This is a genomic window from Luteibacter sp. (genome assembly GCF_036500425.1).
Lineage (GTDB): Bacteria > Pseudomonadota > Gammaproteobacteria > Xanthomonadales > Rhodanobacteraceae > Luteibacter.
This window is the reverse complement of sequence record NZ_DASYCB010000015.1, coordinates 1-56,301: the sequence shown is the minus strand read 5'-3', so window position 1 is coordinate 56,301 and position 56,301 is coordinate 1. Positions and strand designations below refer to the sequence as shown.

Below are 56,301 nucleotides of genomic sequence, written 5' to 3'. Positions count from 1 at the left end.
CGGACTATCCGCAGCGCAATGCATCGAACAGCTCCGCCCTGACGTGGTCTTCCTTGATGTACAGATGCCGATGCTCTCGGGTCTCGAGGTCGCAGCGCAACTTGAACCTGCGGGTGCGCCATGGATCGTGTTCGTCACTGCGTTCGACGAGCATGCAGTAAAGGCTTTCGAGCTCAACGCGGTGGATTACCTGCTCAAGCCGTACGACCACGAACGGTTCATCCGCACCATCGAGCGGGTCAGGGAGCGAGTGAAGGCTCGCGCATCGGGTGCCGCCGCGGTCGCTGCAGGGCGATCGCCAGGCATCCCGTGCGATCGCCTCCTGGTCCCGGACGGCGAGCAGCTGGTGTTGATCGAGGCCGCCCGTATCGACTGGCTCGAAGCCGACGATAACTATGTTCACGTGCACGTCGGCAACCGCAGGTATCTCGTGAGACGCACCTTGCAGGATCTCGTGTCCCAGCTCGGCGAGGCTCGCTTCGCCCGCATCCATCGATCGACGGCGGTGAACATCCAGGCCATCGGATCGCTGTCGCCGCTGTTTAAGGGCGACTACGAGATCCTTCTCCGCACGGGCCGTGTCCTGCGGCTCAGCCGACGCTACCGCGATGAATGCTTTGATCGTATGGGGCGGTAACGTCCGCGTCGCCACGCGGATGTCTCCGCTTACCCCATAAACGGTGCGAGCCGGCTCACGTCCAGGCAATTTCACTCTCACGATCGAGAGAGGACCTTCCCGGCCATGCTTGCCAATCACGCTTCGCAAGAACGTTACGACTTCCTGGACTGGCTCCGCGTCATAGCCATCTTCGTGCTGTTCTTCTTCCACACCGGCATGATCTTCGTCGGCTGGGGCTGGCACGTCGTCAACAGTGAAACTATCCCTGCGCTGGCGTGGCCCATGGACATCGCGCATCGCCTGCGCATGCCGTTGTTGTTCGTCATCGCGGGTGCCGGCATGTGGTTCGCGCTGCAGCGGCGAAGTGCGGGGCGATTCCTGCGCGAGCGCACAACCAAGCTATTGTTGCCGCTGGTGATTGGCATGTTCCTGATCGTGCCACCGCAGATCTACTTCGAGCGGCTGCTGCATGGGCAATGGAGCGGGAACTACCTGGGATTCTATGTAGCACGAGTGCTTCAGTTCCGCCCCTACCCAGCCGGTGATTTCAGCTGGCACCACCTGTGGTTCATTGCTTACCTCTACGTGTATGTACTCGCGCTGCTTCCCGCCATGCTCTGGTGGAAGCGGATTGAGCGGCGCATCGTGCCGGGTATGTGGCTCTTCCTTCTTGGGATCCCGCTAGGCATCAACGAAGCCCTGCTCAAATCACTGTATCCAGAGTCACATACCCTCGTCAGCGACTGGTACACCTTCAATCACTACCTGCTCCTGACGGTGCACGGCTATCTCATGGCCTCGGTGCCGGGTATCTGGAAATGGATATCCGACGTTCGCCGGTGGTCGCTAGCGTCAGGTTTGGTCGTGGTCGTAGCGCTGATGGGTGCGTTGATCACCGGCGTGATTGCCCATGATTCGATCGCCGACCATGTAGGTAGCAACATCTTCACCTGGCTATGGATGATGATTTTCCTGGGCTATGGCTACCGTTACCTATCGTTCGCCAATCCGTTGCTGGTCTGGGCGCGCGATGCCAGCTATCCGGTTTATATCCTTCACCAAACAGTGATCGTCACGATCGGGTATTACGTGATCCAGTACACATGGACGCCGTGGGTCAAGTATGCGGTCGTGCTACTTCTCAGCATGGGCGCGTGTTTTGCTTTATACGAGGGCGTCATACGGCGAGTACCCGTATTCCGCTTCGCTTTCGGAATGAAAGCCAAAGCCAGCCGCGTCGCACGGTTCGCGAGACGCACAAGCGTGTGAACGCTGAGGGAAGCATTCAGGCTCGCGGCATTCGGTTCATTTTCCGGCAAGGAATCGGGAGGCATGCTCAAACGGGCCAACCCTGGCCTAGTGCCCCGTACGGAGATAAACCCCATGCGCCAATCTGCCCTGCTGCTTGCGGCTGCCCTCGGCCTTGTCGTCGCCTCGCATGCCGCCGCGTCCGATCGCCCCGATCCGGGCAAGCTGACCACCAAGTGCCTGGATTCCGCGGCGAAGAAATTTGACGTGAAGAACGATTACATCCAGCTCCAGCCGATCCAGGCTGCCGATTCCGGCTACTCGATCGCCGGCATCGCCGATGCGGGCATGGATGGCAAGAAGAACTTCACCTGCCAGTTCGACAAGAAGGGCAAGCTCGCGAACCTCGTTCCCGAAGCGAAGTAAGTCTCATCGGTGGTCGCGCGCAGGGCGCGGCCACCGATCAATAAACCTCAGTCGGTGATCCCCAAGTCGATCTGGCTAATGGAAGCGGTAAATCGTTCGCTTGTAGGCGTTCGACTATGCTTCGCGTATATCGAATCGGTTGATCTTGCCACCGGCCAGATGAAAAACATGGATCACCGTCTTGTCCTTAAGGCCGTGATCCTGACCTTCGAGAGGCTGGCCACTGAGATCGCGGATCGTTTGTACGACTTCGACGGCCACTTCACTGTCCTCTAGTTTGAACCCGACGGGCTCGACGTGGGGGCTCACCAGGGACCACTGACGCGTCCAGTACTCGCGTACGGCTTCGCGGCCGTGGACGTGGCCGCCATCCATGCCGTTGGCCCAGGCGACATCGTCGGCTAGCACGGCGAGTACGCCGTCGATATTTCGGGCGTTAAAGTCGATGTACATGCGTTCGATCATCGGGATGTCGTTGCTTGACATGGTGTGTCCTCGGCGGGGGTGGCATCAGGGATTGACTGGGTACTCCACAGCCTTGCCCGATGCCTCGTGTTGATATATATGTACATATATATCTCCTCGTCAAGCGGTGCTTTGAATGAATGAAGATGTGCTTTCGACCCCCGGGCACCTCATCAGCCTTGCGGCGCGCGGCTTTGCGCGGCTGAGCGAGGCACGGTTGAAGCCCCTCGGTTTCGGCGTGGGTCACGTGCCTATTCTTGTAGCGCTACAGAACGGCAAGGCGAACACGCAACGCGACCTGGCCCGCTTCGCCAAGGTGGAGCAGCCACCGATGGCGCAGATGTTGGTGCGCATGGAACGGGATGGCCTGATCGAGCGAAGGCCCGATCCGGCGGATGGCCGTAGCAGCCTTGTCACGCTGACCAGGATGGCGAAGCAACGCTTGCCCAAAGCGACGACGACCCTGTTCGCAGGTAATCGCGAAGCACTGGACGGCTTCTCGGATGCGGAAGCCGCCCAGTTCATCGACATGTTGAAGCGCGTGATCGCGAACCTCGATCAGATGACCGGCACGGAACCCTGACGGCGTTTTCGTCTCTGTTCCATCCAGTCATACAGCACAGGCAACAACACCAGGGTCAGCAGGGTCGACGTGATCAAACCGCCTACCACTACGGTGGCGAGGGGTCGTTGGGTTTCCGCGCCTACGCCAATGGATAACAGCATCGGCACGAGCCCGAGGATCGCCACGCTTGCCGTCATCAGCACCGGGCGAAGGCGTAGCGCGGTACCACGGACCACCGCCTCGCGGACACCCAATCCCGCCTGTTGCTGTTCATTGAGGAAACTGACGAGCACGATGCCGTTGAGCATCGCCACGCCAAATACCGCGATAAAGCCGATGGCTGAAGGTACCGACAGGTACTGGCCGGTGATGAACAACCCGACGATACCGCCGATGGTGGCAAACGGCACGTTGGCGAGGATCAACGCCGCGTAGCGCACCGAATTGAATGCCGTATACAGCAGGACGAATATGAAGAAGATCGTGGCGGGAACGATGATCGCCAGGCGCTTCAACGCACGTTGCTGGTTCGCGAACGCACCGCCCCATTCGGTGTAGTAGCCGGTGGGCATCTTCACCGCCTTTGCGATGGCGGCATTGGCATCCTGCACGAAGCCATCGATATCACGGCCGCGTACATCCATCTGGATCACTGCGTAACGCTGCAACTGTTCGCGGCGGATGAAGGAGTACCCTTCGCCGGTGCTCACCTTCGCGACCTGGGACAACTGGACCAGGGCGCCCGAGGGCGTACTGACCGGAATGCGCTCGACATCCTGGACCGACGCCTTGTTGGCATCATTCAACCGGACTGTCATGTCGAAACGCTTCACTCCATCCAGCAGGGTACTGACGGGCTCCCCACCGATGCCATTGCGCACCACGGTGAGGATGTCTTCGGCGTTCAGTCCGTAACGCGCCAATGCGTCCCGATCCACCTCGATGCGGATCTGTGGCTTGCCAATATTCGCTTCCAGGGCAAGGTCCGCCACACCGGGCACGCCAGCCAGCACGTCCTTGACCCGGGCGCTGAGCCGATCGAGTTCACCCAGGTCATCGCCGTAGATCTTCAGCGCCAGCGTGGCCCGAACACCTGAAATCAACTCCTCGATACGCATCTGGATCGGCTGGGTATAGCTGACCACTGCCGTGGGCAGAATCGCACTCAGCTCGCGCTGCATGGCCTCCTGGAGGGTCTCGACCGTTTCGCCATTGCGCCACTGGTCCTTCGGCTTGAGTGGCGTGTAGACCTCCATGTAATTCACGTCGGCGGTTTCGCCCTTCTCGGCACGGCCGATCATGGCGAGGGTGGTATCCACTTCGGGAAACTTCGCCTTGATGCGGTCGGCCACGCGCTTCGAGATGTCGATCGATTCGTCGAGCGAAGCCGATGGAATCGACGTGATGCGCCACATGATGGCACCCTCGCGGAGGTTGGGCATGAACTCCTTGCCGAGGAAGGGGAACAACGCGAGCGCGCCGACCAGCGCGGCGGCGGCGATACCGATGACCGATTTGCGGTGACCCAGCGCCCAGGCAAGGAGACGGGCGTAGCCGCGTTTCAGGTAGGCAACAAGACGCGTGTCCTTCTCCTCCTTGGGCTTGAGGATCACGGCGGCAAGGACCGGGATCAGTGTCAATGCCAACAGCAGCGAACCGGCCATGGCGAAGCTGATGTTGAAGGCCATCGGCTTGAACATCTTGCCTTCCAACCCCTGCAGACTGAACAGAGGCAGGAAGACCACGATGATGATCAGGATCGCGAAGGCGATGGGGCTGGCCACCTCGCGGGCGGCTTGAAGGACCGCCGCCGTCTTGTCGACCTCCTCACCGTGCGCCTTCTTCTCCGCCATGATGCGGAAGGCGTTCTCGACCATGACCACGGCGCCGTCGACCATCATGCCGATACCGATCGCCAGGCCGGCCAGCGACATCAGGTTCGCGGAAAGTCCCACCTGGTCCATGCAGATGAACGCGATCAGCATGGCCAGCGGCAATGTCACGACCACGACCAGGGCGCTGCGCAGTTCGCCCAGGAAGAGGAACAGCACCAGGGCGACAAGGATCGAGCCTTCGATCAACGCACGCACGGCAGTACCGACCGCGGCGTTGACCAGATCAGTGCGTTCGTACACCGGCTTCACGACGGTTCCTTCGGGAAGGGCCTGCTTCACCGTATCGAGCTTGGCCTTGACCGCATCGACCACGCTTTTCGCGTTCTCACCGATGCGGGCCAGCGCCTGGCCCATCACCACTTCCTTGCCATCGCGGGTGACGGCGCCCGTACGCGGAGCGCCAGCCTCGGCCACGGTCGCGACATCACGGACGTAGATCGGCGTGCCGTCTTCGGACTTCAGGACGATGTTGCCGATGTCCTTACCGTTTTTGACCAGGCCGAGCCCACGGACGAGGTATTGCTCGCGCCCCACATCGATGAAGTTGCCGCCAACCTGCGCGTTGTTGGCCTCGAGCGCCTGGATCACGTCCTTGAAGCCCAGGTTATGCGCGATCAGGCGCATCGGGTCGATGCGGACCTGATACTGCTTCTGCTGGCCGCCCCAGGAAGTGACGTCGTCAACCCCGGGCGCGGTGCGCAGGATCAGGCGCACGGTCCAGTCCTGCAGCGTGCGCAGGTCCATGTCCGATGGCGCGTTCTTCAGTTTCTCATCGGCGCGCTCCACCGTGTACCAGAACACCTGGCCGAGTCCGGACGTATTCGGGCCCATTTCCGGCTTGCCGTAACCGGCGGGCAGACGATCACCGACTTGCTGGAGCCGCTCATTGACGAGCTGCCGCGCGAAGTAAATGTCCATGTCATCGTCGAAGTAAACAGCGACATAGGACAAGCCAAACAGGCTGACCGAGCGGATCTCCTGCACCTTGGGCAGGCCGGCAAGGGCCGATTCCACCGGCGTGGTCAGTAGTTGCTCGACATCCTCGGCGGCAAGCCCCGAGGCCTCGGTATAGATGTTGACCTGCACCGGCGTGACGTCGGGAAAGGCGTCGATCGGTAGCGTGCGTACGGCCTGGTAGCCCAGCGCAGCGATCACGGCGAATACAATGACGACCAGGACCTTGTACTTCAGCGATAAGGCGACAAGACGTTCCAGCATCACTCTTCTCCCAGCTGAGAACGAAGCATGCGTGCCTTGAGCGCGAACGCACCCTTGCTCACATACGGGGTACCGGCCTTGAGGCCTTGCTTCACTTCAGTCCAGCCGTCGCGGGTCTCGCCGACATCCACCGATACCGGCTCGAACTGGCCGGCTTGCTTCCCGCGTACGAAAACCGTGGCCTGGTTCTGCAGAAGCACGATCGCTTCCGCGGGCACGGCCAGCTGCTGCGTCTGTGACGCGATGCCGATACGCGCTTCGACCAGTTCACCGGCGTGCAGGAGGTCGTGCTCGTTCGGTACCTGGATGCGTACGTTGACCGTTCGGGTTTTCTCGTCGGTCTGGTGCGAGCGCTGGATCACGCTACCCTTGAGTTCGCTGCCATGCGCGATCACGGTCACGGCCGCGCCTGGCTGCACCTGTTCCGCCACGGCGGGGGCAAGGCGGGCCTCGACCCATACCGAGGACTCGGCGACGATCGTGAACAACGCCCGGCCCGGCTCGATGCGTTCACCGACCATGAAGTCGTCCGTGGTCACCCGCCCGGCCTGCGGTGCCAGCAATTCGAAACTGCCATCCGCCGCTGATGAGCCGCGCTTCACGAGGCGGTTGATCTGTCCGTCCGAGAGGCCGTAGGCCTTCAGCTTCGCCCTGGCCTGGTCGCGCTGGACCAGTGCTTCGTTATAACGGCGGGCGGAGACTGCTTGTGCCCCGAGCGATGCCACGCGTGACCAGTCCTGGCTCGCTACGATCAACTGGCCCTGGGTTTCCGCCACGTCGACGCTGGAGAGCACGACCAGCGGTTGGTCGGCTTTGACGACATCGCCTAACTTCACCTTGCGGGCCACGACCTGCGAAGCCACTCGCGGTGAGACCAACGCGGTGGAATACGCATCGACCCGCACTTCGCCCGGTGCGCGCACCTGATCGGTCAATGTGCGGACGGCCGCGTTGCTGACGGTGATCCCGGCTTCCTTGATCGCCGCGGCGTCGAGCACCAGTGGGTTGCTGCCTGCGGCTTCGGCGGGCTTTTCCGCCTGATCGGCGAGGGCCACCGGTGCCAGTAGGGCAAGCGTCATCACCCCGGCGGCAGCCATGGCGGTCATACAAAAGGATTTACGAATCATGGCGAGGCTTCCTTGGAGTTGCCGTCCACCCACTCGGTGAGGCGGCCGGCGGCGGCGAGGTAGTCGAACCACGCCTGCCAGGTCTGGCTTTCGAGGGCGATACCGGAGAGGGCGGTGTCCAGGCTCTGCTTGAGCTGGATGAGGTAGTCGGAGGTACTGATCTCGCCGGCCTGCCACAGCTTGTCGAGCAGGGCGGCGCGCTCATCGAAGGCGCCGGCACGACCCTGGCGGAAGCCTTCGCTGGCCGCGCGCATCGCGGCATAGGTCGATTGCGCCTGCTTGATCCGGGCATTGGAACGCAGCTCGGTCGCACGGCGCGAGGCATAAGCCGCGTCGGCGTCCGCGCGCGCCGCGCTGACGTCATAGCGCCCGCTGTTACGTAACGGGATCGGCATGGAGACGCTGACCCCGACGACACGATCGGTACGCGGGCCACTACGTACCTGGCCACCGGTCAGGCTGATGGTCGGGTCCGGCCGGCGGTTGCGATCGGCCACGGTCACCGCGGCATCCGCACGCTCCTGTTCGGCCTGGGCCTGGCGAAGCTCGGGGCGATCGGCGGCGAGCGCAGGAACGATCGTGGCGGCGAGGGGTGGAAGGTCCTGCGGTAAATCGGGCAATGCGCCTTCCACTTCGCCGCCGAGCGCGGCCAGCGCCGCAAGGGCTTCGGCCTGCTGGGCGTCCAGCGATGCCTGCTGGATCTGCGCCTCACCCAGCGCGAGGCCGGCAAGGTCGCGCTCGGTACTGCTGATGTCGCCGACCTTGAGGCGTTGACCAGCGAGCGTATCGAAGCGGCGCATCAGCTCGAGGCGACGTTGGCCCAGCGCGATCTGCTCGCGCGTCAGTGCGACACCGGACCACGCCTTCAACCAGTCGTGCGCGACATCGCGGCGTTCCACGACAAAGGCGGCTTCTTGTGCGCGCACCTCGGCGTCACCTTGTGTCGCGCGCGCCTTGCGCTTGCCGAACACATCGAGCGTGAGGCTGGCACCTGCGGTACGGCGGTCGACGTCGGCGTTCTCACCGTCGAGCTGCAGCGATGGGTTGTACACGGGTTGGGCAGCGGCCCGCGCACGCTCGTGGGCGGCGCGAAGGTTGGCTTCGGCGGCCTGGATCTGCGGGTTCTTTCCCCACAGGTCGCGGATCGCCGCCTGCAAGGCGGGCGGCGGTACGGGCAACGATGACGTCCCGGCCGTGGCGGGCTGGCCCATGGCGGAGACGACGAGCAACACGCACAGGGCGCCCAGCGGCGCTGCACGTAAAACGAACATGGTGGGGTTCTCCTAAGACACAAGCGATCCGCACCGCTGCCGAAGCAGCGATGCGCCATGGCGAGTGCTTAGGCGATCGGCGGCCGCAAGGGCGATGCGGTGGGACGCAAGGAAGGCGCGACCGGTGCGTGGGTCTCGATGCCAGGCAGGAGCACGCTGGCGACGGTATCGAAGGATGTGGCAGGCAGGGTGACGGCGTGGGCGCAGGCGCAGTGGCAACCGCCCGGCTCGCCGAGTATGCAGGATTCATCACCCTGGCTATCGTTCGTAACCGCGGCGGCCCATGCGGCCTCGCTGGTGGCGCCCGCATGGCTGGTGCCCACGAAATTGCCCGGATCGTCGAGCAGGCATGCCGTCGATGCCGCGAACTTGATCAGCATGGCCAGGGCCACAAGCATCCACGCGCCCCGGTGGAGGCGTAAGCGCTGGAGGAAACTGGCGGCGGGGGCATGCATGGGTCGGAGCGTAGGGGTGTTGGGTGATGTTAGACAATCACGCGTCGCGCCGTCGTTCACCGTTTGGGCGGCCCATCGCGCGCAAGCGCGCTCCTACCATGCCCTGTAGGAGCGCGCTTGCGCGCGATGGACCTTGCGTCACGGCTTCGCCGGAGCGACCAGCATCCCAATCGTACCCATCCACGTCTCCGCCAATGCCGGCCACCCTGTAATGGGATTTTCCGTAGGCCTCAGACCGAAGGCATGGCCACCCTTCGCGTAGAGATGCATTTCCGTGGGGATATCGGCCTTCTTCAATGCAAGGAAATAAGTCAGCGATTCACGCACATCATCGGTCGGGTCGTTCTCCGCCTGAATGATGAGCGTCGGCGGCGCATGGGGATCGATCTTCACGCCGGGATCCAGCGTAAGACCCGGCTCGGTCCAGAGGTGCCCCGGGTAGAGTGCGATGGCGAAGTCGGGCCGCACGCTCTGCTTATCGGCCGCGTCAACGGGTTTGTAGCTACGTTTCGGATGGTTGCTCGTATCAGCGACCATGCGTCCGCCCGCGGAAAAACCGATCACGCCGATCTTGTTCGGGTCGACGCCATACTTTGCAGCGTTTTCACGCAACAGGCTGATGGCACGCTGCGCATCCTGCAGCGCCATCGGCTCTTTCGGATCACGCCGGCAGTTACATTCATCATTCCAGTACGGACCGGAACCGGGCACGCGGTACTTCACGACCACGCAGGTGATGCCTTTCGCCGTCACCCAATCGCAGACCTCAGTGCCTTCCAGATCGATCGCCAGGACGCGGTAACCACCGCCTGGAAACACGACCATCGCGACGCCGGTGTTCGTACCCTTCGCGGGATACACCGTCATCGTGGGCCGGGAGACGTGCTCGACCATGGTGATCGACTGGTCGGCGATCTTGCCCTTGCTGGTGCCGAACACCTCGGGGCCCGGGTAGGCGGGCGCAGCGATCTTCATGCCTTCGGGCCACAGTGACGTTTGCACGCCCGGTGCCGCAGGCTCCCAGGGACGGTTCTGCACATTGACCAGGCCACCGCTACCGGTGGTGTACGCGAAAGCGCCGGTCGGTAGCAGAAGCGTGGCGACCAGGCCGATCCATGTTGCCTTGTTCATGATGTCTTCCCCATTGATGGGTGCGCACGACGGGCCACCGGCCTAGCGGCAGGAGGCGGCAGCGCCCACCTTGGCCCCGACTGCTGGCAAATTCATGGCGGCCAGCAGGGCGTGCCGGGGCATACCGGGGCACAGACGGGTCGATCAGGCCGCGGCGACCGTGTAATCCATGTTGCGCAGGTCGTCGAGCAGGCTCGGGCCGGTCGGAGTCCAGCCGAGGCGTTCGCGGGTGAGTTTGCTCGATGCGCTGAGGTCGAGACCGGCGAACATGCCGAGCCAGCCGAAGTGGGCCTGCGCTTGCTCCGGTGTGAGTGACTTCAGCGGGAGATTCAGGCCGGCGGCCACGACCGTGGCAATGTCTCGCACACGCACACCTTCTTCGTCGACCGCGTTATAGCGCGCGCCCGCTTCAGCGCGTTCCACGGCAAGCACATACGCCCGCGCAACGTCATCGACATGCGCCGCCGGCCAGCGGTTGCTGCCCTCGCCCAGATAACCGACCAGGCCTTTCTCCCGCGAGATATCGATGAACGGGGAAATCAGGCCCTGCCGCTTCGTGTCGTGCACCTGGGGCAGGCGCATCACCGAGACATTCACACCCGCCTCCAGCAGCGCCTGACCGGCTTGCTCCGAAGCGACGCGCGGGTTCGGGTGCGCGAAGTTGACGACATCCTCGGTGGCGAGCCCCTGGCCGCCACCTTGGCCGAGGCCGGTCCCTGAGGTGATGAGCAGTGGACGCTGCGAGCCTTTGAGCACCGAGCCCAGCGCGGTGATGACGCTGCGATCCTTCTCGCAGTTCGCAACGAAGTGGGAGAAGTCGTGGTCGAAGGCGGTGTGGATGACGGCATCGGCGTTGGCGGCGCCTGCGCGGATGCCATCCAGGTCTTCGAGGGTGGCGTGGTGTGCTTCGGCACCCGCCTTGGCCAGCCAGGTCGCGCCTGACTCAGAGCGCGTCATGCCCAGCACCTGATGGCCGGCGGCGAGGAGTTGGGGAACGATGCGGGAGCCGATAAACCCGGTGGCACCGGTGAGGAAAATACGCATGGATGACGCTCCAGTGGGTAACGGTTGTCCAGTCTGGCGACGCGGACTACCCTGTTAAAGTAGTGACGCTATCCTGTTATAAGGACCACCCGGCTCGCCCATGCCCATCGATCTCGGCAACGCTCTAGGCCACTTCCTCCGCGACCGGCGCGCGCGCCTGGATCCGGTGACGTTCGGTTTCGCTCCGGGGCGCCGACGCACCCCCGGCCTGCGCCGCGAAGAAGTCGCACAACGCTCGAACATCAGCCCTACCTGGTATACGTGGCTAGAGCAGGGCCGTGGCGGCGCGCCATCGACCGATGTGCTCAACCGCCTGGCCAGCGGCCTCATGCTCACCGAGTTCGAACGCGAGCACATGTTCATCCTGGCGTTGGGCCATCCGCCGGAGCCGCGTTACAAGGAGCCAGAGGGGATCACGCCGCGCCTGCAGCGCGTCCTCGATGCCCTGCCGACCAGCCCCGCGATCCTGCGCACGGCCACTTGGGATGTGGTCGCATGGAACCGCGCCGCGGCGACGGTGTTGACGGATTATTCGACGCTGCCGCGCGAGAGCCGGAACATCCTCCGCCTGATGTTCTTAAACCCGCGCGTACGCGTGGCGCAGGACGACTGGCTGCGTGTGGCGCAGTTCGTGGTGGCCTCGTTCCGCGCCGATGCCGCGCGCGCCGGCGCCACCGCGGAGATTACCCAGCTCGTCGAAGAACTCTCGGGTAACAGCCCGGAATTTGAAGCGCTCTGGCGCAACAACGATATCGCCAGTCACGGCGATGGATTGAAGCGGTTGCACCACCCCGTGCTGGGACCGATCGAACTGGAGTTCTCGACCTTCGCCGTGGAGGGTCGGCCCGATCTCACCCTGATGATTTACAACCCCAGCACGGCGGAGACCACCGAAGCGGTGCGCCGGCTGGTCGAAAAGCCGGACCCCGCAGGGCTGGCTATTCCAGGGTGAAACCCACCTTAAGGGTCACTTGCCAGTGGGCGACCTTGCCCTCCTCGACGTAGCCGCGGGTCTCGGTGACCTTGAACCAGCGGATATCGCGAATGGTGCGCGAGGCACGCTCGATCGCACAGCGGACGGCCGCGTCGACGCCATCGGGCGAGGAACCGGTGAGCTCGACAGTTTTGTAAACGTGGTCGGACATAGCAGCACCCTCTGTGAAGGAATGTTGACGATGAGCCAGACGATGTTGCAACAACGTGAGGCTGGTCCGTCAAACCAACGTGATGACGTTCCGGGCCACGGGGCTGGCGTATCACCCGCTGGCGGTCCATGCTCCATGGCGTTTGCACAGGGTGGGGTGGTATGAGCGAGGGGCAACAGCAGAATCCGGCCAGCGCGGTGTCGCTGGGCCAGAGCGATACGCAGTTCCGCCTGCTGGTGGAAGGCGTCGCCGATTACGCCATCTATATGATCACCCCACACGGCCGGGTCGCCAGCTGGAATTCCGGTGCGCAGCGGATCAAGGGCTACGCCCCTGCCGAAATTATCGGCCACCACTATCGTGAGTTCTACACGGAGGCCGACCGGGCTACGCAGGAACCCGAGCACAACCTGCACCGGGCGGCGACCGAGGGTCGCGTCGAAGCCGAGGGATGGCGTGTCCGCAAGGATGGCAGCCGGTTCTGGGCGCACGTCGTCATCGATCGCATCCTTGATGACCAGGGGCAGCTCGTGGGCTTTGCCAAGGTCACCCGCGATGTCACCGAGCAGCGCCAGGCCGCGACACAACTGGAGGAAGCTCGCGAGGCCTTGTTTCAGTCGCAGAAAATGGAAGCCATCGGCCAGCTCACCGGCGGTATGGCGCACGACTTCAATAACCTGCTCATGGCGATCCAGAGTTCGCTCGACCTGCTCGGGCGCCACCTGCCCGATGACACACGGGTGCAGAACCTGATCGGCATCGCCCAGTCCGGCGTGATCCGCGGCAAAAACCTTTCCCAGCGCATGCTGGCCTTTGCCCGCAAGCAAGAGCTGAAGCCGCAGGTGGTCGATGTCGTCGATCTTGTCCACGGCATGTCCGAGCTGATCGATGGGGCGCTCGGTGCGCGCTTCCAGCTCGCTACGCGCTTCGCCTTCCAGTTGGATCGCGTGGTGGTCGACCCCCACCAACTGGAGCTGGCAGTACTCAACCTGGTGGTAAACGCGCGCGACGCCTATGGCGATGAAGGCGGCCGTATCTCGATCGAAGCCGATCTCGTAAACGCCCCGCATTCGGATGTGCCGGGCCTTGCCGACGGCCGCTACGTCCGCGTGGCCGTGATCGATCACGGGCCGGGTATGGACGAACGTACCCTCGCCCGCGCGATGGATCCGTTCTTCACCACGAAGGATATCGGCAAGGGCACGGGTCTGGGCCTTTCGATGGTGCAGGGGCTGGCCGCGCAATCGTGCGGACGCCTGGTCTTGCGCAGCCAGGTCGCCGTTGGCACACGCGCGGATATCTGGCTGCCGACCACTGAGCTGTGTGAACAAGCGACGCACGCGCCCACGCCACCCGTTGCTGTCGCTACGCACAGCGCACCCATGGGCACACTGCGTATCCTCGCCGTGGATGACGACGTACTGGTCCTCTCCACGTTGAAGGCCTTGCTTGAGGACATGGGCCACGCCGTGACCGCGGCGTCTTCCGGCGCACGCGCGATCGAGGTGCTGCAGGGCACGGATCATTTCGACCTGCTGTTGACCGACTACGCCATGCCCCGGCTAACCGGCGCCGATGTCGCCCTGGCCGCCCGCGCGGCACGCCCGGGCTTGCCGATCGTATTAGCCACCGGCTATGCCGAAGAGGCGATGGACGACGTCCCTGGCCTCATACGCCTCGGCAAACCGTTCGACCGGCAGAACCTCGCCGACGCTATCGAGCGCGCCATCGCACACTAGCGCGCCCGCTGTAGGAGCGCGCTCGCGCGCGATCCCGCTCCGCTCAAGGCGTAAGCACAATCTTCCCCACGCTCTCGTTACTCTCCATCCGCTCATGCGCCTCAGCCGCCTGCGCTAATGGAAACACGCTATCCACGACGGGTTGAAGCTCACCGTTCGCGAAGTGATCCAGCCAGGTATCACGAAAACGTTTCGTCATCGCTTGCTTCTCCGCCTGCGGCCGGGACTTCATCACCGTGCCGAAGATATGCAGGTGCCGATAGAGAAGGCGCTTCAGATCCAGTACCTGCGGCTCACTACCACCTAACAAACCCACTTGCACGAGACGCCCACCGAAATCGAGCGATGCCAGATTGCGGTCGAAGTAATCCGCGCCGACGAAGTCGATGATCAGATCGACGCCGTTGCCATCGGTAGCCTCCTGCACCGCCTGTGCGAAGTCGGTACTGGTGTAGTCGATGCCGACATCGGCGCCAAGCTCGCGCACCCGCGCCAGCTTGGCGGCCTTCGCGGTCGCGAAGACGCGCGCACCGCAGGCTTTCGCCAGTTGCACCGCAGCCGAACCCACACCGCTGGCCGCGGCATGGATCAGTACGCTCTCACCGGTCACCAGGCGGCCAAGATGGACAAGCGCCTCGTGCGCGGTCACGAAGACCTCGGGAATCGCCGCCGCCTGCACGTAGTCCACCCGGCCGGGGATCGCCATGGCCATGCGGTAGTCCATGCGCGCGAACTCCGCGTAGGCACCGCCGCCCACGATCCCCATCACCCGGTCGCCAAGCCGCCACTGGCGGACCTCGTTGCCCATCGCGACAACCTCACCCGCGATCTCCAGCCCCATCAGGGAGGAGTCGCCGAAGTCCGAACGACCGTAGTGGCCCTGGCGGTGCAGCACATCCGCCCGGTTGACGCCCGCGGCGCGCACGCGCACCAGCAGATCGTGTGGCCGGACGGCCGGTTCGGGGAGTTCGGTGAGCTGGAGCACCGATGCCGCGCCAAATTCGTTGAAGGCGATGGCTCGCATGTGTGTCGCCAAGTGCAGGGAAGCGCCTAGCTTGCGCCGATTTTCGCATGCATGGCGTCATGTTCGACGGGATCGAACGTTCCCATTCGGCACATGGAACGGCAATCCCCCGGATCCGGCGCATCGTATCTCCATCATCCATCCCACCCGGAGATCCGCCATGTCCCGTCTTACCGATAAGGTTGCCCTCGTCACCGGTGCCAGTTCCGGCATCGGCCGTGCCACCGCCAGGCTGTTTGCCGCCGAAGGGACCAGTGTGGTCGTCGGCGCGCGTAGCTGACAGCTGTTCAGGTGGGCGCGCTACAATGCGCCCACCTTCCGTCCTGCCTGGGTGTGCATCCGATGCGCCAGTAATGCCGCCGTCCCTCGAGACGGCCAGCCCTCCTCCCGCCCCGTCATTCATGCGGGGAGTGCGCGGCATGCCAGGTGATATCGATGACCCCCTCTCTCCTGACGCTGGAAGGCGTCTCGTTCGTCCTGCCCGATGGCAGGGTTCTCTTTCGCGACCTGTTTGAAAGCCTCGACGCGCGCCCTACGGGCCTCGTGGGCGGTAACGGCGTGGGTAAATCCGTGCTCGGGCAGGTATGCGCCGGGGTGCTGCCTCCAACGTCAGGTGTTTGCCGCGGCCAGGCTGGCGTGTATTACCTTGCGCAGCAGTCCGATCCAGGCGAGGGCACCGTCGCCTCGCTGGCGGGTGTGGACGCCGTGCTTCTTGCATTGTCCCGGATCGAAGCGGGTAGCGTTGACGGCGCTGATTTCGACACCGTAGGTACGCGCTGGGATATGCGTGAGCGCCTTGCAGACGCACTCACGGGTATGGGGCTATCGCATCTGGCGGAAGACACACCCGCCTCGCAACTGAGCGGCGGCGAGGCTATGCGCGTCGCGCTACTCGGCGCACGACTGGCGGATGCTGACTACCTCATCCTCGACGAACCCACCAATCATCTCGACGGCGTGCATCGCGCGGCGTTGATGGCATGGTTCAAGGCGTGGCGAGGCGGCCTGCTCGTCATCAGCCACGATCGCACGCTGCTCAACGACATGACGCGGATACTGGAGCTCGGCCCCGATGGACTACGCTCATTTGGTGGGGGCTATGACGCGTACGCGGCGCAGAAAGCGGAAGAGAACGGTGCCGCGTTACGCGAACTCGCCAGCGCCAAAGCGGAGCGAAGCCGCGGTGAGCGAGCGCTGCGTGAGCTCAGCGAGCGCCAGGCTCGCCGCAGCGCCCGCGGCGAGCGTGCCGGCAAGACCGCGAACCAGGCGCCTATCCTGCTTGGGCGGCGAAAGGAGCAAGGTGAGGCGAGCGCGGGCAAGTTTCGCGCGCAGCAGACACTGCAGCGTGAGCAACTCAACGAGCGCACGCGCCACGCGGCTGACCGGGTGGGTCCGAGTACCCAGGTCGTACTGCGCGCGCCGGGCGTAGGGGCCACAGAGGGGCGAGTCGCGCGGCTTTCGAACGTCGTGCTTCCCTGGGGTCCGGTTCATCTGCGCAGCGTCGACCTCACGATCTCAGGTTCGCAGCGCATGGGCATCGTCGGACCGAATGGGAGCGGTAAATCTACCCTGCTCAAGGTGCTTGCAGGCGAAGTCGCTCCCGCGGCAGGCATCGCAGAGGTCTACGTCCCTTTCGCGCGCCTCGACCAACGCCTCTCACAACTCGACGCCGCGCGCACGATCCTTGATCAACTCATGGACGCCGCCCCTGGGGTTGCCGAAGGCGAGCTGCGAACCCGCCTTGCCCTGCTCGGGCTCGAAACCTCACTAGTCAAGCGTCCGACCGGGGAACTCAGCGGTGGCGAACGCCTGAAAGCGGCACTCGCCCTCGCCGTGCTGTCCACGCCCCCCGCGCAGCTGCTGCTCCTGGACGAGCCGACGAATCATCTTGATCTCGCATCCGTGCAGGCCGTTGAACGCATGCTCCGCGAATACCCAGGCGCCCTTCTCGTGGTATCGCACGACGCTGCGTTCCTCAGCGAACTCAACCTCACCCATCACTTCGGAGCAAGCGCCGCCGGCTGGAAATTTGACACGGCGTAAGGCAAGTTCGCACGCCACGGAAGAGACTCCGCGGAAGCTCAAGCGGTCTGCGCCCGGAGGTTGGGCTCAGTCATCCCACTCCGGCGCGAGGCCTTCAGGATCCACCTCGCGGCCGTTCCGCTCAAGCATTCCGATCGCGGCCATATCCTCGTAGGCGAGCTCGAGATCCTTTGCCAACAGATTGCTTGCGAGATTCTCGCGGCGGGTGGAAGACGGAATCACGGCGTAGCCCATCTGCAGCGCCCACGCGAGGGCGACCTGCGCCACGGTGGCTTCATATTTCTGGGCGATACGAGCCAGCACCGGGTCCGTCAATACCTTGCCGTAGGCCAAGGTCATGTACGAGGTCACCGGAATACCACGGGATTCCAGGAAGGCGACGAGCTTGCGATTCTGCAGGTACGGGCTGAGTTCGATCTGATTCGTGGCGAGGCCACCCTCTCCCACGACGCCAATAGCCCGACGCGTCTGCTCGATGTTGAAGTTGCTGACGCCGATAGCGCGTGCCAGGCCCCGGGCCCGCGCGTCGGCGAGTGCTTCGATCGTCTGTTCCAGCGGAACGGCATGGCCGGGTGCGGGCCAGTGGATCAGGGCGAGGTCCACGCGGTCGGTGCGGAGCTTCGCGAGGCTTTCCGCCAGGCTCGCCGCGAGCTTGTCCGGCGCGTGGTGGTCAATCCAGACTTTGGTGGTGAGGTAAAGCTGGTCGCGCGGCACGCCGGACGCTGCGATGGCGCTGCCGATCTCCGCTTCATTGCCGTAGATCTGCGCGGTATCGATGGCGCGGTAGCCGAGCTCAAGACCCATGCTGACGCTTTCAATGACAGTGCTGCCGGTCAGGCGGAAGGTGCCGAGGCCAAAACGGGGAAGGGCCATGCGCGTAATCCTCAATAGGGGGCGATGGGCGAATTCTCCGGGGCTTACCTTTGCCAAAAAAGCCGCGTATAAGCGAATCACATTTACCGCGAACGCAACGATGAACATTACGCTCGACGAGATCCAGAACTTCATCGCCGTGGTCGACGCAGGTTCGATCACCAGCGCCGCGCAGCAGCTCGACCAGACGGTATCGGCAGCCAGCCGCACGCTGGCCCGCCTGGAGCAGAAACTGCAGACCACCCTGATCCGCCGGACCACGCGGCGGATCGAACTGACCGATGAAGGCGAGGCCTTCCTCGAACGAGCGCGTGACATCATTGCGTCGGTGGAGGGCGCTGAAGAGGCCATGGCGACGCGACGCGCGCGCCCCGCGGGTCGGCTGCGGGTGGATGCCGCCACGCCTTTCATGTTGCATGTCGTGGCTCCGCTCGTCGCGGGTTATCGTGAGCGCTTTCCCGATGTCGAGCTCGAGCTGCATACCAGCGAGGGCTATATCGATCTCCTGGAGCGACGCACCGATGTGGCATTGCGGATTGGCCGCCTGAAGGACTCCACGCTCCACGCCAAGCCCATCGGCAGTAGCCGAGTCCGGCTGCTCGCGAGCCCTGCTTATCTGGAAAAAAGGGGCGTACCAAAGAAGGTGACCGATCTCGATAGCCACATGCTGTTGGGATTCACCGAGCCCGAGTCGCTCAATGACTGGCCACTGCTCGATGCGCAGCGCCAGCCCATGCACATCAAGCCAGCGATCGCTTCATCGAGTGGCGAAACGCTGCGCCACCTCGCGCTCGGTGGTAACGGCATCGTCTGCCTCTCGGACTTCATGACATGGGAAGACCGCCACGCCGGGGCGCTGATCGAAGTGTTGCCGAAGCTGAATATCGAGTATCGCCAGCCGATCAATGCGGTGTACTACCGCAACACCGCGATATCCGCGCGCATTGCCTCTTTCGTAAATTATCTCGCCGAGACCATAGGCGAAAACGGCTTCTATCGCTGAACGAACGATGGATAAGCGCTGAAGCGTGACCGTGGTCGCACTTCACATGGCATGTATGTCCCGCATGCGTCACGTTACGCGGCAAGAATAACCAGGCTCGCGAACAGGGGACTTCGTGTCCATTTGGGGAACACATCATGTTCAAACGCCATGCGCGCGCCTTCTGCGCCGTTATTGTCTTTGTACTCGCCGGCGCGGCACACGCTTCGGATACTTCTTGCCCGCAGTTGTTCCAGGGCTCACAAGCACCGGATCTTATCGATACCTCGCTCGCCGAACGCACTACCGTGCTTTGTTTCGACGCCTACTCGCTCACGGCGTCGGGTGTCACCAAGGGGCCGCTGTGGTCCGCTGAGCACCTCACCGCGCAGCAGATCAACGATGCGCAGAACACCCCGCGTAAAGACGCATTCCACGCTGAAACCGGCATTCCCGCCGAGGACCGCTCGCAACTCGCCGATTACAAAGGCAGCGGTTACGACCGTGGGCACATGACGCCCAGCGGCGATGAGCCGAACGCCACGGCGCAACGCGAGAGCTTCTCGCTGGCGAACATGGTGCCGCAGAACCACACCCTGAATACCGGCAAGTGGGAGCGGATCGAAACGAGCCTGCGCAACATGGTGTCCGACGATGGCGAGATCTATGTCGTGACCGGCCCCGGTTTCGATGGCCCCACGCCAGATACGATCGGTGCGGATGCGGTGATCGTGCCGAACTATACGTGGAAGGCGATTTACGACCCGGCGGCGGGTGGTGCGGCAGCGTGGCGCTGCACGAACGTGGATGCGACCGTATGCACGGTGGTGTCGATCAAGAGCATCAGCGATGAAACGGGTATTGATCCGTTTCCGGCGTTGAGTGCCAGTATCAAGGCGAATCCGATTTCGTTGCCTTTGCCGAACTGAGGCGGGTTGGTCGCGCGCAGGCGCGCTCCTACAACGTCCGGGCGCGTCCTTTAAGGGGCGCGCTCGGGTGGATTGGAATCGATGACCTGGACTTTCGGGCCGGTGGTCGAAGGCAGGATGTGTTCGTCGGTGGCGAGCAGCACGTCACCGGGCTTGAGCTCGGGCAGGATCTTTTCCATGAACTCGCGCGGTGCCGCGACGCGGTCGGCGAGCGCCTCGTCAACGACCTTGTTGGCTTCATCGCCGTGGCCGGGGATACCGATGGTGATCCAGTTCGGCATGCGCAGGCCTTCACGCGTGGGCGAATTGGGCATGTAGCCCGCCGCGACGATATACGCGTGGGTACCCACAAGCGGATGGGACACCTCGACCTTCGCACGGCCGATCTCGATGCCATTGCGCAACACGATGACGCGCTGATCGGGCACGCTCAGGACCATGGAGATAGGGCCGGTCGGTGAGGCATCGGGATTCCAGCTGTACATCGCACCGTTCATCAACGGTGCGACGGCCAGGTCCTTGCCATTGCGCGGGTCGATCGGAATGACCGCGCTCGGATGAACCACGGTGACGGGTGCCGTGCCTTCTTCTGCCACGACCACGGTCATGCCCATGTTGGTCGCCGCGAACAGCAGTTTCGCGAACTCGGTTGGCATGTGCACGCAGCCGTGCGATTCCGGGTAGCCCGGCAGGCCGCCCGCATGCAGCGCCACGCCATCCCAGGTCAGCCGCTGCTGGTACGGCATGGGTGCGGCGTTATACACGTTGGATTTGTGGTCCTTGTCCTTCTGCAGGATGGTGAAGACACCGGTCGGTGTCTCGTGCCCCTTCTTGCCCGTGCTGACCGTGGTGACGCCGACCAGGATGCCGTTGCGGTAGGCATACGCGCGCTGCTCGGTGAGGCTCACGATGACTGCCATGGGACCGGGCGCCATCGGTGCGCCACCCCAGATCCATTCGCCGGCTTTCAGCGCGGAAGGCGGCGTGTCCGCGGCACTGGATTGCTTCGCGCCCCAGGTGGGCACGGCAGCACCGGCGGTCGTGGCGAAGGCCAGGAACAAGGCCACGCTGGCGAGCAAACGGGTCATACGGAAACTCCCTTGGTGCTTTGACCCTCGAGGGTAATGCCAACGGTGGGTTCGGCGCCCTCAGCCAAAGGTATGGTCGGGCGGTGTCCTGTTTCGCCGGTAAGTATGCTCAGCATCGCACCGCGCGCACCCGGTGCGCGACCCAGCGGGCCGAACACCGCGTCGCGGCACCAGCCGAGCGGCGTATAGCCGGACTGGAACAGCGGCGTGAGCCAGCGGCTCATGCGCTGGTAGATGCGCACATGGGCGTGGCGCTGCTTGCGATAGGCGGCCAGCGCGGCGTCCAGGCTGTCATGCGCGGCAAGCGAATCGGCCAGCGCGGCCGCATCCAGCAAGGCCATGTTCACGCCCTGCCCTAGCTGCGGGCTCATGGCGTGGGCGGCATCGCCGATGACCACCAGGCGCGCGTGGTGCGGCGCCTTCAACACCACATCGCGGTAACGGGCGCGGTTGAGCTGTTCCGCGCGATGCAGGTGGGCGAGGTGTGGGGATATCTCCGGCCAGATGCCGTGCACCGCCGCTTTCATCGACGCCACACCCGCGTCATCGAACGTATCGACCCGGTCGCCCGGCAGGCTCCAGTAGAAGGTGACCCAGCGCCCTTCATGCCCCGGCCGCGTGCCGACCGGCAGCATGCCGATCATCGCGCGCGTACCGGCGTAGCGCTGCAGCAAGGTATGCGGTGATGCCCAGTCGTCGATCCGCAAAAGGCACCACACCGCGCCCCAACGGTATAACGATTCGCGACGGACGTTGCCCGTGCACTGTGGGCGCACCGTCGAATGCGCGCCATCAGCCGCGACGACCAGGTCGAACGGGCCGTGGACGCCGCCAGCGTCATCGAACAACTGGTGGGAATGTTCGTCATAGGCGCGGATGCGGACGCCGGTGCGGACCTGCGCGGCGTCGGCATGCGCGCCACGCAGCAGTTCGAACAGCGCGCCGCGGGTCATGCCGAGACCGAAGCAGCCCACCCGGCGGTCCGCGTAGCGCATATCCATGACTGCCCGGCCGCGCGGCGTGTGCCCCTGCAACTGGTCGATGCGCTGGCCCAGGGCCAGCGCCTGGTCACCCAGGCCCATCCGGGCGAGCACGGCCAGCCCGGTCGGCTGGAGCAGGAACCCCGCCCCTACCGGCCCTAGCGACGGGCTCTTTTCGAACACGGTAACCTCATGGCCCTGTGCGGCGAGCAGGATGGCACTGGCCTGCCCTGCCGTTCCGTAGCCAACGATCGCGATTTTCATGGTGCCTCCCTGTCCTGCCGAGCATACCAAGGCGGTCTGTCGAAAACGCCCCGGCTCGTTCGACGAAGGAGGAGAACCCCCGTTCGTAGCGAGGAACCGCCCGTGACGCTGAAGTTGTATGCCCACCCCTTCTCGTCGTACTGCCAGAAGGCACTGATTGCCCTTTACGAAAATGGCACGGCCTTCGACTGGAAGATGCTCTCGGCGGATCACCCGGAGATTTATGCGGAGTTCGCCGAACTTTGGCCGCTGAAGCGGTTCCCCGTTCTGGTCGATGGTAAGCGTGTGGTGACCGAGGCCAGCACGATCATCGAGTACCTCCAGCTGTACCACCCCGGCCCAGTGCCTCTGCTGCCGACGGAACCGAAGGCCGCCCTGGAAGTGCGCAACCTGGATCGCTTCTTCGACAACTACGTATCGACACCGCTGCAGACGATCGTCGGCAACGCCCTGCGTCCGTCCCACCAGCACGACCCGTACGGCGTCGAACAGGCGCGCTGCATGCTCGATCACGCCTACGCGTGGCTGGATCAGGCCATGGACGGGCGCATCTGGGCCGTCGGCGAGGCATTCAGCCTGGCCGACTGTAGCGCCGCGCCGGCACTGTTTTACGCCGACTGGGCCCACCCGATCGAGCCCCGCTTCAACCATGTCCATGCTTACCGGAAGCGCCTGCTGGCCCGGCCTTCCTTTGCCCGGGCCGTCGACGAAGCCCGGCCCTATCGCGCGCTTTTTCCCCTTGGCGCGCCCGATCGCGACTGACCAGGAGATACCGCATGAGTGCCCAACCCCTCACGCCCGCTACCGATCTCGCCGCGCGCAGCCCCATGCGCATGCCGAACGAAAGTGCCGAGTACCGCACCGCGCGCACGGCCTTGCTCGCCGAAGAAATCGAGTTGCGCCGGCAGATCGAACGCGTTGCGGAGATGCGCCGCGCACTCCCGCCCGGTGGCGTGGTCACCGGCGATTACCAGTTTGTGGGTGCCGATGGCCCGGTCGACTTCAAAGGCCTGTTCGGTACAAACCAGACCCTGGCGACCTACAGCTGGATGTTCGGCCCGCAGCGCGAACGGCCATGTCCCATGTGCACCTCGCTACTTTTCGCCTGGGACGGCGAGGCGCGCGATATCGAACAGAACATGGCACTGGCGGTGATTTCGCGCTCCCCCGTTGAGCGCATGCAGGCATTCGCCCACGAGCGCGGCTGGCAGCACCTGCGTTTCTTCACCGATACCAACGGCAACTTCAGCCGCGATTACTACGCGATCGACGACCAGGGAAACGATATTCCCGGATTCAACGTGTTCACCCGCCGTGACGGCAGCGTGCGCCACTTCTGGTCGGGTGAGATGGGTTTTGAGTCCTCCGACCCAGGCCAGGACCCGCGTGGCGCACCCGACCTCATGCCGCTGTGGACCGTGATCGATTGCACGCCAGAGGGTCGCAGACCGGATTGGTATCCGAAGCTGGATTACTAAGTAGCAAATATCGCGAGCATAAAAAAACCCGCGGGGATCATCGCGGGTCATAGGGAGATTCAGCGAATTCGGTTGAAACTGCGTTCGCCGCCGGAAGGGTGGCTTTTCTGGTGCGCCACGCGTTCGTCCGGACTTGTGGGCGGCCCGCCGTCCATGGCGGGTCGACCGGAGCCGACGTTACGACTTAGAAGTCGTAGGTCAGGCCAAAGCGGACGTAACGCGGCGTGCTGCGGTACAGCGCGCTGTCGTAACGCGAGAGGCGGGCCTCGCTGCTGCCGTAATAGGCGTAAGCCGTGGTCGTCTCGATGTTGTTGAAGACGTTGTAGACCATGACGTTGAACGCCAGCTTGTGGTCCGCGAACGCCGGGCGGTACTCAGCATTCAGGCTGAGGACCTTCTGCCACGGGTAGCGGTACGTGCCCGGAGGCGAAGGCTGGCCACCGCACCAGTGGTAGTACGGACCCGCGTACGCCGGCTGGGTTTCTTCCGGACCGTAGTAGCCAAGGCAGCTACGCGGCTTGCCCGAAGCGATGCTCAGCACCGCGCCAACCAGGAATTCCGGGTTGATCTGGTACGAACCGTACAGCTTGAACACGTGCTTCTGATCGTTCGACTGCGCTCCGTTGGCGTAGCTCATCAGCGAAGCGAAGTCCCAGTCCTGCGTGGCCGAGATGTCGTCCTGGCCGATATCGGACTTCACCTGGCCTTCGGAGTTACCGTAGCTGCGGCTGAAGGTGTACAGCGCCTTCGCCTGCCACTTGCCATCGAACGGATGCTCGAGGCTCAGGTCGATGCCGTAGTACTTACGCTTGAGCTTCGGGAAACCGAAGTCGGCGTTGGACATCGGGACATCGAAGTACCCACCGTTGCCATCCGAGATCTTGAACGTGTTCGAGCGGCCCGGATTGAACAAGTAGCCACCCTGGATGTTCGCCGGGTCGACGTCGTAACCGAGCGACTGGGCCTTGGTCAGGATGCTATCTGCATCGGCCACGTCATCGATGGCGTTGCGCAGCTTGCGCCAGGTCACCTTCGCGCCAGCCACCCATTCCGGGCTCAGTTCCGTCTGGAAGCCGAGGATGGCTTCGTCCTGGTACTCCGACTTCAGGTTGCTCGCGGCGGCCGTCTTCGGGTCGCGCGGCTGGCCGTATTCGGCATTGCTCGAGACCGGACCACCCGTGGAGGTCGCGATCTGGGTCAGACCCTGCGGGATACCTTGTCCGTCGATGCCCGAGTAGGTGTAGTACTGGTTGGTGAACAGCGAGGCACCGGCCGAGCGCAACGCCACGCTGGCGGGCAACGCCAGGTAGTAGCGGCCGGCGCTGGCCCACACCTTCATGCTCGAGTCGCCATGCACGTCCCATGCCGCGTTGATGCGGGGCGCCCACTGCGGGCTGGTGAGCTTGAGGTAAGCGACGCTATCCGGGTTGTAGTTGGTGAACTGGTCGTTACGCAGACCGACCTTCACCAGCCAGCGATCCGTGACCTGCCAGCTGTCTTCGATGTACTGGGCGCGCTGCTTCACGCGGACCGAGGCGGCCGTCTTATAGATCTGCTTGTTGACGATATAGCCTTCCGCACCGTTGGGGTAGTTGCCCGGGGCGTCGACGAAGGCCGTGCCGTTATCCAGGATCGCCGTGCCCGGCGCGACATGCGAGTAGATCCATTCGTAACCCGGGCCCGACGTGTTGTCGCCATCGTCCATGTCATGGACGTCCTGGTTATCGATACCGGCGGTGATCGTGTGATCGCCGATGTGGTACGAGACGTCGAAGCGGAGGTTGCGGTTGGTCGACTTGTGGCGCGGATCGGTGAACGTCGCGACGGTCTGCGTGTTACCGATGTTGCCGCCGTAGATCGGGTTCTGCTGGTCAGGACTGCTGACGAACGGAAGCGTCGGATCGTAACCCGGGATCTCCGAGTAGTACGTCGACTTCAGCTTGCCGTACAGGGCGGTGATGGTCAGGTCGTCGGTGATGTAGCCGGTGTACTTCAGGACGCCCAGGTCACCGGAGTTCTTCAGCGAGATGTCGCCGCTGTTGTACGCACCGGTCTGACGGGTCGCGTAGTCGAAGTCGTACAGGTTACCGGCGTACTGATCCTTGCTCGACGCGAAGGTCGCTTCAAGGTGGTGGTCGTCGGTGATGTTCCAGTCCAGCTTGCCGTAGTAGCGAGGGTCGCGGTAGCTGTACTTGGTGTTGAACGGCAGGGTCACCGCGCCGACGCTGTTACCCTGGGTCTTTTCGTACTCTGCTGAGATGAAGAAGAACAGCTTGTCCTTGATCAGCGGGCCGGACGCATAGGCACTGGTGGTGGCAACCCACGACTTGTTGGTGTCGAACTGGCGGTAGATCTTGCCGGCGTTCGGGCCCTGGGTGTAGTCGGTGTTCTTCGGGTCGCCCTTGAGCGAACGCGGGGTCCAGAGCATCTGCGCACCGAAGTGCCACTCGTTGGTGCCCCGCTTACCGATCTGATTGAGCACGCCACCGTCGGAACGGCCGTATGCGGCGCCGTAGCCACCGGTCAGCACTTCCTGCTGTTCGATCACGTTGTACGGCAAGGTGATGCCGCCGAAGCCACTGACTGGATCGGTGGTGTTGAAACCGTTGATGTAGTACGCGTTCTCCGTAACCGACGAACCGCTGAACGAGACCAGCGCATTACGGGTCGGGCCGGCGAAGTACGAGCTGCCCGGGACGACGCCCGGCGCCAACAGCGCGATGGCTTCGGCGGTGCGGCCCAGCGGGTACTTGGCGAGCTCCTGCGAGGTCACGACGGTGCGGGAGTCAACGCTGGACACGTCGATGGCCGGAAGCGTGTTGGCCGAAACCGTGACGCTCTGCAGGTCCTGCGCGTTGCTGGCACTAGCCGCAACGAACGAGATCTCCGAGCCGCGGCCGACGACCACCCCCACGTTATCGCGCGAATCGACGACGGCACCGTCTTTCAGCAGCGAAACCTTGTACTTGCCGATCGGCAGCTCAGGCAAGGTGTAGCGACCATTGGCGTCAACGCTGACTTCGCGCGTCTGGCCGGTATTGCTTTCGATGCGGATCGTTTCGCCAGCGGCGGCGGGCGCCTGGCCGTAGATCGAGCCCGTGGTGGACTGCGCGAACACAGCAGCCGAGGGCAGGGCGAGCGCCGTGGCAATGGCGACGTGGAGCAAAGAACGACTAACGACGGTCGCGTTACGCGACCGAATCGATGAGAACATGCAAGTTTTCCCCCAGAAAAGAGCGAGTCAAAGGCCTCGCCAGGTCAGTTCAACGGCGGCCCCTCCCTAAGGGTGTCGCCGAGGTTGCCGAGACAGCTGGTCCGAGAACCAATTGCCGCGGCATGTTTTTTTACGGTAGACGTCGCCTCCCGGTCAACAATTTATTCATGTTCTTGCGAAGGTGTTCATCCACAAGTGACGGATTCGTACGTTTCCGAGGTACGGATTTGCGCCTTGTGGGTTAGACGTCCATTTGACAAACGAGCCCATGTGCTGCGAAAAACGGGTTCGACACCTGGCGGTGATTCGCGGCCGGGTGACAGGGGAAATGGCGCTCCGGCGCCATTGAGTTCACGGTTTTCGCGGCCGAACGGGCTGCGAGCCGCTTCCGCATCCATGCGGAACGGCGAGTGCAGAGAGAGGAGTACCCATGGTCAGGGGCAGGCAGGGCAGCGACCAGGATAAGAATTTTTCTTACGCCGCCGAGACGGGTCCGGCAGCGGCGAACGCACTAGCTTCGCGAATCCGCGAATCCCGGCAGGCGCGCGGGAAGTCGTTGCAGGAAATCGCCGACGCGCTGGGTATGTCGAAGTCACACGTGCATCAGCTCGAACGCGGGACGAGCGCAAATCCATCATTTTCGATACTTCGCGCGCTTTCGGGCTATTTTGGCGTGTCCATCGCCTTCCTCGTCGGCGAATCCGACGATGAGGAGAACGATGAGGCACGCCTGTTGCAGCGCTGGTTCGCCGAGGCAACGCCGCGCGATCGCGGCGCGGTCATGGCCTTGATGCGGTACCAGCGCACCGCCGTAGCACGCTAAGGGCGACTTGACGCGAGCCAGGAATAGCGCTTAGATACTTAGCAACTTTGCTAAGTATCGAAATATACATGGCCATCGACCAGGTGTTCGAAGCGCTCGCCTCCCGGCCCCGCCGGGAGATCCTGGCCTATCTGTCGGCCACGGAAATGACCGCGGGCGAGATCGCCAGCCGCTTCGACATGAGCGCGCCGTCAATCTCGCGGCACCTCTCGGTGCTCGAATCCGCAGGCCTGGTTAGCAGCCAGAAGCGCGGCCAGTTCGTGGTGTACCAGCTCAACCGGGACAGCCTGGTCAACACGCTCACCGGCTTCGCCTTCGAGATCTGCCCCGTGGGCAAGCCACTCAAGCGCGAATCGCGCCGCATCGCCGCCAAGAAGACCACCGGCTGATCCGCGCCGGCGCCATCGGAAAGGGGAGTTTCCATGCCGTACCGTTCGCAAGCCACCGCTTCGTTTCCCTCTGCCACGATCGTCCCTGCCGGGGGCGGTTTGCCCGTGGAAGTGAACCTCATCGCCCAGCTCGGCCACGGCGCCGGCAGTCAGGTTGCGGCATCCGCCGGCGCGCGCCAGCGGGCCCATCCCTCGTTCATCGATGAGCTCGACGAACCATCGGCACGGCTGGGCGGCACGCACTTTCCGGAGGGTGATGCCACGTCGCTCTACACCTTCGCCGTGGGCGCTAACGGGCATCCGTTCCATCGTCATGCGGGGCACCGGGTGTTTACCGCGGTGTCTGGTAGCAGTGGGACCCTGCTTCGCTTCAGCACGGCGACGCCTGCGGAACTCGCCAGCGATCCGGCGAACTTTGCGCGGGCCCTGCGTCACGTGACCATTCCGCCAGACTGCCTGTTCACGGTGCGCTTCGGTGGCGGTACGTGGCACCAGTTCCTGCCGCTGCACGCGCACGGCTGTCACCCGGCGTTCTTCGCGCTTTCGTGCCATACGAACGAGTTGGGCGGCGAGCTCGACCCGGCCTTGCGCGAACAGGTGCTGGCCGGCGACGCAAGTATTCCTTCACTGACCGAGGTACTGCCCTCGGACGTCCAGGCGTGGCTGGAGCAAACGCCCGTTGACCAGCTGCACATACCGCTGGTTGCGCTGGCACTCGAAGCTGCGCCGGATTCGCTGCAAGTCACGCTGTGTGGCTTCGCCCGCCGTACCCTGGGTGCCGTGCGTGCCCGCCTTGCCACGCTACGCCGCGCGGGTGGATTCCTTCGCGAGACGCTTGGCTGGCAGACGGTGGTGGAACTGGATGCGGTGGATGCCGATTCGCTACTCCGCGAGGAACTCGCCGATCGCTTCGACCATGAAGACGCGTTTCGTCTCGTCCTCGCCGAGCGCCAGCCGGAGAGCACGCGCGCCGAGGTGTTACTCGCCGCGATCCTCGATGGTTTCGTGAAGGATCCGCCGCGTGGCGTCACCCAGCTCATGGCCTTGCGCAATACGTTGGTGAAGCCTTTTGGCTTACGCACATCGCCGCTGGGCTGCCCCGTTTCCTCCCTGCTCGGCCCGGCCGATGCGCGTGTATTCGCGGGGCGCTTCCCAGTGCATGCGCAACGCGTGGCAACGGATGGCTCGCACGCCCAGGTCATCCTGGGCGCGAACGATCGCCATCTTCGCTTCCGCTCCTGCGTCGCCGTGCGCATCGTGGAAGGCAGCGTCGATGTCACCCTGGGCACGCGCGTACGTTGCCACAACACCTTTGGCCACCTCTATATCCGCGCGATCCAGGGTGTGCACAGGCGCTACGTCAGCCCGTCGATGATGCGGCGGGCGGTGGCGTATGCCTTTGCCCTACCTCATCACGCGACCGCCAGACCCGCGGCAACTGTCAGGCGGCTTCCAGTGTGAAGTAAGCCACTTCGCGGCGCAGGCTCTCGGCGCTTTCGCGCATGGCGCGGCTGGCCGACGCAGCCTGTTCGACCAGTGCGGCATTCTCACGGGTGGTTTCGTCGATGACGACGATGGCGCCGTTGACGCGTTCGATACCGCTGGTCTGGCCCTGGGTCGCGGCCATCACGTCGGCCACCATGGTCGACAGCGCGCCCACGCGCTCACCGATGCCGGACAACACGGCGCTTGCACGGTCGACCGACTGGACACCGGCCTGCACCGCCTCGTCGCTTGACGTAATCAGGCCACGGATATCCCGCGCCGCCGCCGCGCAGCGCTGTGCGAGTTCGCGCACCTCATACGCCACCACGGCAAAGCCACGCCCGTGCTCGCCGGCACGCGCCGCTTCGACCGCCGCATTCAGGGCCAGCAGATTGGTCTGGAAGGCGACCTGGTCGACGAGGTCGAGGACTTCACCCATCCGCTCACTGCCCTGCTGGATGGCGCGCATGTTGTCGATGGCGTCCAGGGCGACGCGGTGGCCCTCGTCGGTCATGGCACGCGCTTCAACCACCGCATGGTTTGCCGCGGTGGCATGGCCGAGCCCGCCGCGCGCGGCGTTCGCCATGTCGCGCATGGACAGCGAGGTGTGTTCGAGGTGTTCCGCCTGCGTACGCGTACGGTTGTTGAGGGCATCGTTGCCTTGCGCGATGCCACCGGCGACCTGCGCCACGTGATCGGCGCGGTCGCGCACCTGTACCACGACGTGGCCTAGCTGCGCGTCCATCGCGGCCAGTGAGGCAAGCAGTTCGCCGATTTCATCCTCGCGACCGACGTCGATATGCGCACCGAGCGTGCCGCGGGCGATGCCTGCCGCGACTTCGCGCGCCTGGCGCAGGCGACGCTGCAGCGAGCGGATGATGGCGATGTCCATGACACTCGCTATCAGCAGCGCGACACCGAGCAGGATCGCCGAGAAGACCGCGCCGTGACTCACGGCCGCCTGCTGCGCTTCGGCTTCCGCCTTGCCGTTGGCGAGCGCGAGCTGGAACAGGTTGGCGAAGTCGCTCTTGAGCGGACCGACGGCGGACTGCACGTCGTTGGACAGTTGCAGTGGCGCGATATCGTATTGCTCAGCCTTGAGCAATACGATGACCGCATCGACCGCCTCATCGGCGGCCTTGCGGTGCTCGGCGGCAACCACCAACAGTTTCTTTTGTTGCTGGCCGAGGCCGCTGGCTTCGAGCTCCTTCCACTGCTTGTCGATGTCGTGGCGGTTGGCGCCGATCGCCGTGACGGCATCGTCGGTGGCCGAGGGCAGGCGCGCCAGCGTGGCGTGTACCAGCGAATCGAGCAGGTCGTTGTAGTCGTTCTGGATCCGGCCCACGTTGGCGACCGGGGCGAGGGTCTCGCCCACCACCGATTGCAGGCGGCCGTTGGCCTGGCGAAGCTGCACGCCGCCCACGATCCACAGGGCAAGTAACAGGAGGATGGTGCCGACGAGGCGCAGCGTGAGGCGCGCACGTAACGTAAGGGTGGGAAGGGTCGCGGGGAGGCGCATGGGGGATCGCTCGGGGGGTGGGGGGACAGCCCACCCATCGGCCGCATTTTCGGCAACTTTAGCCCTTGTTTTCCGAATTACTGTTTTATTTCAGCCACTTGAATATGTCGTGACGCGAGAATGTCGTCGTCGTCCCGCCACGTCACCACATGCATCCCGAGGCCGTCGTTCTTGGCCAGCCGTTTGGCCGACGCGGCGAGGCTGGCCACGGCCTCTGCATCGGCCGGCAGGCCCTCGCCGAACCACGCCACGCCGACGGCCACCGTGGTGATCGGGAAGAACCGACGCAGGCCGTGGCGGTCGTCGCTCTCGATGCCGCCGCGCTCACGATCCGCCTCGTCGAACAGGTTGCCGGCCATCGCGTTGAATCGGCGGCGCATGTCGTCGCAACGCGTGGACCAGTCGCCGCCCTGGAACACGACCATGAAGTCGTCGCCACCGATGTGCCCGACGAAGTCCGCATCGTGGCGCAGGTCGCCGGTGAGCACGCTGGCCAGCAGGCGGATCATTTCATCGCCGCGGAAATAGCCGTACTGGTCGTTGAAGGGTTTGAAGTTGTCGAGATCGAAGTACGCCGCCGCGAACGGCCGCCCCGCCTGGAGCAGCCGGCCGATGTGTTCTGTTACCGGCAGGTTGCCTGGAAGGAAGGTCAACGGGTTAGCGTAACGCGCCGCTTCCACGCGGATCTCGGTCACGCGGCGCACCAACGATTCGCCGGTGCCCAGGCCGAGGTAGTGTCCGCCTGAGGTAATGATGAAGCCATCGCTCAGGTAACGCTGGTCCTCGCCGCGCAGGATGTCCGCCATGCTCTGTAGCGACATGTCTTCGTCGCACAACAACGGCTCGGCATGCATGAAACTCGTGCACGGCTTGCGGCCAAAGAGTTCGCGGGCGAAGGGCTGGGCCATGCGTTCGGTGAATGTTCGCCGGTTCACGATGCCCACAGGCACACCGGCATCCACGACGGCGACCGCATGCAGGCGCGGGTGCGCCGCAAACACCTCGGCGATTTCGTCGTTGTTCTGTCGCGGCGCGACGGCAGGTGCCTCGATCAACATATGGCCGGCCGTGAGTGGCCGTGCGGAGACCGGGCCACTGGGCCGCGGTGGTACGGGCACGTGGGCGCGGTGCAATGCGGCAGCAACATGCTCGGGAATCTGTACAACGGGCTCCGTGGAGGGCCGGGCGATGAGGAACCCCTGGGCGTAGGGGATGCCGAGTTCGCGCAGCATGCGCAGGTCGGCCTCATCCTCCACACCTTCACCCACGAGGTCGGCGCCAAGGGTTTCCGCTACCGAGCACAGCGCGCGCACAATCGCGAGACGTTCCGCGCTGCTGGCCAGGCCGTTGATGAGGTAGCGGTCGATCTTCACCACTTCCGGGTGGATCTCGTTCCACATCTCGAAGTTCGAATGGCCATTGCCAAAGTCGTCTAGCGCCACGCGCACACCGCGGGCGCGGAGAAAGCCAAGCGCGTGGGCCAGCCGCGCCGCGTTTTCCACGATGTCGCGCTCGGTCAGTTCAATGGTGACGCGGCCGAGGTCGAGGCCCGGCACCGACAACGCGGCGATGACGTCTTCGGCGGCGACGCCTTCGTGCATCACCGCCTGGGCGCTCAGATTGACCAGCAGCCGGCCCTCGAGACCCAGTTCGACGAAGCGCTCGGCCACACGACGCGCGGCCTTCAATTCGAACTCACCCAGACGTCCGCGTGTGCGGGCCAGGTCGAGCAGATCGGTGGGGGTGAGATCGAGTTGCGGGAATCCGCAGCGGATCAACCCTTCATGCGCCACCACCTGACCGTCATCGACGCGGATGACCGGCTGGAACACGGCCGAGAGCGCGGTCCCGGAGAGGACCTGCTCGATCGGCGATGGCTCGCGGCCGCTGGTGGGATGGCTGGTGGGCATGTCGGGATGGTGGGTGATCTGCCCGGTTATCGGCAGCCAGCCATCCTAACTTTAATAAATCCTTCTAAATCAATTATTTCTGATCTGTGACAGTCGATGTGTCAGCCAGCGCGACGGCGAGCGGATCGAGATTCCATGCATCCACCACGAAGCTCCCCTCACGAACGTGCAGCGGCGTGTAGCCGCAATTCCCGTGACGGAAGGTGGAATAGTCGTGGCTGTTATGCAATGTGCCGAGCAAGGCTGACAGGGACTGACCGTGGGTGATCACGGCGATGCTGCGATAGGGCAGCGCCCGTGTGGCTTCCAGGGCCGCCATGACGCGTGCCGCCACTTCGCGCAGGGACTCGGAGCCGGGTGCGGTGGCGTCGGGGTCCGTGCAGCGCACGACGGCGGTCCATTGCGGGTCCAGGGCCATGCTGTCGAAGTTCTGCCCTTCAAGCGCGCCGAACGAGCGCTCCACAAGGCGCGGATCGACCGAGACCGCGCACCCGGCGATCTCCGCGACGATTTCCGCGGTGTGCAGTGCGCGCCCAAGGGTCGAGGACACCACGTGTTCGATGCCACGCGCCGCGAGGGCGCGGCCCAGGCTGCGCGCCTGTTCAATACCCGCGGCGGTCAGCGGGCTATCTGCCCTGCCCTGCGCGCGGCGTTCAATATTCCAGACGGTTTCGCCGTGGCGGCAGACGATCAGGTGTTCGAGCATCGTGGGGCTTCGCAGCGCGGGGGAATGCCCATGGTAAACCTCAGCGCAACTGGCTGTCCTTGCTCCCGCGCCGGTTATAGCCGCTGAAAGCGGCCTCATCGCGATCGGCCGCCTCCTGGCACGTCACGCACAAACGCACCCCTTGCACAGCCTTGCGCCGCGCCTCGGGGATGGGCTTATCGCATTCCTCGCAGCGCTCCAGCCCAGGACCTTTGGTCATGTGGCTGCGCACGCGCTTCACCGCGTCTTCCACGGTGGCATCGATCTGGTCCTGCACAGCGGTATCACCCGCCCACCCGGTAGCCATGCCGCACCTCCCGGTCGCGCCTGCTTTCTGTAGGAGCGCGCTTGCGCGCGATAGACCTTACATAAGGACAATAACCTGCATTTCAACAGGTTACGTCTTTGCTGCGTGAATCGCGCGCAAGCGCGCTCCTACAGCGGGCGGGTGTCAGGCACGGGGTTCGTCGTAAAGGCCGAATTCGGTGATGCCGGGCTGGCGACCTTTTACCCATAGGCGGATGCGAGAAGCGGTGGTGCGCGGGATCTCGTGGAACTGGTAGGTGGCGGGTGTGCCGCCGCTGGCGATGTCGACCCACGTGCCGCCCTGCTCCACCTGGGCCTTGTACGCGGCGATGCGGCTGGTACTGCCATAGTCTGAGTCGTCACGCGGCTCCACGATCGACAGCGTGTTGAACGCGACCGGCGCGTCGAAGCGCACTTCGATCCAGCCTTCCTCCTTGCCCCGGTCGGCAAGCCAGTACGTGCGGAAATTTTCGTCGAACGCGAGATCGGGACCCACCGCCTCATCGCTCGCACTGGCCCATGCCGGTTTACCCGCGGCCAGGTTGGGCGTGGTGATCGTTACCTGTCGTTCGATCGCTGCCACCTTACCTTCGGGCTTCCACAACGCGCCGATCTCGGCGAGGCGAGCCACGGCGTTGTCGTCGAAACGGCCATCGCGGTTCGGTGCGACGTTGAGGATCAGGTTGCAGTGGTTCGCATTGAACGGTTTCAGCCAGTCATTGACGATGGTCTGCGCCGAGGCGAGTTCGGACGTCGGATACGCTTTCTTCCAGAACCAGTCGCTCTGCAGCGTGGTGCCCGACTGCGACGGTACCGGACTGTTCGGTGGAATCTTCTGCCCTGCATGCTGCTCGTACTGCTTGATGTCGGTGTAGTAGAGCGCGGTGCCCGGGTAGCTACCCGCGTTGTGGTCGGTGAGCAGGCAATCCGGCTGCAATGACTTCACCAGGTCGTAGATCTCACGATAGGGCAGCTGCTCATAGGAGATACGCGACCACGAGGCGTTCCAGCCATCGAGGATCAATGCAGTCAGCGGGCCGTAGTTCGTCAGCAGTTCGGTGATCTGTGCCTTGATCAGGGCGATCTTTTCCGGCGTGACGGTGCGCGCGCGGATATCCTGGCGCAGGTCGAGGATTGAGAAATACAGGCAGACCTTGAGGCCCGCCTTGCGAAATGCTTCCACGTAAGCGCGCACAACGTCGTGCGGATACGCCGACTGCATCACGTTCGCGCTCCCCGTCTTCGTCGGCCACAGGCAGAAGCCATCGTGGTGCTTCGTCGTAAGGCAGGCGTAACCCATGCCGGCGGATTTTGCGGCCCTGGCCCATTGGCCGGGATCCAGGTGTTGCGGGTTGAACAGCTTCGGCGAAAGCAGGGGATCGCCCCATTCGCGTTCTTCGAAGGTCGCCATGTTGAGGTGGATGAACATGCCGAAGCGCAACTCAAGGAAGGCTTGCTGCAGGTCGCGCAACCGTGCGGAATCGACGACGACACCGCGCGACAGCTTTGGCGCTTGCGCGAATGCTTGTTTCACTGGAAACAAACCGCTACCAACCGCACTGGCGAGCGCCAGCGTCTTTGCGAAATCCCGTCGGTTCAACACCCTCTCCCCGCGATGGCATGACGTTCGACTTTCACCTGAGGCACTGGGTGGTGTCAATGCGCCGATAGGAATGTTGGCGTGTCGTATGACCGATCGCGCGCAAGCGCGCTCCTACATGGGCGTTGCGGTGACGTTGATCGCGCGCAAGCGCACTCCTACAAGAGCCTGCGCAGGTCTTGTGTAGGAGCGCGCTTGCGCGCGATGAAGGTACGACATCTTATGAGCTGGCCAACTCACTGAAATGCACCGGAGAAGCGTCCTTGAAGTGTTCAACAAGCAGGTTCACAAAGGCAGACACCTTCGGCGCGACATGGCGCTGTGGCGGATACAGCGCCCACACTTCCGTCGCACCGCCTTCGATGAAGCCCCAGCTGACCAGGCGTCCGCTTGCGATATCGCCCGCGATCAACGACGCAGGAAGCATCGCGGCGCCCGTGCCTTCGAGCACGGCGTCATACACCATCGCCATGGACGAGAGGCGCAACACCGTGCGTGGCGCGATGGCGATACGCTTTTTTCCAAGCGTAACTTGCCAGGCATCGCTTCGTGCCATGACAGGAAGCACGATGGCGGGAAACGCATCGCCATCGCGAGGCCGTGGCAACGCGGGCACGGCGGCCACGACATAGCGATCGCGCAGAAAACAGCGGCCCGCCAGTTCTGTCGTCGGCTTGGGGTTCGCACGCACGATCAGGTCGAAACCCTCGGCTAACGGATCGACGAAACGATCGTCCGCGACGACCTCGAGTTCGACGGCGGGGTATAGCGCTGCATAACGCGACGCCAGGCGTCCAACGCCACGCTGTGCAAACAATACCGGGACGCTGATGCGCAGGCGCCCGCGGGGTCCTCCGGCACCCGCCGTGAGATCCGCAGCGACATGCTCGATATGGCTGAGCATGCCTGCGGTTTCGCCGTGGAGCACGGCGCCTTCCTCGGTGAGGCGGAAGGGCCGTGCGCCGCGCTCCACCAGGCGCACGCCCAGGGCGTCTTCCAGTTCGCGTACCCGGCGCGAAAGCGTGGCCTTGGGACGCCCGGTGGCGCGGCTGGCTGCGCCAAAGCCGCGATGGGTGGCTACAGCGCTGAAATCGGCGAGGGCGAGCAGGTCCATGGCCTTTTGTTCCACCAGTGAGACGAGATGTCTCATCTTAACGGCTATCGTACCGTAGGTGAGACGCGCAACCTGTGCTTATTCCAACCGCACAGGAGTTTTCCATGAGCATCCTAGTAACTGGCGCCACGGGCACCGTGGGTTCCGCCGTCATCGAACGTCTTGCCGCCGCGGGTGCCGACGTCCGCGCCCTCACCCGCCGCCCGGAGCAGTACAGCGGCCCGGCTGGCGTTCGTGCCGTAGGCGGCGATGCCGCTGACCCTAACGCGCTGCGCAACGCCCTGCAGGGCGTCGACACGGTCTTCGTGCTGAATCCGGTCACGGCCGACGAGCTCAACCAGGGCCTGACCGTTCTCACCCTGGCCCGCGATGCCGGGATCCAGCGTTTCGTGTATCTCTCGGTGCTCAACGCCGAGACCTTCACCGACGTGCCTCACTTCGCCGTGAAATACACGATCGAGCGGATGATCGAGCAGTTCGACCTGCCGGCCACGGTGTTGCGCCCGTCGTATTTCATGCAGAACGACGCGGGGCTGAAGGGTGCCGCCGCGTATGGCGTGTATCCCATGGCCCTCGGTAACGTCGGCATCGCGATGATCGATATTCGTGACATCGCGGATATCGCTGCCGCCGCCCTGCTGCGTCGTGCGCGGGCCGCAGGACCGTTGCCACGCGAAGTTATCGAGATGGCGGGACCGGATGCGCTGACCGGTGTCTCCGCGGCGAAGGTCTGGGCCGATGCCCTTGGACACGATGTGAACTATCTGGGTGATGACCTCGACGCCGCAGAAGCCGCCATCGCAGAACGCGCGCCAGCGTGGGCCGCATACGACCTGCGGCTGATGCTGGGCCGGTTCCAGCGCGATGGGATGCTGGCCAAGCCTGCGGCGCGCGGCACGCTGCGTACGCTGTTGGGGCGTGAGCCGCGTACTTATGCAGACTTTGTTCGTGACGTGATCGCTGGGGTGTAGTGGGCGCTTCGCGGGATCGCGCGCAAGCGCGCTCCTACAGGGGGCGTTGCGGTGCGGTGGATCGCGCGCAAGCGCGCTCCTACATAAGATCTGCGCAGGCTTTTGTAGGAGCGCGCTTGCGCGTGATTCAGGTTGCCGCGGCGCGCAGGGTGGCGATGTCGAGCTTGGTCATGTGCATCAGCGCGGCGATCGCGCCGGGGTTTTGCGCAAGCGTGTCAATGTCTTCCGGACAGATCTGCCACGACAGGCCGTACTTATCTTTCAGCCAGCCGCAGGCCTGCGCATTGGGATCGCCACCGGCTGAGAGCTTCTCCCAGAAGTGGTCAAGCTCCGCCTGATCCTTGCAGTACACAACCAGCGAAAACGCTTCGCTGTGCTTGAACGCCGGGCCGCCATTCAGCGCGGTCACGGGCTCGCCATCGAGTTCGAAGCTCACCGTCATCACCGAGCCCAGGCTCTGGCCCGACGCTTCCGACGGTTCCTTCGTGTAATGCGAGGTCGAGGTGATCCGGGAGTTCGGGAAGATCGAGGTGTAGAACTTCGCCGCCTCTTCGGCCTGGGTATCGAACCAGAGGAACGGTGTGATGCGACGGAACGGGCGGCTCATGGCAGGCTCCTGTGTGGTGGCGTCTACCTCTACGTCGATCAGGTGCCTGCGTTTTCGACATCCGTGTCGCGCTTGTGCTGCGGGTCACCCGATCCGGTGTTTTCCGGTTCCACCGGCCCAGGCGGCTGCCCGTGCGTGGGATCACCCGAACCCGTGGTGGGGTCATCGTAGGTATCGCGAGGCGGCATGGCGGCGTTCCCCGGCAGGTCAGTCCAGCGAGAGAACCACCCCACGCGTCAACGCCACGCTCACGCCCGCCGGGCCAGCCCCACGCAGAAGTCCACGAAGGCCCGTACCTTCGGTGGCGCGTGGCGACGGCTGGGGTAGAACGCGTACAGCGGAAAGGTCTCTTCGGCATAGTCGGGGAAGAGTTCGACGAGGCGGCCATCGTCCAGTGCGTCGCGGACACTGACCTCGAGCACCTGGGCGATCCCCGCGCCGGCAACGCATAACCCGTACATGGTCGCTGAATCGGCGACCAGGATGGGGCCGGCGGTATCGACGGTGGTGACCTTACCGCGGCGGTGAAACTCCCAGTCGTACGGCCTGCGGGTCACCGGGTCGCGGAACTGGATGCAGTCGTGTCCAGCAAGGTCCTTCGGTGTCCGTGGTGTTCCATGGGCAGCGAGATAGACGGGCGCTGCCACCGTGAGCACCCGCGTGTCGAGCAGCTTCCGGGCCACCAGCGACGACGATTCGGGCACACCGAAGCGGACGGCGACGTCGATGCCTTCGGCGATCAGGTCGCCGATCTCATCGCGGGTCACGATCTCGATCTCCAGCTGCGGATGCGCCGCGAGGAAGCCTGCGAGCTTCGGCGCCACCACGAGCCGCGAGAACATCGGGTCCAGGCTCACCCGTATCCGGCCGCGCACGGCGTGCGCATCACCGGCCGCCGACAGTGCCGCCTCTTCGATGCCGGACAACAGCGGTCCCACCTGGGCGACCAGGCGTTCACCTTCGTCGGTGAGGTGCACCGAGCGGGTGGTCCGCTGCAGCAGGCGGACGCCCAGCCGGGTCTCGAGACGGCCAATGGCACGACTGACGCCAGAGGGTGAAAGACCCAGGGCGTCCGCGGCGCGGGCGAAATTGTCGGTCTCGACGACGGAGACCAGGACGCTGAGATTGCCGAGGAGGCGGCCGTCGGTGGACATGCAGGTAAACTCATGACTGGATGTCACGAAAGATCGACCGATCAAGCCCTTGGGTCAATAACCCTTTCGGTCAGAACCAGAGCCGTACCCCCGCGACCCAGCGCCTGTCCGTGACCCGGCGGCCCTGTTCACTGGCCAGGTCGGCCGTGCCGCCGGTGAGGTGCTCCCACGCGACGCCCACATAAGGCGCGAAGGCGCGGGTGAACTCGTACCGCAGGCGCAGGCCACCTTCCACCGATGCGATGCCCGAGCGAAGGCCGCGGCGCTCGTCATCCTTACCATACGCATTCACCTCCAGCTCGGGTTGCAGGATCAGGCGCTGGGTGAAGCGCAGTTCGTACTCCGCGCGTACCCGCGCCGCGGTACGCCCACCCTGGCCCACGTAGGCCGTGGCTTCCAGTTCGAACCAGTACGGCGCGAGGCCCTGCAGGCCGAACGCGGCCCACTGCCGTTTCGGTCCCTCGCCAAAGTCACTGCGCACGCCGAGCTGCGTGTCCCAGAACGTGGCGACCGCATGGCTCCAGAACAGCTCCGCATCACCTTCATGCGGGCGCCCGCCTGCGCGCTCACCTTCGCTGCGGAACCAGAGCTTGTCGGTGTCGTTACCGTAGAAGCCTTCCGCCTCCCACGACTGGCCGTGCCCGCCCTGCCCGGCGAACGCTTCGACGCGATCGAGCAGCAGCATGGCGTTGGGCGCGGTGTCGTCCATATCGTGCATGGCCATGCCCTGCATCGCGGACGGCGCGATGCCATCGGAATAGTCTGGATTGCGCGCATCGGGTGGCGCGGTGCCGCCCTGCATCGGGCCCATCTTCATGCCGCCCATCCCACCCATGTCATGGTCGGCGTGGGCGTCGGACGCGGGTGTTGGGTGCGACAGCGGCTGCGGCTGCTCCACGGCGCTGTGGTCCATACCCTCCATGTGCTGCATGTCCTGCGCCGCCACACCAAGCGGGCACAGTGCGATCGCGAGTAACCAGCGTCTCATGACACCACCACTTCGCGGAACATCCCCGCTTCCATGTGGAACAGCATGTGGCAATGGAAGGCCCAGCGGCCGGGATTGTTCGCGGTCACCGCGTAGCTCACCTGCTGCGCGGGCTGCACATTCACCGTGTGCTTGCGCACCAGGAATTCGCCCGCGGGGGATTCCATCTCGCTCCACATGCCATGCAGGTGGATCGGGTGATTCATCATCGTGTCGTTCACCAGCGTGACACGCAGGCGCTCGCCCTTGCGGAAATGGATCGGCTTCGCCTCGGAGTACTTCTGCCCATCGAAGCCCCACGCGAAGCGTTCCATGTTGCCGGTGAGATGCAGCTCGATGGTACGTCCCGGTTCGCGTGTATCGATCGCGCCACCCACGGTATGCAGGTCGGCATAGCTCAGGACGCGGTGCTTGCGCTCGCGCAGCCCCACGCCCGGATCGTCGAGGTTGGTCCGCGGCATATCCACGCGCATGTCGTTATTCGGGCCGTATTCCGTATTCGCGTGGTGGGCCATAACCATGCCACTGTCCGTGGCGTCGTCCGCCATGGAGCCCATCATGTCGCGCATGGCCAGGCGTGGCCGTGGATCCAGCGCGGGTACCTCGGCTTGCATGCCAGGACGGGGCGCCAGGGTCGCTCGTGCATAGCCGGAGCGATCGATCGACTGGGCGAATACGGTGTATGCGCGATCGTCCGTGGGCGTCACGATGACATCGTACGTTTCCGCCGCCGAGAGTCGCAGTTCGTCCACGTCTACCGGCACGATGTCCTGCCCGTCCGCCGCGACGACCTGCATGCGCAGGCCCGGGATACGCAGGTCGAAGATCGAATTGGAGGATCCGTTGATGAGGCGCAGCCGCACGCGCTCGCCCGGCCGGAACTCACCGGTCCAGTTGCCAGCAGGCGCCGTTCCATTGACCAGGTAGGTGTAGGTGGCAGCGGAGACGTCGGCCAGATCGGTCGGGTTCATCCGCATCTGGTTCCACATCCGGCGCATGGTGACTGCGTCGTGGAAACCCTTCTCCCGTGCATCGCGCAGGAACCCGGCCAAGGTGGGCTGGCCGTAGTTGTAGATGTCCGAACGCGTGCGCAGCTTCGCGTAGATGCGCTCGGGATCCTCATCGCTCCAGTCACTGATGAGGATCAGGTGCTCGCGATCGGCGTGGTACCGCTCTCCGCCCGTCGGTTCGATGACAATGGCGCCGTACAAGCCGCTCTGTTCCTGGAAGCGGCTATGCGCGTGATACCAGTACGTGCCCGCCTGTTTCGCCGGAAAGCGATAGGTAAAGGGGGTGCGCGGCGGGATGCCATCGAAGCTGAGCCCGGGCACGCCATCCTGGTCCGCCGGCACGATAAGCCCATGCCAGTGCAGCGAGGTCACGGTATCCAGCCGGTTGTCGATCGTGATGCTTACGTCGTCACCTTCGCGCCAGCGCAGCGTCGGCCCGGGCACGCCGCCGTTCAAGGTGACCGCCTTACGTGCGCGGCCGGTGAAGTCCACCGCGGCCTCGCACACCGCTAGCCGGAATGCGGGGCCCTGCAGCGAGGCCATGCGCGGCATCGGCGCATCGACCTCACCTGCGCGGATGACGCCGGCGGCCAGGCCCACGCCAGCCACCGCCAGCCCTTGGACAAAGCGGCGGCGCGAGGGGTCGAACAAGGCAAGACGGCGGCCGTGCATGGCGTGCGAGCATCCAGTGAAAGCATCGGGACGCCGAGCGTACCGATGCCAGCTACGGCCCGACAACTCTGGAGCAGGCTCCGAGCGGCTGCACAGCCTTTTCACCGCCACGCTCCAATCATCCAGCCATGAGCCTCCAGGACATCGTCACTCATGCCGGGGTCACGCCGAAGACGAGGCGTGTATCGGTCGCCACGCTGACGAAAGCTGTCGCGGCGATCAAGGGCGCGAAAAAAGCCAGGGCCAGCGCCGCCTTCTTTCCACCGCAACTGGCACGCCTGAGCGAGGCACCACCGCACGGTGACGGGTGGTTGCACGAGGTGAAGTGGGATGGCTATCGGATCCTCACGGGTATCGCCGACGGCGAGGTCAGTGTCTGGTCACGCAATGGACTGCCTTGGAACGAACGGATCCCGGAGATCGTCGAGGCGATCGAAGCGCTTGGCCTCGACAGTGCGCGTCTGGACGGCGAGCTCATCGCCCTCGATACGCAGGGCCGGAGTGACTTTAATGCCCTGCAGAAGACCCTTTCTGGTGAGGCGCAGGCGCCGCTCGTGTACATGTTGTTCGATGTGCCTTACCTGCAGGGTTTCGATCTTTCGCGCACGGCACTGGTCGAACGCAAGGCGTTGCTCGAACGCCTGCTCGCACATGCCCCACCCCATCTCGGCTATAGCGGACACAACGTGGGTGATGGTGACGCGGTGTTCGCCTTGGCGATGAAGGAGAAGCTCGAAGGCATCATCGCCAAGCGCGCGGACGGTCCATACCACAGCGGCCGTAACGACGACTGGCTGAAGATCAAGCGCCTGGAGGCGGATGAGTTTGTCGTGATCGGTTATACGCCGGCCAAGGGCTCCCGGGTGTCCTTCGGCTCGCTGTTGCTCGCCAAACCGGGTGTGAAAGGCCGATGGACTTACGTGGGCCGTGTCGGCACTGGTTTCACCGAGGACATGCTTCGCGAGCTCGGCAAGTCGCTCGCCAAGGGCGGAGCGAAGACTCCGCCGGTACCGCTCGATGGCATCGATCCCCTGCTCCGCGGTGCCTTGTGGGTTCAACCCAAGGTGGTTGCCGAGGTTTATTACCGGGGCATCGGCAACCTGGGCCTGCTACGTCAGCCGAGCCTGAAGGCGCTGCGGATCGACAAGGCACCGAAGGACCTGCGCGATAGCGATCGAGCCCCGTCCGCATCCACCAAAACGGCGGCGACGAAGGCCGCGAGGAAGAAGCCCGTGGGCAGCGACGAGATCACCATCACGCATCCGGATCGCATCGTGTACCCGGACGACGGCATTACCAAGCAGGACGTCGCCGACTACTACAAGGCGGTGATGCCCTGGTTCCTGCCGCCGATCGCCGACCGGCCGATGCCCATGCTGCGTTGCCCGGGTGGCATCGGTGAGCACTGCTTCTTCCAGAAACACATGATCACGGGCCTGCACCATGTCGGATCGGCAAAACTCAAGGAAGAGACCGGTACCCAGGCCGTTTACCTGTATCCGAAGGACGCCACCGGCTTGATGGAACTGGTCCAGTTCGGCGCGATCGAATTCCACCCCTGGGGCTCCCACGTCAAGACCTCGAATGCTGCGGATCGCGTCATCTTCGATCTCGACCCGGGCGATGGCGTGGCATGGAAACGCGTGATTAACGCGGCACGCACGGTTAGGAATTTTCTCAAGCAGCTCGGTCTCACCTCCTTCGTACGGACCACGGGCGGCAAGGGCCTGCATGTCGTGGTGCCGCTGGCGCCCGCCGCCGACTGGGAGACCGTACGCACGTTCGCGCGTGGCTTCGCCGAGGCCCTGGCGCAGGCCCATCCGCTGGAATTCGTCGCCACGGCCGCGAAGAAGGTGCGCGTGGGCAAGATCTATATCGACTACCTGCGTAATGGCCGCGGCGCCACGGCGGTGGCCTCGTACTCGCTACGTGCCCGCGCGGGTGCGCCGGCGGCGGTGCCGTTGCGCTGGGATGAGCTCGGCAAGCTCAAATCCGGTGCCGACTTCAACCTGCACACGGTACCCAAGCGTCTGGCTCGCCAGAAGAAAGATCCGTGGGAGGGCATCGACGCGGTGCAGCAAAGCCTGGATGACGTGGTAGCGCGGCTGGGCCTGTAGACTGGGCGCATTCTCATCCGGCTCGATACCTCCATGTTCGCCTCGCTTCCCGTCTTCCTGCGCGTGCCGCTCGCCTGCCTGTTTCTGCTGTGCAATACGGTGCTGCACGTGCTTCCGCTGTTGCTGCTGACACTGGTGCGCATCGTGCTGCCGGTGAAGGCACTGCGCGATGCCTGCGGTGGCGTGCTGGTGTATATCGCGGAGAGCTGGCTCAGCATCAACGGCTGGCTGTGGGGCGCTTTCACCCGAACGCGCTGGACCGTGGATGGTGTAGATGGCCTCTCCGTGCGCGATAACTACCTGGTGGTGTGCAACCACCAGAGCTGGATCGATATCCCTGCCCTACAGAAGATCTTCAACCGCCGCATTCCGTTCATGCGTTTCTTCCTGAAGAGCCAGCTGATCTGGGTGCCGCTGTTAGGGCCCGCTTGGTGGGCATTGGATTTCCCGTTCATGAAGCGGCATTCGCGTGAGGAACTCGCGCGGCACCCCGAGCTGAAGTCACGCGACCGCGATGCCACGCGTCGTGCCTGCGAAAAGTTCCGCCACCTGCCGGTGGCGATCATGAACTTCACCGAAGGCACCCGCTTCACCAAGGCCAAGCACGATGCGCAGAACTCGCCGTATCGTCACCTGCTTCGCCCGAAGGCGGGTGGTGTGGCCTTTGTGATCGATGCGATGGGCGATGCGATCCGGCACATGCTCGACGTAACCATTGTCTACCCCGATGGTGCCGGCAGCATGATGGACATGCTCGCAGGCCGCATCCGCGAAGTCCGTATCCATGTACGCAAGCTCCCCATCCCGGAAAACATGCGCGGCGACTACGAAGGCGACACCGCCTTCCGCGAACGCTTCCAGGCCTGGATCAACGAGCTTTGGGTGGAGAAAGACGAGCGCATCGCCCAGACCTTCGCAAGAACCGCCTGATCGCGACAACCGCCCCTGTAGGAGCGCGCTTGCGCGCGACATCTTTCGCCTAACCGCTGCAGGGCCTGAGCTCTTTCACGAAAGATGTCGCGCGCAAGCGCGCTCCTACAAAAAGCATGTTACTTCGCTTCTTCCTTGAGTTTTTCTTCGAGTCGCTCGCGGCCGGCTTGCGCGTAGGTCGCGCAGGTTTTTCCTTCGCCCTGCTCAGGGTGCGGCGTCACCAGGATGTCGCACGGTAGCGTTGCGACGCGATCGAAGGTCTTGCGGTACGCAGCCACATACGCGGGATGATCCGAATAGCGATACGTTCCCGACGAGAACGCGAACAGGCTGTCGGCGTACGCGATGTGCTTGCACGCGCTGCCCTCGCACGCATCCCACGTCCACGCGGTACCACCCGGTGTATGTCCTGGCGTGATGTGCGCGGTGAGTTTCAGGGAACCCACGGTGACCACGGTGCCATCGACGATGTCGCCGGTCACGGGGAACGTCGGGTAGGCATCTTCCGAATCCGGCGTGTACTGCGGATCCTCCGGATCCTTGCCGCCCAGGCGCATCGCCCTGGCGCCCGCGGCCGTCGCACGCACCTTCGCGCCACTGTCCCTGGCGAGTTGTCCGATCGCCCCCGCGTGATCGTGGTGTGCGTGTGAGTTGAGGATCAGCTTGATGTCTTCGACGCGGAACCCGAGCTTGCGGATGTTGGCTTCGATCAGCGGCGCGTTCTTTGTCCACGTGCCATCGATCAGGATGTGGCCCTGCGGCGAGGTGACCAGGATCGACGACAGGCCCTTCGTGCCTACCTGGTAGGTGTTGCCGTAGATCACATGCGGCGCCGAGGGCTCGCTCCAGGCCTTGACCGGCGCGGTAGGTGACTGGGCGAAAGCGGGCAGGGCGGCGAGGCCGACTAGCAAGGGCAGGGCGCGGCGCATGGGAAGTTCCCGGCGGTAGATGGACGCGCAGGATAACGGCCGTACCAAGGCCGATGCCGGTCCTTCATCTGGCGAAAGGCGGGCAGCGGGGTTTCAGTGACCGTGGATCGCGCGCAAGCGCGCTCCTACACGGGACCTGCGCAGGGCTTGTGTAGGAGCGCGCTTGCGCGCGATCCACCGGAACCCTTTACCCCCGCGCGGCCGGACGACGCCGACGGGCGCGCCAGAACAGGAAACCCGTGACCAGCAGGAAGCTCGGCAGCACGCCCGTAAAACACGCCACCACCCGCCACGCGATGCCACCCACTGCGGCCGAGTGAATCGGGAACAGCGCATCGGAGAGCCGCCCGCCAGGGCCAAGCTTCGTGGCATCGCTGCCGCCGATCACCTTCGCGTCGTGGCCATCGACGAAGACGCTGCTGCGGCCGGCCAGGTTCCATTCGCCGGCATGGCGGACGCGCAATGCGATCGTGCCGGTGTCCTTGCCGGGCAAGGTAATCCGGGTCAACTCCGCGTCGGGCACCGCCGCCTGCGCCGCGGCCAGCACGGCCGCCCAGTCGACGGGACCGTCGACGGGCGCGGTCTTCGGCGGCTTCGCCGGTGCCTTTTCGCCAAAGGCGGCGGTAAGCCCGTTACGCACGGCGCCACGGTACGCCATGGTGGTCCCGGTGCCGATCATGAGGATGAGCAAGGGCAGGGCGATGACGCCGACCGCACGATGGAAACTGGCCCAGCGCAGTACCGGCGGGTTCGTGTGCGGTTTGAGGTGCTTCAGCGCACGCTGGCGACCCGGCCAGTACAACCACACGCCCGAGAACAGCATGAACAATCCGGTGATCGCCACGACGCCGAGCACGGTCTCGCCGACCTCGCCGGTCAGCAGATGCGTATGCCAGTCGAGCAGCATCAACAGGCCATCGCCGCTCTTGTGCCGTGTGAGCAGGTGTTCACCGGTCGTCGCATCGAAATAAAACCGATCGCCACCGCGCGCCTGGGCTTCCCACACGGGAAGCTCCGCGTCCGGCACCGAAAGCCCGCGAAGGCCCTTCGCCTCTTTTGATGAAAGCACCGTTTCCAGCGAACGCGCTTGCGTCGCGAGATCCGGCAAGGGCCGCGCGACCAACTCGGGGTGCCCCGCCGCAAACAGCGGTTGCTCCCACAGCAACACGCTGCCCGAAAGCGTTACCAGCGCCAGTAGTAGGCCAAGCGACATCCCCAGCCACAAGTGCAAGGTCTTCAGGGTGCTGCGAAAACGGCGCGGGCGGGGGGTCATCAGAAATCTACCGAGGCCTGGACGAAGTACGTGCGCGGCATCCCGACGTAGAGACCATCGTTGTTGTCGGTGCTGCGGGTGAAATAGCGACGATCAAAGAGGTTCTTCACACCCACGCCAAGACGCAGGTTCGACAACGAAGGCCCGAAGGCATACTCGCCGCGGGCGTTCCACGTCGTCCAGCCCAGGATGTTGCCGAGATCGCCGTCGGCGGAAGGCTCGGTCACGTACACGGTCGGGTTGGCCGGATCGAAGCTCGGCGAGCCCGGTGAGTGCTGGCGCGACTGCGAGAACGCGTCGAGGTTGAAGGTCCATGCGGCGATGCTGTAACGCAGGCCAAGGTTAGCCGTGCGCCGCGAATAGAACGGCAGGTCCTTCCCGGCGAACGAGCCATGCTTGTAGAAGGCATGCGTATACGTCGCCGTGCCCCACAGGGTAAGGCCATCGAGCACATCAGCAAACGAGCCGAAGTCCAGGTGCGCCGAGGTCTCGATACCCTTGTGCGTGGTAGCGCCGAGACTGGTCCAGCCTTCGTACGAATCCGGCACATTGGGCAGCTTGCCGACCAGCTGCAGCTCATGGTCGAAGTTGATCCGGAACAGGCTGATCTCGCCACCCCATGCCTTGTCGTCGTAGCGCGTGCCGATTTCATAGGTACGCGCGAGTTCGGGTTCCAGGCCCTGGGCAAACTGGCCGGTGGAGTCCTTCTGGCCGATCTGGAAGTACTGCAGCGAACCGAATGAGGTTTCCGCGTTGGCGTAGAGTTTCCACGCCTCGCTCAGGTGGTACATCACGTTGAGCGAAGGCAGCGGCTTCGAGTACGACTCCCGGCGCGCGGTCGGGCCCTTGACGATCACCGTGCTGCTCGGATGGGCCTGCCACTGGCTACGAATGCGTTCGTAGCGGAGACCTGGCGTGATCGTCCAGTCGCCTGCGTTGATCGTATCGTCGATATACAGCGCATGCGCCTCATTACTGCCGGTGTTGTTGCCGGAGAGCACGTACGGGCCGTTGTACGGATCGCCGGTGAACGGCGTGTACCAGAGGTTCGAGGTGTACTTGTTGTTGCGGAAGGTCTGCTCGTGCATCGCTTCGTTGGTGTAGCGGTAGCCCACGCCGATCTCGTGCGTCACCTGGCCCCAGTCAAATAGCTCCGAGTAACGCGGCTCGATCGCGAACACGTGGTAGTTACGCGGGTACGCGTTGAGCTGGTGCGCGTAGCTGCCGTTCGCGTTCTCGGTGATGGTTTCGATATGGCTGCCGCGGAAGCTGTCGGAGTAGTACGACTGCACTTCGAACGAGCGGCGATCGTCCACGTGGCTGTACTTCAGCACGTAATCGGTGCGGCGGCCGTGGAAGTCGTCATACGGGCGGCGCGACTGGAACGGATCGGCGTCGTAATCGGCCTGGGTGAGGCCACCCGGCATGCCAGCCTGGCCATCGTAGTGATGAATGCTGCCGGTGAGCGTGTCTTCGCTGGTGATCGCGTACTTCGCCTTGAGCATCACATCGTCGATGCTCTCGTTATCTTCGTGCTCGCGGTAGCCCGGGCCGTGCAGGCCGTTGTAGAGCAGGGCGAGGCCAAGGCCGTTCTGCGTGGTTCCGCCGAGGAACAGGTTGGTGTTGGTGCGGATGCCACCGTGCTCACTACCCTGGAACTGCACGCCTGCGCTGCCGCCGAACGTCTCGGGAATATCGCGCGTGACAAAGTTGATGATGCCGCCGACGTTCTGCGGCCCGTAACGCACGGAACCGCCGCCGCGGACGACGTCCACGGCCTGCAGGTTGCCCAGGCCCACGGGCGCCATCGAGACCTGTGGCTGGCCATACGGCGCCACCGCCAGCGGCACGCCATCGAGCAGGATGGTCGAGCGCGGGGACAGGCGCGAAGTCAGACCGCGCACACCGACGTTCAACGAGACATCGCTGCCGCCCGTGCCATTGCTCTCCTGTACCTGGACGCCCGGGATACGGCGCAGCGCATCACGCAGGTTGGTCGCACCGGCCTCGCGCAGTTGCTCGCGGCGCACCACGGTACGGGCGCCCGGATGGTTCTGGACCACGTTCTGCTGGGCATCGCCGAGCCAGTCGCCAACGACCTTCACACCCTCGAGGTTGGTAGGTGAGGGAGGCGGAGCGTCCTGGGCAAACACGGCGGGCGCGGTAAGGGCGCCGGCCAGCGCGAGGGCGAGGACGGTGGGGCGAAGGGACATCGACAGCAGCCTTGGATCGTGCGAAAGGTGCTAATCGTAAATACGACTGATTATCAGATCAAATACATCATGCTTTTTTGTCGCCTGTCGCGGCCGCATTTGTCATAGAGTATCGATTACAGCCATACTCTGGCCATGCCAAAGCCCCTGGCCATCGTCATCGTCGCCCCGCCTGGGGTGCAGATGCTGGACGTCTCCGGCCCGGCCGATGTGTTCGCCGAGGCCAACCGCCAGACCGGGCGCGAGGTCTATAGCGTCCTCACGGTAGGCACCGCACCGCTGGCCGTGGCCGCCTCCTCCGGTATTCGCTTCCTTCCCGACCGCAGCACCCAGGACAGCATCGAGACCCTGGATACCCTGCTCGTTGCGGGCTCGCCGGACCTGGCGCAGGCCGCGACCGACCTGCACACCCTGGCCTGGCTGCGGGTACACGCGGGTCGCTCCCGACGCTACGGCTCGATCTGCAGCGGTGCCCTGCTGTTCGCCCAGACCGGCCTGCTCGACGGCCGCCGTGCCACGACCCACTGGAAGGTCGCCGAGCTGCTTGGCAGCCGCCATCCCTCGCTCACCGTCGAAGCGGACGCGTTCGTGGTGCGCGATGGCCCGGTGTGCACGGCCGCCGGGGTCACCGCCGGCATGGATCTGGCGATCGCACTGGTCGAAGAGGATCTCGGCCGCGACGTGGCCATGGCGGTTGCCGCGGAGCTGGTGGTGTTCTACCGCCGGCCTGGCGGGCAGATGCAGTTCAGCCGCCATGGCGAGGCGGCACCCGCAGGCCGCGGTGCGCTGCAGGAGCTGCAACGTTACATCGCCGCCCACCCCGGCGAAGACCACTCCGTGGCGAGCATGGCGGCGCGCGCCGGGATGAGTCCGCGCCACTTCGCCCGTGTGTTCCACCGCGAGGTGGGCATGACGCCGGCCGAGTTCGTGGAGAACATGCGGGTGGAGGCCGCGCGCCGTTGGCTGGAAGAAGGCCACGACACGCCCAAGCGCGTGGCGGCTAAACTGGGTTACGCCGATGCGAACGGGTTACGCCGCGCCTTCATGCGCCGCCTCGGGGTCACCCCGGCGGATTACCGCAAGCGCTACGCGCACGCCCGCACCTGAGCACGCCTACAGCTCGATGATGCCGCGGCGCAGGGCGATCGCCACCGCATGCGTGCGATCGTTCGCCTGCAGCTTGGCCAGGATGCTTTTCATGTGCGCTTTCACGGTTTCCTCGGCGATGCCCAGCGTGGCGGCGACGTCACGATTGGCCGCACCCGTGGCGACATGGGTGAGCACCTGCATCTCGCGCGGCGTGAGCTCGTCGTCATTCGCATGCCCGGCCATCTCGTGCGCGATCTCGTCCGGGACGCGGCGCTTGCCATCCATCATCTGGGTGATCGTGCTGAGCATGTCCTTGCGCAACTCGCTTTTCAGCAGGTAACCCTGCGCGCCGGCGCGAAACGCGCGTAGCGCTTGCACGTCACCACGATACGTCGTGAGCACGAGGATACGCGCCTCCGGGAATTCGGCACGAATCGCTTCGATCGCGGCGATGCCGCCCATGCCGGGCATTTGCAAGTCCATGAGGGTAAGGTCGGGGCGCAGCTTGCGGTAGCGCTCGATGGCTTCCTCGCCCGTGCTCGCCTCGGCCACCAGCTCCAGCCCGGACTGGCCTTCGAGCACGGCGGCGATGCCCTCGCGCAGCAAGGGATGGTCGTCGACGGTCATGATACGGATGGTGGGCATGGCGCGAAGGTGGCAAGGTCCTGGGCACGGAGTATCGCCGATCCGCTCCCACGCAGCATGTAACGACATGACCTCCACCCACGACCTGCGAGCATGCACACCACGATGGCCACGAAACGCACTCCCCAGGGCACGATCCGTACCGGCATGGGTGGCTGGACCTTTGCGCCATGGCGCGGCGTCTTCTATCCGGAGGGCCTCGTCCAGAAGCGCGAGCTCGAATATGCCAGCCGCCAGGTCACCACCATCGAGATCAACGGTACCTACTACCGCGCGCCCGCGCCGGCGATATACCGGCAGTGGGCGGCCACGGTGCCGGATGGCTTTGTGTTCTCGGTGAAGGCGCCACGGCACATCATGCAGACGAAGCTGTTGGCAACGACTGGCGAGCGGGTAGGGCAATTCCTTGAAGGCGCCGCGGCACTAGGCGACCGGCTCGGTCCGGTGCTGTGGCAGTGTCTGCCGACGCGCCCGTTCGACCCTGACGACATGGCGGCCTTCCTCGACCTGCTCCCGGGAGAGGCCGGTGGCGTACCACTGCGCCATGCCGTGGAGGTGCGCCACAAGAGCTTCCTCGACCCACGCTGGCTTGACCTTGCCCGGGCACGCGGCGTGGCGACCGTGTATACCGATTCGCCCGATTACCCCAACCTGGCCGACCTGACCGGGCCGTTCGCCTACGCGCGGCTGATGCGCAGCCAGGCCAACCACACAGCGGGTTACCCGGCGAAGGGCCTGGAGGACTGGGCTGCGCGCGCCGCCGCATGGGCGGGTGGTGGCGACCCGGTCGACTTACCGCACGTGGGTAAGCCCGTCATGAAAGGGCCGCCGAAGGAGGTCTTCGTGTATTTCATCTCGGCGGCGAAAGAACGCAATCCCGCCGCCGCGATGGCGCTCGCACGGGCCGTCGACACCGCATAATCCGTCCCACTGATCCACGTACCGGAAAAACCATGGACCAACTTATCCAGAACAGCCTCATCCACCTCTTCGGCGCCAACGACGTTGGCCTCGTGCCGGACGAAGACTGGCTGCTCACCTCGGACGACGATGGATCGGATGACGGCGATTACCCGGCCATCCGCGGCATCTGGCAGGAGGGCAAGGGCGGCGGCATGGGCCGTCTCGACATCGATATCGTGCTCGACGAAGAGCGGACCATCGAGGAGAGCTTCGGTGGCGTCGGCACCGGCAAGGTGGGCGTGCGCGATGCGCTGGACAGCTTTGCGCGCAACGATTTCCACGTCGTGCTCGCTGCCTGCTGGCATGTGGTGAACCCGAAGAAGCTGGCCGTGCGCGAGCTCAGCGTGGGCACGCATCGGTTCACCATCTATATCGGTGACTTTACCCTGCGCGGCGAAAGCGACGCGCCCATGGAGATCCCCGAAGACGGCCTGTCGGCACTGGAAGCCGCGATCGCTACCGCACCGCTGACCGAAGACATCCACTGGATCCGCGTGTTCTACGGCAACGTCGGCGATGGCAAGACCCAGGTGGAAGTGCTACTCGACAACGAACCCTGGGCCGCCGGGCACAAGGCGATCGCCTCGGTCGACTGGCCGCAGCACGAGCGCTATTACAGCCTGCGCAACTTCATCGCGCTCGTCCCCGCCGACTGACCCTGTAGGAGCGCGCTTGCGCGCGGTGGGGTGTACGGCAAGCCCCATCGTGCGCAAGCGCGCTCCTACAAAAGATCAGTCCGCATCACGGAAGGCGGGCCACTCTTCGGGGCGCATGATGTCGAAGAGGCCTTCGCGCTTGGTGCGGCGACCGAGGCGGAGCACTTCCGCATCGCGCGAGAACACGATGGAGGCGCGTGACGACGCGGCCAGCTCCAGGAACTTCTGGTCGTCGGGATCCTTGCAGCGCGGCGGCGGCTTCTCGCACTCACGCGAGGGCAGCACGCGCACCAGCGCATCGAACCGGGAGACCGCCGCCGTGCGTCGGTCATCGTCGAGCTTCAGCGTCGAGTAGTCGAGCACAGCGAGCCATTCCGCACGGCAATCGTCGCGGGTTACCGCTTCCACTTCCCCGGCCTCGATCGCCGCGACCAGGGGCGCGGCGCGGGGGTCACAGAAGACGAAGGCGTCCAGGCACACGTTGGTGTCGAGGACTACCCGCACCGTCATGCAGCGGCGCTCGCGGCGAGCTTCGCGTGCTGTTCGGCCACCAGCGTGTACGAGTGCTTGCGCGCCTCGTGGTCGAAGACCTGCGCGGTGATGATCAGTTCGTCGGGTTGCGTACGCTCGATGAAGGCAGCGAGGCCCTTACCCACGGTATCCGCCGAGCCGACCACGGCACAGGCCAGGGCATGATCTACCTGAGCCTTTTCCTGCGGCGTCCAGATCCCTTCCATGCTATTCACCGGTGGCGGCAACTGGCCAGGCGCACCGCGGCGCAGGTTCCAGAACGCCTGCTGCTGCGACGTGAACAAACGATTCGCTTCCGCGTCGGTATCGGCGGCGACCACGTTGATGCCGAGCATCGCGTAGGGCTTGGCCAGCACCTCCGAAGGACGGAACATCGTGCGGTATACCTCAAGGGCCTGCATCATCAGGTCGGGCGCAAAGTGCGAGGCAAAGGCGAACGGGAGGCCAAGTTCAGCGGAAAGCCGTGCGCTGAACAGGCTGGAGCCTAGCAGCCAGAGCGGCACCCGCGTATCGATGCCCGGCACGGCGCGTACGGTCTGACCCGGTTGCAGCGGCCCGAGGTAGTGCTGCAACTCGACCACGTCTTCGGGGAAGCGATCGTCACTGGAGCCCAGCGCGCGGCGCAACGCGCGCGCGGTGGCGTAATCGGTACCGGGGGCGCGGCCCAGGCCCAGGTCGATGCGGCCGGGATACAACGACGCCAACGTACCGAACTGTTCGGCGATCACCAGCGGTGCGTGGTTGGGCAGCATGATCCCGCCGGAGCCGACGCGTATGGTCTTCGTCGCTTCCGCGATGTAGCCGATGACCACCGCCGTGGCGGCGCTGGCGATGCCCGTCATGTTGTGGTGCTCGGCCAGCCAATAGCGGTGGAAACCCAGGCGTTCGGCATGGATAGCCAGGTCGCGTGAATGGCGTAAGGCGTCACCGGGGGTGGCGCCGCGTGGCACGGGGGCCAGGTCGAGCACTGAGAACGGAATCATGAGGCAATCCTTGGGGTGCGAAGGCGCACCGATCCCTTCCATATGGGCGGCCTTCGGCCAAAGGCAACCATGTAAGTGAATGCCGACATGTGCTGTAGGCCCCGCCCCTTGCATGCATTGAGGGCATAGACCGCCCGACATGCCGCGTGCTTCCCTGCTCGAACCCGCCAAGGAAGGAAACCCATGCAATCGATTCGATGGTTCGCTGCGCTTGTGCTTACCCTGCCCAGCGCCGCTGGGGCCGATTCCCTGCAGACCGACCGCTACTTCGCCGTACAGCCGGTAGGCCGCACCGGTTCGGACGAGTTCGTCGTGCGGATCAGTGAATCCGCTCGGGCCCAGGCGTTCGTCGATGCGATCCGTGACGGCGAGCCCAGGCGGATGACCAGCCGCATCGTGCCGCGCCAGTCGGCCTGGAACCTGGCGTGGCCGTTCTACACCGAACGGCACCGACTGCTCCCGGTTAGCACCCTGATTGCCCGCTGCCCTTCGCATGGCCCCAGCCAGATCGGCCAGCTTCTCCGCAAGGGCGCGCAGATCGCTGGCAGCGCATGGTGCCCCGCGGTCAAGGTCGTTCGCGAAATCAAACAGAAGCCGATCTAGCAAGCCCTTTTGGTCACCAAGGGAAACGATCCGTTCGGCCCATCGATGCTCCGCAAGCCGGGACGGAAGCGGAAAATACACCCATCCACTCAACCATTCCGGTGACCACCGGGGGAGCATGAACATGATCGACATCCGCCGCTTCAACACGCTTGGTGGCGCCAACCACGGCTGGCTCGATGCGAAGCATCACTTCTCGTTCGCCTCGTACCATGACCCGAAGCGGATGGGCTGGGGCGCGCTGCGCGTGTGGAACGATGACACGATCGCCGCCGGTACCGGTTTTCCGGCCCACCCGCACTCGGATATGGAAATCATCACCTATGTTCGCGAAGGTGCGATCACCCATGAGGACAGCCTGGGCAACAAGGGCCGTACCGAAGCGGGAGACGTACAGGTGATGAGCGCCGGCACCGGCATCCGCCACGCCGAGTACAACGCCGAGCCGGACGCCACGCGGATCTTCCAGATCTGGATCATTCCCGATGGCGAGCGCAAGGCACCCTCGTGGGGCACCCGCCCGTTCCCGAAGGGCGAGCGCTCGGGCCAGTTCGTGACCCTGGCCAGCGGCATGCCCGGTGATGGCGAAGCGCTGCCGATCCGCACCGATGCCCGCGTGCTGGGCGCCAGCCTGAAGGCCGGCGAGACCGCCGAGTACACGCTGGGCGAAGGCCGCTTCGCCTACATGGTGCCGGCCGCCGGTGCCGTGGAGATCAACGGCGAAGCACTCGGCAAGGGCGATGGCGCGGCGATCCGCGATGAGCGCGTACTGCGCATCACCGCGAAGGAAGATGCCGAGCTCGTGTTGGTCGACAGCGCTGCGTAACGCCGACCTGTAGGAGCGCGCTTGCGCGCGATGGGTGCTCGCGACAAGCCTCATCGCGCGCAAGCG

At 64.5% G+C, this 56,301-nt stretch carries 52 protein-coding genes and 1 pseudogene (1 of these 53 only partly in view); 23 read left to right on the top strand and 30 right to left on the bottom strand.

The features are described 5' to 3' along the window. The 3 genes from VGN46_RS03125 to VGN46_RS03115 form a co-directional block, all read left to right on the top strand. Positions 1-637, top strand: partial view of a LytTR family DNA-binding domain-containing protein gene (locus tag VGN46_RS03125; RefSeq protein ID WP_331640522.1) — the 3' portion only. 104 nt of this gene lie to the left of the window's left edge; the window shows 637 of its 741 coding nt (coding positions 105-741); its start codon lies off the left edge, out of view; its stop codon occupies positions 635-637. A gap of 105 nt (positions 638-742) precedes the next feature. Then, on the top strand, positions 743-1,888 hold the full coding sequence (locus tag VGN46_RS03120; protein ID WP_331640519.1) for an acyltransferase family protein: 1,146 nt from the start codon (positions 743-745) through the stop codon (positions 1,886-1,888). 114 nt (positions 1,889-2,002) lie between these two features. Further along, positions 2,003-2,293: a hypothetical protein gene (locus tag VGN46_RS03115; RefSeq protein ID WP_331640517.1), complete on the top strand. Its 291-nt coding sequence runs from the start codon at positions 2,003-2,005 to the stop codon at positions 2,291-2,293. 114 nt (positions 2,294-2,407) lie between these two features. Here the strand turns inward: VGN46_RS03115 and VGN46_RS03110 are convergent, their stop codons facing one another. Then, a complete protein-coding gene (locus VGN46_RS03110; protein WP_331640515.1) occupies positions 2,408-2,779 on the bottom strand; it encodes a nuclear transport factor 2 family protein in 372 nt (123 codons plus the stop codon). Between the two features lie 115 nt (positions 2,780-2,894). Between VGN46_RS03110 and VGN46_RS03105 the strand changes: the two genes are divergently transcribed. Beyond that, positions 2,895-3,341 (top strand): MarR family winged helix-turn-helix transcriptional regulator, encoded by a 447-nt coding sequence (locus VGN46_RS03105; protein WP_331640513.1) that lies wholly within the window; start codon positions 2,895-2,897, stop codon positions 3,339-3,341. Here the strand turns inward: VGN46_RS03105 and VGN46_RS03100 are convergent. From VGN46_RS03100 to VGN46_RS03075, 6 genes are all read right to left on the bottom strand, one after another. After that, positions 3,317-6,436, bottom strand: coding sequence for a CusA/CzcA family heavy metal efflux RND transporter (locus tag VGN46_RS03100; protein ID WP_331640510.1), 3,120 nt, complete (start codon positions 6,434-6,436; stop codon positions 3,317-3,319). The two genes, VGN46_RS03105 and VGN46_RS03100, sit on opposite strands and share 25 nt — an antisense overlap. After that, on the bottom strand, positions 6,436-7,563 hold the full coding sequence (locus VGN46_RS03095; protein ID WP_331640508.1) for an efflux RND transporter periplasmic adaptor subunit: 1,128 nt from the start codon (positions 7,561-7,563) through the stop codon (positions 6,436-6,438). Before VGN46_RS03095 ends, VGN46_RS03100 begins: the two co-directional genes overlap by 1 nt. Continuing rightward, complete coding sequence (locus tag VGN46_RS03090) at positions 7,560-8,834, bottom strand: TolC family protein (RefSeq protein ID WP_331640505.1); 1,275 nt, start codon at positions 8,832-8,834, stop codon at positions 7,560-7,562. The genes VGN46_RS03095 and VGN46_RS03090 overlap by 4 nt, the downstream gene beginning before the upstream one ends. 68 nt (positions 8,835-8,902) lie before the next feature. After that, positions 8,903-9,232, bottom strand: coding sequence for a hypothetical protein (locus tag VGN46_RS03085; RefSeq protein WP_331640503.1), 330 nt, complete (start codon positions 9,230-9,232; stop codon positions 8,903-8,905). 195 nt (positions 9,233-9,427) lie between these two features. Continuing rightward, positions 9,428-10,420 carry an alpha/beta hydrolase gene (locus VGN46_RS03080; protein ID WP_331640501.1) on the bottom strand — a complete coding sequence of 331 codons (993 nt, stop codon included), beginning with the start codon at positions 10,418-10,420 and terminating at the stop codon, positions 9,428-9,430. Between the two features lie 144 nt (positions 10,421-10,564). Continuing rightward, positions 10,565-11,464, bottom strand: a complete 900-nt coding sequence (locus VGN46_RS03075; RefSeq protein ID WP_331640499.1) for an SDR family oxidoreductase — start codon at positions 11,462-11,464, stop codon at positions 10,565-10,567. Positions 11,465-11,564: 100 nt separating this feature from the next. Here VGN46_RS03075 and VGN46_RS03070 point away from each other — a divergent pair, with 100 nt between their 5' ends. Next, positions 11,565-12,416: a helix-turn-helix transcriptional regulator gene (locus tag VGN46_RS03070; RefSeq protein WP_331640497.1), complete on the top strand. Its 852-nt coding sequence runs from the start codon at positions 11,565-11,567 to the stop codon at positions 12,414-12,416. Here the strand turns inward: VGN46_RS03070 and VGN46_RS03065 are convergent. Further along, entirely contained in the window at positions 12,403-12,609 is a 207-nt protein-coding gene (locus VGN46_RS03065; RefSeq protein ID WP_331640495.1) for a dodecin, read from the bottom strand. The genes VGN46_RS03070 and VGN46_RS03065 overlap by 14 nt on opposite strands. Positions 12,610-12,770: 161 nt before the next feature. Between VGN46_RS03065 and VGN46_RS03060 the strand changes: the two genes are divergently transcribed. Beyond that, a complete protein-coding gene (locus VGN46_RS03060; RefSeq protein ID WP_331640493.1) occupies positions 12,771-14,348 on the top strand; it encodes a PAS domain S-box protein in 1,578 nt (525 codons plus the stop codon). Between the two features lie 43 nt (positions 14,349-14,391). Here the strand turns inward: VGN46_RS03060 and VGN46_RS03055 are convergent, their stop codons facing one another. Beyond that, entirely contained in the window at positions 14,392-15,372 is a 981-nt protein-coding gene (locus VGN46_RS03055; RefSeq protein ID WP_331640491.1) for an NAD(P)H-quinone oxidoreductase, read from the bottom strand. A 160-nt stretch (positions 15,373-15,532) separates the two neighbouring features. On the opposite strand from VGN46_RS03055, the pseudogene VGN46_RS03050 reads away from it, so the two are divergent. Both VGN46_RS03050 and VGN46_RS03045 read left to right on the top strand, forming a co-directional pair. Further along, positions 15,533-15,646: pseudogene (locus VGN46_RS03050) on the top strand (SDR family NAD(P)-dependent oxidoreductase); the annotation flags it as partial. Positions 15,647-15,807: 161 nt separating this feature from the next. Then, complete coding sequence (locus VGN46_RS03045; protein ID WP_331640489.1) at positions 15,808-17,415, top strand: ATP-binding cassette domain-containing protein; 1,608 nt, start codon at positions 15,808-15,810, stop codon at positions 17,413-17,415. Between the two features lie 66 nt (positions 17,416-17,481). On the opposite strand, the gene dkgB is transcribed toward VGN46_RS03045, so the two are convergent. Then, the gene (gene dkgB, locus VGN46_RS03040; RefSeq protein ID WP_331640486.1) at positions 17,482-18,288 is read right to left on the bottom strand and encodes a 2,5-didehydrogluconate reductase DkgB; all 807 of its coding nucleotides are present in this window, start codon (positions 18,286-18,288) and stop codon (positions 17,482-17,484) included. A gap of 100 nt (positions 18,289-18,388) precedes the next feature. On the opposite strand from dkgB, the gene VGN46_RS03035 reads away from it, so the two are divergent. Both VGN46_RS03035 and VGN46_RS03030 read left to right on the top strand, forming a co-directional pair. After that, a complete protein-coding gene (locus tag VGN46_RS03035; protein WP_331640484.1) occupies positions 18,389-19,291 on the top strand; it encodes a LysR family transcriptional regulator in 903 nt (300 codons plus the stop codon). Positions 19,292-19,428: 137 nt separating this feature from the next. Beyond that, positions 19,429-20,199, top strand: coding sequence for a DNA/RNA non-specific endonuclease (locus VGN46_RS03030; RefSeq protein WP_331640482.1), 771 nt, complete (start codon positions 19,429-19,431; stop codon positions 20,197-20,199). Between the two features lie 50 nt (positions 20,200-20,249). Here the strand turns inward: VGN46_RS03030 and VGN46_RS03025 are convergent, their stop codons facing one another. Together VGN46_RS03025 and VGN46_RS03020 are read right to left on the bottom strand one after the other, a co-directional pair. After that, the gene (locus VGN46_RS03025; RefSeq protein WP_331640480.1) at positions 20,250-21,287 is read right to left on the bottom strand and encodes a L,D-transpeptidase; all 1,038 of its coding nucleotides are present in this window, start codon (positions 21,285-21,287) and stop codon (positions 20,250-20,252) included. After that, entirely contained in the window at positions 21,284-22,531 is a 1,248-nt protein-coding gene (locus tag VGN46_RS03020; protein ID WP_331640478.1) for an NAD(P)/FAD-dependent oxidoreductase, read from the bottom strand. Before VGN46_RS03020 ends, VGN46_RS03025 begins: the two co-directional genes overlap by 4 nt. 102 nt (positions 22,532-22,633) lie before the next feature. Between VGN46_RS03020 and VGN46_RS03015 the strand changes: the two genes are divergently transcribed. Both VGN46_RS03015 and VGN46_RS03010 read left to right on the top strand, forming a co-directional pair. Beyond that, on the top strand, positions 22,634-23,293 hold the full coding sequence (locus VGN46_RS03015; protein ID WP_331640476.1) for a glutathione S-transferase family protein: 660 nt from the start codon (positions 22,634-22,636) through the stop codon (positions 23,291-23,293). A gap of 14 nt (positions 23,294-23,307) precedes the next feature. Beyond that, on the top strand, positions 23,308-24,009 hold the full coding sequence (locus VGN46_RS03010) for a DUF899 family protein (protein WP_331640474.1): 702 nt from the start codon (positions 23,308-23,310) through the stop codon (positions 24,007-24,009). A gap of 184 nt (positions 24,010-24,193) precedes the next feature. On the opposite strand, the gene VGN46_RS03005 is transcribed toward VGN46_RS03010, so the two are convergent. Next, entirely contained in the window at positions 24,194-27,223 is a 3,030-nt protein-coding gene (locus VGN46_RS03005) for a TonB-dependent receptor (protein ID WP_331640472.1), read from the bottom strand. A 430-nt stretch (positions 27,224-27,653) separates the two neighbouring features. On the opposite strand from VGN46_RS03005, the gene VGN46_RS03000 reads away from it, so the two are divergent. The 3 genes from VGN46_RS03000 to VGN46_RS02990 all read left to right on the top strand — a co-directional run bounded on the left by VGN46_RS03000 (position 27,654) and on the right by VGN46_RS02990 (position 29,896). Continuing rightward, a complete protein-coding gene (locus tag VGN46_RS03000) occupies positions 27,654-28,046 on the top strand; it encodes a helix-turn-helix transcriptional regulator (protein WP_331640469.1) in 393 nt (130 codons plus the stop codon). A gap of 68 nt (positions 28,047-28,114) precedes the next feature. Further along, entirely contained in the window at positions 28,115-28,435 is a 321-nt protein-coding gene (locus tag VGN46_RS02995; protein WP_331640467.1) for a metalloregulator ArsR/SmtB family transcription factor, read from the top strand. Between the two features lie 33 nt (positions 28,436-28,468). Further along, a complete protein-coding gene (locus VGN46_RS02990) occupies positions 28,469-29,896 on the top strand; it encodes a DUF2867 domain-containing protein (protein ID WP_331640465.1) in 1,428 nt (475 codons plus the stop codon). On the opposite strand, the gene VGN46_RS02985 is transcribed toward VGN46_RS02990, so the two are convergent. The 6 genes from VGN46_RS02985 to VGN46_RS02960 form a co-directional block, all read right to left on the bottom strand. Continuing rightward, a complete protein-coding gene (locus VGN46_RS02985; RefSeq protein WP_331640463.1) occupies positions 29,877-31,439 on the bottom strand; it encodes a methyl-accepting chemotaxis protein in 1,563 nt (520 codons plus the stop codon). The two genes, VGN46_RS02990 and VGN46_RS02985, sit on opposite strands and share 20 nt — an antisense overlap. Positions 31,440-31,516: 77 nt before the next feature. Then, the gene (locus VGN46_RS02980) at positions 31,517-33,349 is read right to left on the bottom strand and encodes a GGDEF domain-containing protein (protein ID WP_331640461.1); all 1,833 of its coding nucleotides are present in this window, start codon (positions 33,347-33,349) and stop codon (positions 31,517-31,519) included. Between the two features lie 73 nt (positions 33,350-33,422). Beyond that, positions 33,423-34,055 carry a histidine phosphatase family protein gene (locus tag VGN46_RS02975; protein ID WP_331640459.1) on the bottom strand — a complete coding sequence of 211 codons (633 nt, stop codon included), beginning with the start codon at positions 34,053-34,055 and terminating at the stop codon, positions 33,423-33,425. 40 nt (positions 34,056-34,095) lie between these two features. Then, entirely contained in the window at positions 34,096-34,362 is a 267-nt protein-coding gene (locus tag VGN46_RS02970) for a DksA/TraR family C4-type zinc finger protein (RefSeq protein WP_331640457.1), read from the bottom strand. 144 nt (positions 34,363-34,506) lie between these two features. Beyond that, a complete protein-coding gene (locus tag VGN46_RS02965) occupies positions 34,507-35,961 on the bottom strand; it encodes an alpha-L-fucosidase (protein WP_331640455.1) in 1,455 nt (484 codons plus the stop codon). A gap of 220 nt (positions 35,962-36,181) precedes the next feature. Beyond that, positions 36,182-37,111, bottom strand: coding sequence for a LysR family transcriptional regulator (locus VGN46_RS02960; RefSeq protein WP_331640454.1), 930 nt, complete (start codon positions 37,109-37,111; stop codon positions 36,182-36,184). A gap of 68 nt (positions 37,112-37,179) precedes the next feature. Between VGN46_RS02960 and VGN46_RS02955 the strand changes: the two genes are divergently transcribed. Then, complete coding sequence (locus VGN46_RS02955; protein WP_331640451.1) at positions 37,180-38,046, top strand: SDR family oxidoreductase; 867 nt, start codon at positions 37,180-37,182, stop codon at positions 38,044-38,046. A gap of 127 nt (positions 38,047-38,173) precedes the next feature. Here VGN46_RS02955 and VGN46_RS02950 read toward each other — a convergent pair whose 3' ends face one another. The 5 genes from VGN46_RS02950 to VGN46_RS02930 all read right to left on the bottom strand — a co-directional run bounded on the left by VGN46_RS02950 (position 38,174) and on the right by VGN46_RS02930 (position 42,477). Then, positions 38,174-38,653: a VOC family protein gene (locus VGN46_RS02950; protein ID WP_331640449.1), complete on the bottom strand. Its 480-nt coding sequence runs from the start codon at positions 38,651-38,653 to the stop codon at positions 38,174-38,176. A gap of 38 nt (positions 38,654-38,691) precedes the next feature. Further along, positions 38,692-38,841 carry a hypothetical protein gene (locus VGN46_RS02945; protein WP_331640447.1) on the bottom strand — a complete coding sequence of 50 codons (150 nt, stop codon included), beginning with the start codon at positions 38,839-38,841 and terminating at the stop codon, positions 38,692-38,694. Positions 38,842-38,901: 60 nt separating this feature from the next. After that, positions 38,902-39,807: a LysR family transcriptional regulator gene (locus tag VGN46_RS02940; protein ID WP_331640445.1), complete on the bottom strand. Its 906-nt coding sequence runs from the start codon at positions 39,805-39,807 to the stop codon at positions 38,902-38,904. Between the two features lie 70 nt (positions 39,808-39,877). Further along, a complete protein-coding gene (locus VGN46_RS02935; protein ID WP_331640443.1) occupies positions 39,878-40,795 on the bottom strand; it encodes a copper resistance protein B in 918 nt (305 codons plus the stop codon). Next, entirely contained in the window at positions 40,792-42,477 is a 1,686-nt protein-coding gene (locus VGN46_RS02930) for a copper resistance system multicopper oxidase (RefSeq protein ID WP_331640441.1), read from the bottom strand. The genes VGN46_RS02935 and VGN46_RS02930 overlap by 4 nt, the downstream gene beginning before the upstream one ends. A gap of 128 nt (positions 42,478-42,605) precedes the next feature. On the opposite strand from VGN46_RS02930, the gene ligD reads away from it, so the two are divergent. Then, positions 42,606-44,594 (top strand): DNA ligase D, encoded by a 1,989-nt coding sequence (gene ligD / locus VGN46_RS02925; RefSeq protein WP_331640439.1) that lies wholly within the window; start codon positions 42,606-42,608, stop codon positions 44,592-44,594. 33 nt (positions 44,595-44,627) lie between these two features. Further along, positions 44,628-45,524, top strand: coding sequence for an acyltransferase (locus tag VGN46_RS02920; RefSeq protein WP_331640437.1), 897 nt, complete (start codon positions 44,628-44,630; stop codon positions 45,522-45,524). Between the two features lie 119 nt (positions 45,525-45,643). Here VGN46_RS02920 and bla read toward each other — a convergent pair whose 3' ends face one another. The 3 genes from bla to VGN46_RS02905 form a co-directional block, all read right to left on the bottom strand. Continuing rightward, positions 45,644-46,453, bottom strand: coding sequence for a subclass B3 metallo-beta-lactamase (gene bla, locus VGN46_RS02915; protein WP_331640435.1), 810 nt, complete (start codon positions 46,451-46,453; stop codon positions 45,644-45,646). Positions 46,454-46,640: 187 nt separating this feature from the next. Then, positions 46,641-47,726, bottom strand: coding sequence for a PepSY-associated TM helix domain-containing protein (locus VGN46_RS02910; protein WP_331640433.1), 1,086 nt, complete (start codon positions 47,724-47,726; stop codon positions 46,641-46,643). Beyond that, the gene (locus VGN46_RS02905; protein WP_331640431.1) at positions 47,726-49,939 is read right to left on the bottom strand and encodes a TonB-dependent siderophore receptor; all 2,214 of its coding nucleotides are present in this window, start codon (positions 49,937-49,939) and stop codon (positions 47,726-47,728) included. Before VGN46_RS02905 ends, VGN46_RS02910 begins: the two co-directional genes overlap by 1 nt. A 135-nt stretch (positions 49,940-50,074) precedes the next feature. On the opposite strand from VGN46_RS02905, the gene VGN46_RS02900 reads away from it, so the two are divergent. Further along, positions 50,075-51,046, top strand: coding sequence for a GlxA family transcriptional regulator (locus VGN46_RS02900; protein ID WP_331640429.1), 972 nt, complete (start codon positions 50,075-50,077; stop codon positions 51,044-51,046). A gap of 6 nt (positions 51,047-51,052) precedes the next feature. On the opposite strand, the gene VGN46_RS02895 is transcribed toward VGN46_RS02900, so the two are convergent. Beyond that, positions 51,053-51,673: a response regulator transcription factor gene (locus VGN46_RS02895; RefSeq protein ID WP_331640427.1), complete on the bottom strand. Its 621-nt coding sequence runs from the start codon at positions 51,671-51,673 to the stop codon at positions 51,053-51,055. 93 nt (positions 51,674-51,766) lie between these two features. Here VGN46_RS02895 and VGN46_RS02890 point away from each other — a divergent pair, with 93 nt between their 5' ends. Then, positions 51,767-52,594 carry a DUF72 domain-containing protein gene (locus VGN46_RS02890; RefSeq protein ID WP_331640425.1) on the top strand — a complete coding sequence of 276 codons (828 nt, stop codon included), beginning with the start codon at positions 51,767-51,769 and terminating at the stop codon, positions 52,592-52,594. Between the two features lie 32 nt (positions 52,595-52,626). Then, on the top strand, positions 52,627-53,292 hold the full coding sequence (locus VGN46_RS02885) for a DUF6348 family protein (protein WP_331640423.1): 666 nt from the start codon (positions 52,627-52,629) through the stop codon (positions 53,290-53,292). A gap of 75 nt (positions 53,293-53,367) precedes the next feature. Here the strand turns inward: VGN46_RS02885 and VGN46_RS02880 are convergent, their stop codons facing one another. Together VGN46_RS02880 and VGN46_RS02875 are read right to left on the bottom strand one after the other, a co-directional pair. Then, positions 53,368-53,802, bottom strand: coding sequence for a putative toxin-antitoxin system toxin component, PIN family (locus VGN46_RS02880; RefSeq protein WP_331640421.1), 435 nt, complete (start codon positions 53,800-53,802; stop codon positions 53,368-53,370). Next, positions 53,799-54,806 carry an LLM class flavin-dependent oxidoreductase gene (locus VGN46_RS02875; protein ID WP_331640419.1) on the bottom strand — a complete coding sequence of 336 codons (1,008 nt, stop codon included), beginning with the start codon at positions 54,804-54,806 and terminating at the stop codon, positions 53,799-53,801. The genes VGN46_RS02880 and VGN46_RS02875 overlap by 4 nt, the downstream gene beginning before the upstream one ends. A 183-nt stretch (positions 54,807-54,989) precedes the next feature. On the opposite strand from VGN46_RS02875, the gene VGN46_RS02870 reads away from it, so the two are divergent. Then, positions 54,990-55,409, top strand: coding sequence for a hypothetical protein (locus VGN46_RS02870; protein WP_331640417.1), 420 nt, complete (start codon positions 54,990-54,992; stop codon positions 55,407-55,409). Between the two features lie 124 nt (positions 55,410-55,533). Next, positions 55,534-56,235, top strand: a complete 702-nt coding sequence (locus VGN46_RS02865; protein ID WP_331640415.1) for a pirin family protein — start codon at positions 55,534-55,536, stop codon at positions 56,233-56,235. The last annotated feature ends 66 nt before the right edge of the window (positions 56,236-56,301 follow it).

Bases quoted from the DNA above. Each gene is read 5' to 3' on its own strand.
- VGN46_RS03120 (WP_331640519.1), top strand. From the start codon at position 743: ATGCTTGCCAATCACGCTTCGCAAGAACGTTACGACTTCCTGGACTGG.
- VGN46_RS03115 (WP_331640517.1), top strand. From the start codon at position 2,003: ATGCGCCAATCTGCCCTGCTGCTTGCGGCTGCCCTCGGCCTTGTCGTC.
- VGN46_RS03110 (WP_331640515.1), bottom strand. From the start codon at position 2,779: ATGTCAAGCAACGACATCCCGATGATCGAACGCATGTACATCGACTTT.
- VGN46_RS03105 (WP_331640513.1), top strand. From the start codon at position 2,895: ATGAATGAAGATGTGCTTTCGACCCCCGGGCACCTCATCAGCCTTGCG.
- VGN46_RS03100 (WP_331640510.1), bottom strand. From the start codon at position 6,436: ATGCTGGAACGTCTTGTCGCCTTATCGCTGAAGTACAAGGTCCTGGTC.
- VGN46_RS03095 (WP_331640508.1), bottom strand. From the start codon at position 7,563: ATGATTCGTAAATCCTTTTGTATGACCGCCATGGCTGCCGCCGGGGTG.
- VGN46_RS03090 (WP_331640505.1), bottom strand. From the start codon at position 8,834: ATGTTCGTTTTACGTGCAGCGCCGCTGGGCGCCCTGTGCGTGTTGCTC.
- VGN46_RS03085 (WP_331640503.1), bottom strand. From the start codon at position 9,232: ATGCTTGTGGCCCTGGCCATGCTGATCAAGTTCGCGGCATCGACGGCA.
- VGN46_RS03080 (WP_331640501.1), bottom strand. From the start codon at position 10,420: ATGAACAAGGCAACATGGATCGGCCTGGTCGCCACGCTTCTGCTACCG.
- VGN46_RS03075 (WP_331640499.1), bottom strand. From the start codon at position 11,464: ATGCGTATTTTCCTCACCGGTGCCACCGGGTTTATCGGCTCCCGCATC.
- VGN46_RS03070 (WP_331640497.1), top strand. From the start codon at position 11,565: ATGCCCATCGATCTCGGCAACGCTCTAGGCCACTTCCTCCGCGACCGG.
- VGN46_RS03065 (WP_331640495.1), bottom strand. From the start codon at position 12,609: ATGTCCGACCACGTTTACAAAACTGTCGAGCTCACCGGTTCCTCGCCC.
- VGN46_RS03060 (WP_331640493.1), top strand. From the start codon at position 12,771: ATGAGCGAGGGGCAACAGCAGAATCCGGCCAGCGCGGTGTCGCTGGGC.
- VGN46_RS03055 (WP_331640491.1), bottom strand. From the start codon at position 15,372: ATGCGAGCCATCGCCTTCAACGAATTTGGCGCGGCATCGGTGCTCCAG.
- VGN46_RS03045 (WP_331640489.1), top strand. From the start codon at position 15,808: ATGACCCCCTCTCTCCTGACGCTGGAAGGCGTCTCGTTCGTCCTGCCC.
- dkgB (WP_331640486.1), bottom strand. From the start codon at position 18,288: ATGGCCCTTCCCCGTTTTGGCCTCGGCACCTTCCGCCTGACCGGCAGC.
- VGN46_RS03035 (WP_331640484.1), top strand. From the start codon at position 18,389: ATGAACATTACGCTCGACGAGATCCAGAACTTCATCGCCGTGGTCGAC.
- VGN46_RS03030 (WP_331640482.1), top strand. From the start codon at position 19,429: ATGTTCAAACGCCATGCGCGCGCCTTCTGCGCCGTTATTGTCTTTGTA.
- VGN46_RS03025 (WP_331640480.1), bottom strand. From the start codon at position 21,287: ATGACCCGTTTGCTCGCCAGCGTGGCCTTGTTCCTGGCCTTCGCCACG.
- VGN46_RS03020 (WP_331640478.1), bottom strand. From the start codon at position 22,531: ATGAAAATCGCGATCGTTGGCTACGGAACGGCAGGGCAGGCCAGTGCC.
- VGN46_RS03010 (WP_331640474.1), top strand. From the start codon at position 23,308: ATGAGTGCCCAACCCCTCACGCCCGCTACCGATCTCGCCGCGCGCAGC.
- VGN46_RS03005 (WP_331640472.1), bottom strand. From the start codon at position 27,223: ATGTTCTCATCGATTCGGTCGCGTAACGCGACCGTCGTTAGTCGTTCT.
- VGN46_RS03000 (WP_331640469.1), top strand. From the start codon at position 27,654: ATGGTCAGGGGCAGGCAGGGCAGCGACCAGGATAAGAATTTTTCTTAC.
- VGN46_RS02995 (WP_331640467.1), top strand. From the start codon at position 28,115: ATGGCCATCGACCAGGTGTTCGAAGCGCTCGCCTCCCGGCCCCGCCGG.
- VGN46_RS02990 (WP_331640465.1), top strand. From the start codon at position 28,469: ATGCCGTACCGTTCGCAAGCCACCGCTTCGTTTCCCTCTGCCACGATC.
- VGN46_RS02985 (WP_331640463.1), bottom strand. From the start codon at position 31,439: ATGCGCCTCCCCGCGACCCTTCCCACCCTTACGTTACGTGCGCGCCTC.
- VGN46_RS02980 (WP_331640461.1), bottom strand. From the start codon at position 33,349: ATGCCCACCAGCCATCCCACCAGCGGCCGCGAGCCATCGCCGATCGAG.
- VGN46_RS02975 (WP_331640459.1), bottom strand. From the start codon at position 34,055: ATGCTCGAACACCTGATCGTCTGCCGCCACGGCGAAACCGTCTGGAAT.
- VGN46_RS02970 (WP_331640457.1), bottom strand. From the start codon at position 34,362: ATGGCTACCGGGTGGGCGGGTGATACCGCTGTGCAGGACCAGATCGAT.
- VGN46_RS02960 (WP_331640454.1), bottom strand. From the start codon at position 37,111: ATGAGACATCTCGTCTCACTGGTGGAACAAAAGGCCATGGACCTGCTC.
- VGN46_RS02955 (WP_331640451.1), top strand. From the start codon at position 37,180: ATGAGCATCCTAGTAACTGGCGCCACGGGCACCGTGGGTTCCGCCGTC.
- VGN46_RS02950 (WP_331640449.1), bottom strand. From the start codon at position 38,653: ATGAGCCGCCCGTTCCGTCGCATCACACCGTTCCTCTGGTTCGATACC.
- VGN46_RS02945 (WP_331640447.1), bottom strand. From the start codon at position 38,841: ATGCCGCCTCGCGATACCTACGATGACCCCACCACGGGTTCGGGTGAT.
- VGN46_RS02940 (WP_331640445.1), bottom strand. From the start codon at position 39,807: ATGTCCACCGACGGCCGCCTCCTCGGCAATCTCAGCGTCCTGGTCTCC.
- VGN46_RS02935 (WP_331640443.1), bottom strand. From the start codon at position 40,795: ATGAGACGCTGGTTACTCGCGATCGCACTGTGCCCGCTTGGTGTGGCG.
- VGN46_RS02930 (WP_331640441.1), bottom strand. From the start codon at position 42,477: ATGCACGGCCGCCGTCTTGCCTTGTTCGACCCCTCGCGCCGCCGCTTT.
- ligD (WP_331640439.1), top strand. From the start codon at position 42,606: ATGAGCCTCCAGGACATCGTCACTCATGCCGGGGTCACGCCGAAGACG.
- VGN46_RS02920 (WP_331640437.1), top strand. From the start codon at position 44,628: ATGTTCGCCTCGCTTCCCGTCTTCCTGCGCGTGCCGCTCGCCTGCCTG.
- bla (WP_331640435.1), bottom strand. From the start codon at position 46,453: ATGCGCCGCGCCCTGCCCTTGCTAGTCGGCCTCGCCGCCCTGCCCGCT.
- VGN46_RS02910 (WP_331640433.1), bottom strand. From the start codon at position 47,726: ATGACCCCCCGCCCGCGCCGTTTTCGCAGCACCCTGAAGACCTTGCAC.
- VGN46_RS02905 (WP_331640431.1), bottom strand. From the start codon at position 49,939: ATGTCCCTTCGCCCCACCGTCCTCGCCCTCGCGCTGGCCGGCGCCCTT.
- VGN46_RS02900 (WP_331640429.1), top strand. From the start codon at position 50,075: ATGCCAAAGCCCCTGGCCATCGTCATCGTCGCCCCGCCTGGGGTGCAG.
- VGN46_RS02895 (WP_331640427.1), bottom strand. From the start codon at position 51,673: ATGCCCACCATCCGTATCATGACCGTCGACGACCATCCCTTGCTGCGC.
- VGN46_RS02890 (WP_331640425.1), top strand. From the start codon at position 51,767: ATGCACACCACGATGGCCACGAAACGCACTCCCCAGGGCACGATCCGT.
- VGN46_RS02885 (WP_331640423.1), top strand. From the start codon at position 52,627: ATGGACCAACTTATCCAGAACAGCCTCATCCACCTCTTCGGCGCCAAC.
- VGN46_RS02880 (WP_331640421.1), bottom strand. From the start codon at position 53,802: ATGACGGTGCGGGTAGTCCTCGACACCAACGTGTGCCTGGACGCCTTC.
- VGN46_RS02875 (WP_331640419.1), bottom strand. From the start codon at position 54,806: ATGATTCCGTTCTCAGTGCTCGACCTGGCCCCCGTGCCACGCGGCGCC.
- VGN46_RS02870 (WP_331640417.1), top strand. From the start codon at position 54,990: ATGCAATCGATTCGATGGTTCGCTGCGCTTGTGCTTACCCTGCCCAGC.
- VGN46_RS02865 (WP_331640415.1), top strand. From the start codon at position 55,534: ATGATCGACATCCGCCGCTTCAACACGCTTGGTGGCGCCAACCACGGC.